The sequence below is a fragment of the Chlamydiales bacterium genome, from assembly GCA_031292375.1.
In the GTDB taxonomy this organism is placed as follows: domain Bacteria; phylum Chlamydiota; class Chlamydiia; order Chlamydiales; family VFKH01; genus JARLHF01.
The window spans coordinates 1-53,418 of record JARLHF010000038.1; the positions used below are offsets into that span (position 1 = coordinate 1).

Consider the following 53,418-nt stretch of genomic DNA (forward strand, 5'->3'; position numbering starts at 1 on the left):
CGTACTTGATGTCTCATTAATAGTTAAAGTACCAGTGCCCAAATGCAGCGTACCAGCTCCTGCAAGTGGTCCAAAGCTCTGTGTTGTATTGCTCATATCGAGAATACCAGCGACAGTTACAGTTCCTGTAGTTGCTAAATTGCTTCCACCCACTAATTGAAGCGTACCTGCTGATATATCCGTGCCTCCAGTATAAGTATTGGCACCAGAAAATACGAGTGTCCCTGCGCCCGACTGCGTAAGAGAACCAGTGCCACTAATAATTCCAGATAATGTACCTGTACCAGAAGCAACTGCTATGGTATCACTACCTGTTAAAGTAATAGCATTGCTAGCCGATACTGTATCCGACACATTTAAAGTAGTACCAGCTGACATGGCAAGCGTACTTGTTCCAAGACCAGAACCATTACTAAGATTGATGATACCAGTATTAAGGTTTGTGCCACCCGTGTAAGTATTGCTTCCACTCAATCCAAGAGCGCCACTACCTACTTTAACAAGAGATCCAGATCCGCTAATAACACCCGTTAAGGACCCTGTGCCAGAAGCTACACCCACAGTATCGCTACCCGTTAGTGTAATTGCATTACCAGCAGATACTGTATTCGATAGGTTCAACGTAGTTCCAGCTGACATAGCAAGCGTACTTGTTCCAAGACCCGTACTGCTACCTAAATCGATGCTACCAGAAGAAAGAGTTGTACCTCCTGTATAGGTATTATTTCCACTTAATCCAAGAGCTCCGCTACCCGCTACAGTAAGTGATCCAGATCCGCTAATAATACCTGTCAATGAACCTGTACCAGAGATTACTCCCACATTATCGCCACCTGTCAATATAATTGCGTTGCTAGCAGATACTGCGTTCGATAGATTTAAAGTGGTGCCAGCTGATAGGGCAAGCGTACTTGTTCCAAGACCTGTGCTACTGCCAAGATTGATAATACCAGAAGAGAGGGTTGTGCCACCCGTGTAAGTATTGTTTCCACTTAATCCAAGAGCGCCACTACCTGTCACGGTAAGAGAGCCACTTCCCTTAATAATACCTGTTAAGGATCCTGTACCAGTAGCAACTCCCACTGTATCGCCACCTGTCAATGTAATTGCGTTACCAGCAGATATTGTATCCGATAGATTCAAAGTAGTTCCAGCTGACATGGCAAGTGTGCTTGTTCCAAGACCAGAATTATTGCCAAGATTGATGATACCAGAAGAAAGGGTTGTACCTCCTGTATAAGTGTTGTTTCCGCTTAATCCAAGAGCTCCACTACCTGTCATAGTAAGAGATCCAGAGCCACTAATAACACCCGTTAAAGATCCCGTACCAGTAGCAACTCCTATCGTATCACTGCCTGTCAAGGTAATTGCGTTACCGGCAGATACCGTATCTGATAGGTTTAAGGTGGTACTAGCTGACATGGCAAGTGTGCTTGTTCCAAGACCTGCGCCATTACCTAAATCAATAGAACCAGCAGTAAGTGTCGTACCTCCTGTATAAGTATTACTTCCACCCAATCCAAGAGCTCCACTACCTGCTTTAACAAGAGATCCAGACCCACTAATGATACCTGTCAAAGATCCTGTACCAGATGCTACACCCACAGTATCGCTACCTGCCAATGTAATTGCATTACCAGCAGATACTGTATCTGATAAGTTCAAAGTGGTTCCGGCTGATAGGGCAAGTGTGCTTGTTCCAAGACCTGAGCTATTACCCAGATTGATAATGCCAGCAGAAAGCGTTGTGCCTCCTGTATAAGTACTGTTTCCACTTAGTCCAAGAGCGCCACTACCTGCTTTAGTAAGAGATCCAGATCCACTAATGACACCTGTCAAAGAGCCTGCACCACTTGTAATAGAAATATTTTCAGCAGCACTTAAAGTGATGGCATTACCAGTAGACACTGTATTTAAAAGAGTTAAGGTAGTAGATGCATCCATCACAAGTGTGCCCGTTCCAAGACCAGAACTACTTCCAAGAATAATAGTGCCAGCAGAAAGCTCTGTGCCCTGTGAATATGTATTTTGTCCAGACAAGGTAAGAGCGCTACTACCTGCCTTAACTATATGTCCAGCTCCATCAACAACTCCAGAAAATGTCGTATTCGACGTCTCATTAATAGTTAAAGTACCAGTGCCCAAATGCAGTGTACCAGCTCCTGCAAGCGGTCCAAAGCTCTGTGTTGTATTGCTCATATCGAGAATACCCGAGACAGTTACTGTTCCTGTAGTTGCTAAATTGCTTCCACCTACTAGTTGAAGTGTACCTGCTGAAACGTCCGTACCACCTGTATAAGTATTGGCACCAGAAAATACGAGTGCTCCTGCGCCCGACTGAGTAAGAGAACCAGTGCCACTAATAATTCCAGATAGTGTACCTGTGCCACTTGCAACAGAGATTGCATCGGAGCCACTCAAAGTGATTGCATTACTAGCAGAGACTGTATCTGATAAATTTAAAGTAGTTCCAGCTGACATGGCAAGTGTACTTGTTCCAAGGCCAGAACCATTACCAAGATTAATAGATCCAGCAGTAAGCGCCGTACCACCTGTATAGGTATTATTTCCACTTAACCCAAGAGCGCCACTACCTGCCATAGTAAGAGATCCAGATCCACTAATAATACCTGTTAGAGACCCTGTACCACTTGAAACAGTAACATTTTCAGCGGCAACTAAAGTAATAGAGTTACCAGTAGACACGGTATTTAAAAGAGTTAAAGTAGTAGATGCATCCATTACAAGCGTACCTGTTCCAAGACCGGAACTACTTCCAAGAATAATAGTGCCAGCAGAAAGTTCTGTTCCCTGTGAATATGTATTTTGTCCAGACAGAGTAAGGGCGCTACTACCTGCCTTAACTATGTACCCAGCTCCATCAACAACTCCAGAAAATGTCGTACTTGATGTCTCATTAATAGTTAAAGTACCAGTGCCTAAATGCAGCGTACCAGCTCCTGCAAGTGGTCCAAAGCTCTGTGTTGTATTGCTCATATCGAGAATACCAGCGACAGTTACAGTTCCTGTAGTTGCTAAATTACTTCCACCTACTAGTTGAAGTGTACCTGCTGAAACGTCCGTACCACCTGTATAAGTATTGGCACCAGAAAATACGAGCGTTCCTGCACCTGATTGCGTAAGAGAGCCCGATCCACTAATAATTCCAGATAACGTACCTGTACCAGAAGCAATTGCTATGGTGTCACTACCTGTTAAAGTAATAGCGTTGCTAGCCGATACTGTATCCGACACATTTAAAGTAGTACCAGCTGACATGGCAAGCGTACTTGTTCCAAGACCAGAACCATTACTAAGGTTGATGATACCAGTATTAAGATTTGTACCACCCGTGTAAGTATTGCTTCCACTCAATCCAAGAGCGCCACTACCTACTTTAACAAGAGATCCAGATCCACTAATAACACCAGTTAAGGACCCTGTACCAGAAGCAACACCCACAGCATCGCTACCTGTTAGTGTAATTGCATTACCAGCAGATACTGTATTCGATAGGTTCAAAGTGGTTCCAGCTGACATGGCAAGCGTACTTGTTCCAAGACCCGTACTGCTACCTAAATCAATAGAACCAGAAGAAAGAGTTGTGCCTCCCGTATAGGTATTATTTCCACTTAACCCAAGAGCACCACTACCTGCCACAGTAAGCGATCCAGATCCACTAATAACACCTGTCAATGAACCCGTACCGGAAGTAACTCCCACAGTATCGCCACCTGTCAATGTAATTGCGTTGCTAGCAGACACTGCGTTCGATAGATTTAAAGTGGTGCCAGCTGATAGGGCAAGCGTACTTGTTCCAAGGCCCGTACTGCTACCTAAATCGATGCTACCAGAAGAAAGAGTTGTACCTCCCGTATAAGTATTATTTCCACTTAGTCCAAGAGCACCGCTACCTGCCACAGTAAGCGATCCAGATCCACTAATAACACCTGTCAATGAACCCGTACCGGAAATCACTCCTACATTATCACCACCTGTCAATGTAATTGCGTTGCTAGCAGACACTGCGTTCGATAGGTTCAAGGTAGTACCAGCTGACAGGGCAAGTGTGCTTGTTCCAAGACCTGCGCTATTGCCCAAGTTAATGATGCCAGAAGAGAGTGTTGTGCCACCTGTATAAGTATTGTTTCCACTTAATCCAAGAGCACCACTACCTGTCACGCTAAGAGAGCCGCTTCCCTTAATAATACCTGTTAAAGATCCCGTACCAGTAGCAACTCCCACAGTATCGCTACCTGTTAATGTAATTGCGTTACTAGCCGATACTGTATCCGATAGATTCAAAGTAGTTCCAGCTGACATGGCAAGTGTGCTTGTTCCAAGACCTGTATTATTACCCAAATCAATAGAACCAGAAGTAAGTGTCGTACCTCCTGTATAAGTATTGCTTCCACTTAATCCAAGAGCGCCACTACCTGCTACAGTAAGTGATCCAGATCCGCTAATAACACCTGTTAAAGATCCTGTACCAGAAGCTACACCCACAGTATCACTACCTGCCAGTGTGATTGCGTTGCCAGCAGATATCGTATCTGACACATTTAAAGTAGTTCCAGCTGACATGGCAAGTGTGCTTGTTCCAAGACCTGTATTATTACCCAAATCAATAGAACCAGCAGCAAGTGTCGTGCCTCCTGTATAAGTATTACTTCCACCCAATCCAAGAGCGCCACCACCTGCTTTAACAAGAGATCCAGACCCACTAATGACACCTGTCAAAGATCCTGTACCAGAAGCTACACCCACAGCATCACTACCTGCCAGCGTAATTGCATTACCAGCAGATACTGTGTTCGATAAGTTCAAAGTTGTTCCAGCTGACAGGGCAAGTGTGCTTGTTCCAAGACCTGTGCTACTTCCCAAATCAATAGTACCAGCAGTAAGTGCCGTACCACCTGTATAAGTATTATTTCCACTTAATCCAAGAGCTCCACTACCTGCCACAGTAAGAGATCCAGACCCGCTGATGACACCCGTTAAGGACCCTGTACCACTTGTAACAGAAACATTTTCTGCAGCACTTAAAGTAATTGCGTTACCAGTAGACACTGTATTTAAAAGAGTTAAAGTGGTAGACGCATCCATTACAAGCGTGCCCGTTCCAATTCCAGAGCTACTTCCAAGAATAATAGTGCCAGCAGAAAGTTCTGTGCCTTGTGAATATGTATTTTGTCCGGACAGAGTAAGGGCGCTACTACCTGCTTTAACTATATGCCCAGCCCCATCGACAACTCCAGAAAATGTCGTATTCGATGCTTCATTAATAGTTAAAGTACCCGTTCCCAAATGCACAGTACCGCTACCTGCAAGTGGTCCAAAGCTCTGTGTTGTATTGCTCATATCGAGAATACCAGCAACTGTTACTGTTCCTGTAGTTGCTAAATTACCTCCACCTACTAGTTGAAGCGTACCTGCTGATACATCCGTGCCTCCAGTATAAGTATTGGCACCAGAAAATACGAGCGTTCCTGCGCCTGATTGAGTAAGGGATCCAGATCCACTAATGATTCCAGATAATGTACCTGTGCCACTTGCAACAGAGATTGCATCAGAGCCACTCAGAGTAATAGCATTGCCAGTAGATACTGTATTCGATAGGTTCAACGTAGTTCCAGCTGACATAGCAAGCGTACTTGTCCCAAGGCCAGAGCTACTGCCCAGATTAATACTACCAGAAGAAAGAGTCGTTCCACCTGAAAATGTATTATTCCCGTTCAATCCAAGAGTGCCTGTAGAAGAAAACACAAGACTACCAGGACCAGAAATCACACCTGCAATCGCACTAGAACCTCCTGATAACGTCAATGCGTTACCGCTTCCAAGGCTAACTGTATCACTACTATTTCCAAAGTTAAGCGTTGAAACGCTTATCGAACTATTAACTGCCAAATTACCAATGTTTGTGCTCGTACTTGAAATATTTAAAGTTGATGTACCGCTGATTCCAGAAGAGCCTGTATCAAATGTAATATTGCCTGTACCGCCCCCTGTAACGATGTAAGAAATATTGCTATGAGAGGCCCCTGCATCATAATCACCAGACGCAAAAGTTCCCGACTGAAACTCTATTGAACCATTGCCCTCAAGAGCAACCGTACCAGATCCAATGACACCATTTCCTGCACCAGATAAAATTGTCATTGTATCATTATCTATTGTAACAAGAGTGGCCGAATTCGGCGGAGTAAGAGACAATATGCCTATTGCAGAAGAAGCCCCTGAAAGAATGGGCTGATTTGATACATTGGGAATAGCTGCAGTGGCTCCACTGCCACTTGGAACCGTACTATTATTCCAATTCCCCGATGTATTCCAATCTGTTGATGTACCTCCTGTCCACGTCGATGTTTGTGCATCAAGACTTTTTGAAAGAAGTGTACCCGTTATAATTGCAATCGTTGCAATCGATCTAATCATATAAAACCATATTCATTAAAAAAGATATAAAATGTAGGTTTTACTTTTTTCTTTATTTATTGGCAAAATAAATAATAAACTTTGTCTATTTTATAGAAATAGGCGCACTGAGTTCCTCAACTGTCTTTTTAATTTTGGATCTAACACCCTCTGGAAGGCACTCTCGCTTCAGTACATGTTGGTAGGCTTTTAAAGCCTGCTCTTTAGCCCCCAGGCAACGCGCGCTATCTGCATATATGCAAAGAGAGCCATACTCATAAAACCAATCTTCTACAAAATATCCATCTTGTGGTTTTTTTATACCCAAGGCCTGTACAGCAAGCGCGTAAGCTAATATAAAATTTCCGCGTTGCAAATGGTGCAATGCTAAAAGCCCTAAAGGCTCTGCCCTAATAGGTCTTTGTTGAAAAGCCTGACAATATTCTTTTGTTATCACATCAGATGGGAAGCCCATTTCATCATGCAATCTTGCGACTGTATACAACGAATACCATTTTTCATCCAGAGATCCTTCCATCTGCACCCTTCTCTCATAGTATTTAAGAGCCAATATTTTTTGATTCGCATTAAGATAACACTGGGCAAGACAAAAAACAGCATGGCTGTCTGTAGGATTTTTTCTTACTTCAATTTCCAAGGTCTCTGCATCCTTTAAATGCCTATTGGGGTCACTAGCATGACAACCATCTTGAACATTGATAAGCTTAACCCCATTCATACTTCTTTGAAAATCAAGAACCATTCCCTCACAACTAATGCTTTCATGAACAGATCCCGTCCAATGCCATGGATAGCTTGCATCTACTAACAATATATGCTTACTTGTAAGGCCTCCTGGCTCCTCTGTAGTAACATAATAATAGGGATCTTCCAATGTTGCTTCATTAAACGTAGGCTCAAACTCCAATCTCTGATCTGCATCAATAAATAAAATGTAGTCAGCCTTATCTCTTGCAAGATCAAGCGCTTCATTGCGATTATACTCAAAATTAACCCAAGACCTCTCATGCAATTCTCCAGGCTTATTTTTCATACATTGACAAATGATCTGCTTTGTTGCATCGCAAGAACCCATGTCAACAATAACCCAATAATCAATCTTATCTTTGCATGAATTAAGACAACGCTCAATGATAGCACTCTCATCTTTAACAATCATATTTAGACAGACTGTTTTAGCGTCTGCTACACACGTGCAAATTAAAAATAAAATTATAACAAAACGCATACAACCCTAAACAATTATTTTCTCAAAAAAAATGATCTTATAAAATGAAGTGAGAAGCTTCAATCTTGTTCATTTTATACTAGACTTCTTGCGTAATCACATTTGCTTGTTAAAATTGTCTTTTTTGACATCTTTATCGTTAAATTTATCAACCATATGCTCACATATGCTTGATAAATTTATCAATAAATCTACTCAAAAAATTTCAATTTTTCTAAGCAAAGCTAATTATGCAAGAAGTCTACTGAACTACTTCAAAATCACTTGACGTATCAAATTGCGATAGCGAATACGAAATTAAGATGCGATAAAATGTAATTACGCAAGAAGTCTAATATTGAATCGCCTCATGTTTTAGGCTAATCTTGCGCAATTTTGTCTTTTCACGCAAGATTTATAATATAATTAAATTTTTAGAGCATCTCTACGAGCAGACTCATCTACAGCTAAAATGGATTCTAAAGAAACATCTTGATGATTTTGACAATTTCCCATGAGCCTTTCTAGTTTTTCACTAATGCTCATCCAAGAAATCTCTTTTTTCAAGAAACGATTAACTAAAACTTCATTTGCAGCATTCATGTAGCAAGGCAATGTTCCACCTAAACGCAGCGCCTCATATGCAAGAGAGAGACAGCGAAATTTTGAAATATCTGGTTGTATAAAATCCAACCTTGAATTTTTTACAAAGTCATAAGGCTTTAATAGGCCCTGAAACCGCTCTGGATAGGTCATTGCATATTGAATGGGAATAACCATATCTGGCTCACACATCTGAGCCATAATAGAACCATCAATAAACTCTACCATGCTATGAATTTTTTGTTGAGGATGTATTATAACTTCAATTTGATCTAACTGGGCACCAAACAGCCAATAAGCCTCGATAACTTCTAATCCCTTATTCATCAATGTTGAAGAGTCTATAGTAATTTTTGCTCCCATTGCAAAGTTAGGATGCTTTAAAGCATCCTCTACAGTAACTTGTCCAAGCTGCTCAAGACTCCATTCACGAAAAGGACCTCCTGAACTTGTCAATATAATCCGGCGCACTGATTTAGGATCTTCATGATGCAAGCACTGAAAAACAGCACTATGCTCGCTATCTACAGGTATCAAAGCTACATTATGCTCCTTTACCAAGGGCATGATATAAGCTCCTGCAGCAACCAAAACCTCTTTATTAGCCAATGCGATCGCTTTTTTTGCTTTAATTGCTTCTATCGTTGGCAATAAACCCACAGAACCCACAATTGCTGCAACTACTGTTTCAGCTTCATGGTGAGTTGCAACTTCGCATAACCCTTCCATACCACCAAGCACGCGAATATGAGGTAATTTTTTTTGCAAGATCAAGGCTTTTTCTTTATCATACACAGCAATTAAGCGTGGAGCATATTCCCATGCTTGTTGCTCTAATAGATCGATATTTTCTTTTGCTGAAAGAGCAACTATTTCAACCTTTTCATTAGAGTTTGAAGCGATTTTTAAGGCATTTTTACCAATTGAACCCGTACTTCCAAGCACAGAAATTTTTCTACGCATTTACAATGCTACTCCTGTAAAATATTGTATACACAAACAAGTTCAAAAATTGGTTTTTGAACTTGTTTGTGTATAACAATGATGAAGAAATCTCTTCTTAAACTCAAGTGAGAAAAGGCATTTAGAAAAATGATAAAATTTTATTTACTTGCTGATTTATTCCAATTCCTGGAAAACAAAGAAATTTAATTTATGGATGTCTTATGAAAAAACAACTCTTACTTACAACCGCTCTCTTTGCACAATGCACAATTTATGCTCTTGCAGAGCTCAATCCAGCAGCACCCGCGCTTTTAAGCCAAGGGGTATTTCGTAATGATTGCAATGATAATTTTGGCGTAAAATTTGGATATGTTGGCAACTTTGTTACTGCCGATCGTTTAAAAACTGTTACTACAGGTGCAGTAAGAACCACAGGCTATACAACAAACTCTGGCATACTTACCTTAAACTTTTGGAAGAGAATCGATCTTTATGGCTCTGTCGGTGTATTTTCGTATGATTCAAACAATGCTATTCCAGATGTGGGAGATGTCATCCTACATTCAGCAACAAGAACACATTGGGGCGTCGGGCTAAAAGCTGTATTATGGGAGGCCAATTGGGCACACTATGGAACTACCTATATAGGAGCAAACGTACAATATGGGGCTGCAGTACGAACACCAGTGGATAGCGCAACATTGAATGGAGCTACTGCAACACATACACTATCCTACACCGATCACTCTTCACAATACAGCCTTGGCTTATCTCATAAAATAAGCTGTCTAGTTCCTTATCTTGGCGTCTACTGGGCCAACGAACGAGGAATTGCCAATGGAGCACTCGATGGTGTTGTTTCTAGCAGTAATAAAACAAGAGATCATTTTGGATGGTTTTTCGGAACAACCCTACTTGATACAGGACGCATGAGCGTAACTGCAGAGGCACGTTTCTTATCAGAAACAGCTCTCTCAGTTGGAGCTGACATAAGATTTTAAAAAACTATTATAACACTAACAAAAAAAATTGAGTCTTGATGGACTTGAACCATCGACCCCCTCATTAAAAGTGAGGTGCTCTAACCAACTGAGCTAAAGACTCAAGATGACCCCAAGGGGATTCGAACCCCTGTTATCGGAATGAAAATCCGGTGTCCTAGACCTGACTAGACGATGGGGCCAGATTTTCCTCTTGTAATAAGAAGTTTCTAAAAACACTCCCAGGACAAGAAGTGCTTGAGTTTACAGTGACACAGAATTTCATGCAACAGTTTTATACACAAACAATCTCAAATTTCCATTACATCTTTTTCTTTTGCATGAGCTGCATCGTCAATCTCTTTGCAGGACTTATCTGTTAAATCTTGAATCTGCTTTTCAAGTCTTTTCATCTGATCTTCTGCAATATCACCCGCGCTTTTCTGCTTCTTTACCGATTCGTTACACTCGCGTCTAATATTACGTATACTAACCTTTGCTTCTTCCGCTTTTTTCTTACAAAGCTTTACCATTTCCTGCCTTGCATTAGAATCCATTGGAGGGATCTTAATACGAACAACATTTCCATCAGCAATAGGCTGCAAATTCAGATTTGCCTTTTCTATAGCTTTTGCAATACTACCTACATTATTAGGGTCAAATGGTGTAATTAATAATTGTCTGCCCTCAGGAGCCGTTACATTCGCAACACCCTTTAACCGGGTAGGCGTTCCAAAAACATCTACCGTAACTGAATCAAGCATGCTAGGATTTGCTCTACCTGTCCGAATGGACTTCAATTCCGTTTTTAAATGCTCAACAGCTGCCGTCATCTTAGTTTTTGCTGATTCATAACTCATAAAACTCTTACTCCTTTGATACAAGCGTTCCAATATTACTTTGAAATACAGCCTTTTTTAAACTATCTTGAGCAAAAATGTCAAAGACTAGAATAGGTAGCTGATTTTCCATACATAAGGCCGTAGCTGTAAGATCCATGACAGCAAGAGACTTTTCAAGCACTTCTGAATAAGAAATTTTATCATATTTTACAGCATCAGGGTATTTGTGAGGATCTTTATCATAAACACCATCCACTTTTGTAGCTTTTAACATAATATCAGCCCCTATTTCAATTGCTCTCAAAGCCGCAGCAGTATCCGTTGTAAAAAAGGGCATTCCTGTACCACCCACAAAAATTAAAGCAAAACCCTGTTCTAAATAAGCAATGGCCTTTGCAGGTGAATACTCCTCTACAAAATTACCACAAGCAATTGCGCTTAAAACCTTCACCTTGCACCCAATGCTTATAAATAACTCTTGCAATGCTATCCCATTAATGAGTGTTGCAAGCATACCCATCTGATCAGATGCAACTCTTGATATTCCAAGAAGAGCATTCTGATTGCCTCTAAAAATATTACCGCCTCCAATTACAATACCTACTTGTATTGAATCTTCCTGAAGCTGTTTAACTGACCTTGCAATGATAAGTGCTGTCTCTTTCCCTACAATTTCTTGGCCCAGAAGGGCTTCTCCTGATAGTTTAAGTAAAATACGTTTTAACAAAATGTGTCTCCTAAAAAACTTCCGCTAAAAACAAAAACCCCTCTCTTTTGAGAAGGGTTTTCTGCTATAACTTAAAAGCAACCTAAAGTAAAAACTTCGGTTGCTGCCTTGCGAAAAACTCAAGTTGCTACGCTTTGCTCACCAACTTGCCAGCGCAAAAATCGCTTTAGTTTAATTGGCTTGCCAATTTCTTTTGCCTTAGCTGCAACAAGCTGCTCTATTGTAATTGTATGATCTTTTACAAATTTTTGACGAAGCAAACAGACTTGGTCATAAAAGGCGTTGATCTTACCTTCTACAATTTTTGCAATAATATTCTCAGGCTTACCTTTTACCTGCCCCTTTGCAATATCCTCTTCATGGGCTTTAACATCAGCCGGGATTTCACTTGAATCTAGGTATTGAGGTGCTTCTGCTGCAATATGCATTGCTATATCTTTTGCTAAAGCCTCTTCACCAGAAGCTCCTTCAATTTCAACAAAAGTTACAATTTTACCACCCATATGAGAGTAAAAACCAAGTGAGCGATCGTTACCTTTTTGAAAAACTGCGATACGTTGTACTTTTAGGTTCTCACCAATGCTCTGAACAACGATTGCTCTATGTTGGTCTATTGTTAACGAATGATCTTTAGAAAATTTCTGTTGTAAAAACGCGTCCACAGAGACGGGCGTAGTATTTGCAACTTCTAGAGCAAGTTCACTCAAAAATTTCTGAAATGATTCATTCTTTGCAACAAAGTCAGTTTCTGCATTTACTTCAATCAAAGCAAGCGCCTTTGCAGACTCAGCAACACCTATCAAACCTTCCTTGGTCTCACGCCCCTCTTTTTTAACAGCGGATGCAATACCTGCTTTTCTTAAATTTGCAATTGCAAGATCCATATCGCCACCAGATTGGTCCAATGCCTCTTTACATTTTGCCATGCCAACACCTGTTCTTGCACGTAGCTCTTTAACCATTTCTGCAGTTACTGGTTTTGTCATACAATCCCCTCTACACTAAAAGATTCTTCTTCAGCTGATGAAACATGTTTTGCTTCCTCAGCTTCATCTTCCATTACACTCTCTTTTCCAGAAGAAAGACGCATGTCGTTTTTCTGTTCAATAATTGCTTGTGTAATGACTTGTAAAATCAATTTAATGCTCTTTAAGGCATCATCATTGCAAGGGATAACAAGTTGAATTGGATCTGGATCACAGTTAGTATCAACTAGTCCTAAAACAGGTATATTCAATTTATTAGCTTCAGCAACAGCCAAATGTTCAAGACTTGGGTCAACAACGATGATAAGACCTGGAACTCTACGCATGGTTCTTACGCCACCTAAATTCTTATTGAGCTTCTCCTGCGTTTTTACAAGCAACGAAACTTCCTTTTTAGTAAGTCCTTCAGAACCTATTGCAACCTTTTTTTCTACTTTTTCTAATTTTTTTACAGATTGACGAATGGTCTGTAAATTTGTGAGCATACCACCCAACCAGCGTTCTGCAACATAAAACTCATTACACGCTTCAGCACATTCTTTGATGACACTTTTTGCTTGTTTTTTTGTGCCAACAAACAAGATAGTCTTGCGTGAAGCCACAATTTTTCTTACAAACTCAACAGCCAAACGAATTTGTTGCATTGTCTTTGCTAGGTCAATGATGTATAGACCATTACGCTCCTCAAAAATGAATCTTTTCATTTTTGGGTTCCAGCGGCGCTTTTGGTGACCAAAATGTGCGCCTGCTTCTAAAAGTTCCTTAATTGTAATCTCAGCCAAGCCTTGTCCCTTTATATTGACGACGGTATTTTTGCTTTAATCCTTAGTTTGCTTTAATCCTTAGATTTACAAAAATTTCAGTCTTGGTATTAATAATGTTTTTAAAAAGAAAAGCGCCTGATCAGAATCGAACTGACACAAGTAGCTTGGAAGGCTACGGTTCTACCATTGAACTACAGGCGCAAAACTCGGCTTAAGTTATATAAAAACTCACAATTTTATATCAAGAAGAATTGTACCTCAATTTGTATTGCGGAAAACTAATTTAAGTGGGTATCTTGGAAGGCATCATGACACAAAGAAGATCCTCTCGCCCAAGACAACTCACCGAACCCATTCCACTAAAAGCAAATAAAGTTTTAAATATCATTTTAGTCATCATGGTTCTCATTGTCATTCGTCTATGGCATTTATCAATCATCCAACACGAAGAAAAAATAGAAGAAGCAAGAAAACCTCAAAGAAGGACTGTTGTTGAAAGGGCTCCAAGAGCATCTATTCGAGATCGATTTAATGAACCCTTGGCTATCAATCAGGTACAATACAATGCTAATATCTCCTACGCACTTATTAAAGAAATTCCAAGTATCATTACAATAACAGACAAAAATGGAAAAAAAATTAAACAACTCAAACGAAAAGAACACATTAAAAATATCTCTACTGTTATTGCCAAGGTACTTAATCTAGATCCTGAACGCTTAGAGGATCTGATTCATTCAAAAGGAGCTCTTTTAAATCATATTCCTCTCGTTATTAGAGAAAATCTTACAGAGCAAGAATACTTCCGCTTAAAAATCTTAGAAAAGGATTTAATCGGCTTGCAAGTCGAACGCGTTCCTAAAAGATATTATCCCAAAGGATGTGTTGGATGCGATATCATAGGCTACCTAGGATTCATCAGTAAGGAAGAATTTGATGCTATCATAGCTGAGATCAATTTATTACAAAAATATTTAAATTCAAGCGAAGAAGAGCAAGAAAACGAACCTCTTCTTTATGGATCTTCTCATGCTCAAATAAGACAAAGACTTAAAGAGCTACAAGAGCGCGCATACACTATCAACGACTATGTTGGAAAATCTGGTATTGAACGTGCATTTGATGCAACTCTTCGAGGATTTCGAGGTAAAAAATTATTTTACACTGACAGCAAGGGTAACTTTCTAAGAGAGCTTCCGGGCTCGAAAAAACCGCTTTCTGGTCAAAGAGTCCTACTGACTATTTCTGCAGAACTACAAGAATTTGCAGAAGCTATTCTTGCAGAAAATGAATCTCTAAGGGATGGAAAAAGCATTCGTTTGGATAAAAAAACCAAGACCTATGTACCTATTAAGCAGCCGTGGATCAAGGGAGGAGTCATTGTTGCTATGGATCCAAACAATGGTGAAGTTTTAGCCCTTGCGTCCTATCCAAGAACAGATCCTAATGATTTTATTCCAACAACTGATCCTATTAAAAAAGCAGAAAAAGCTTCTCACGTCTACAAGTGGCTCGAAAGTTATGCTTACATCGCAGAATTATGGAACCAAAAAATCCCTCTCACCAGAGAGCGCTACTCCTTTAAGTCTCAAAAATTTTATGAAGAAAGCAAATGGATTACCTGGGAAAATTTTTTAGAGTTTATTTTAGATAGTAATCATCCTGTAAGAGATACGCTTACTTCGAAAGATAAAATCCATCATGCCTCCACAATTATTCAAGCGACTCTTGAATTAGAAAAATTATTCCACAATGCCCCCATGCAGCAAATTTTAAATGCTCTATTTTGTGATACCTTTCCTATTGCCTCTACAACCCCTTCAATAGAACAAATAATAAAAGACCACCCTATAACAATCCAAAAACTTAAAAAAATACTCGAGCCATTTTTTGCCCTAATACCATCCAATTACGACAAACTGTTATTACTCGATTTATACTTTCTAGCTGTCAACCCAAGTATCTATTCTATCCAACTTTTAGATTCAATCGGCGACAAAACTCTTTCAAATATGCGACAAATAGAATCAGCTTTTGCATCTATTCAAGAGGTCGTTCAAGATGAAACAAGAACACTCTTTCGACAACACGACTTTAAAGAATGGAGAAAACTTAACCAAAAAGGTTTTTTAGAGGCAATAAGAGCACAGGAAAAAGAATTACACACTTACAATAAACCCTATATTGATCACCTTGACAACCAAGAAAAGGCTCTTTTTAATGATTTCTGGAAAGAACATAAATTATCATTACTACTCGTTTTTTTGAACGGGAATCAAGAATTCATAACACTTCCCGAAGTATACAAGAACCACTTTATAAAACGTCATTTAGAACTACACTCGGAAGATATTGCACAAAATTCGTGGCACAAACGGTATGTTCTTCTTAGCAAAGAAGTATCTCAACTCCCATCTTCTCAAGTAATAACATTCCTCTCCTCTCTTCGTAGTTTCAATGACTTAAACAAGCCCCTTTTTGGAAATTATTCCTCCTTAAGGAACATTAAAGGAATACAATTACAAAAACATTTAGCTGCATCTTTTTATCCCAAAAACGGCTTTGGATATGGAAGATCCCATGCATTTAGACAATCTGTTCAACTAGGATCTATTTTCAAATTAGTAACAGCCTATACAGCCCTTATTCAACCTTATAAACACAACTATTATCCAGTTGATCATACTCTTTCCAATAAAGAGCTAAATCCTCTTACCGTTATAGACGATCTACATCGATCAGGAAAAAAATCTTGTCCATGGAATGTAGGCTACTTTCCAAATGGGGAAGTCATTCCTCAATACTACAAAGGAGGAAGAATACCAAAAAGTCAACACGCACATATTGGAAAAGTTGATCTTGCAGATGCTCTTGAGACCTCTAGTAACTTATATTTTGCATTACTTGCAGGCGATATTATAGATAAACCAGAAGACCTAATAGAATCAGCAAAGAACTTTTCCTATGGCTCTCGAACGGGAATAGCACTACCAGGAGAATTTGCTGGAAATGTTCCCCATGACGTCATTCATAACAAATCTAATCTCTACGCCTTTTCTATTGGGCAACATTCATTTGTAACAACACCTCTACAAACGGCTGTAATGCTTTCTACATTAGCTAACAAGGGCTTTGTTTTACAACCCAACATAGTATTACTAAAAGCTGGAAAATCTCTTTCCAAAACCGCAGAAGAGCTTTTTTCACAAAAAACTTTCCCTTATCAAGAAACATTACAGCTTGCCGGAATTGATTTTCCATTATTTACAGAAGCTCTTTTAGAATATAATAAAAACTCTGTCCTTGCAAACTCCACAACTATAAAACGCAAAGTATTTCTTCCAGATTCCGTAAGAAAATACCTCTTAGACTCGATGAATCAAGTAATCAAGGGCTCAAAAGGCACTGCAAGAGAACAACATATCAAAACATTTTCTCACAGACCTCATGTTATTACAGACTATTTAGACCTTCAAAATCAGTTAATTGGGAAAACAAGTACCGCAGAAATGATGGAGCGCATCGATCTCTCAGAAAATGGAGTACACTTAGTTAACCATATTGGGTTTTCTGGAATTTCTTTTGAACCTGCAAATATCCCAGAAGATGTTTTTTCCCATCCAGAACTCGTTATAATTGTGTATTTGCGCTTTGGCGACTATGGCAAGGAGGCAGCTCCCATAGCTGCGCAAATCGTTAAAAAATGGCGAGAAATTAAATCAAAGAACTCGTTAAATTAGGAGAGCACGAAGCTTATTTTGGAAGGAAGATCTTCTACTTTTTCTATATAGGGGGTAATTTCATGAAGTTTCTCATGATGTAGCACAACAACTGTTTGATCGGCAAAATCTTTAAATACAAGTGCTTCATGACTTGTTGGTACAAGTGGCAATGTTAATAAAATCCAATCATACTGCTCTTTTAGTGAATCTAAATACACCAAAAAGCGTTTCGACTGTAATAATTCAACTGCATAAGGACTATATTTGCCACCATAAATATAATCATAACCTTGACTCAAACCGTACTTTAAAGGAGTTTCAATTGAAGCATTTAAATAATCAAGAAGCGAATCTTTCATAGATGCTTCATCTTTTTGATGAGTTTTAAGCAAGCTACAGTTAATTACTAAAACTTTTTCTTGTTTCTTTGTCAAAAGATAGGCCAAAAGAGAGGAGCAAGTATCTTCCTCTTGAATTATTGCAATAGTCTTTCCTCTAGAAGGAGGCATCTTGCTCTCTGATAAAAACATCATAATTTTACGCACAACATGAAAATCATGTCTTGAAGAGCTCGTATGCTTTGATCCAAAAAGATGGCCTGCGACTCTTTGTCCCATCAAAAGAAGATTTTCTTCAGAAACACGCACACCCCTAAAGACCGTACTGATGCCGAGAATAATACACATTAAAAGAGCACCTATAAAGGCTCCAACAAAGACCGATATGCCAAAGCTTGCATATTTTGGAAAACTAGGTGACACAGCATAGTCAAGAGGCGTTGATTCAACTTTATTCAAATTACTAGCAATATTTTTTGCTTCAATAAGCTTTGTAAGTTCCTGTACAACTGCCGTACTATTGAGTACATGCATATTAATGCGTTTTTCAGCCATCCATTTCTCTGGAAGATGTGTAATTCTTTCTTGTAATTTTTTTAATTCGCCCTGAATCAATAAACGCTCTTGACCAAGTGCATGCTTCCTAGAATCACGGTAACTTTGAAACTGCTCTAAAATAGCAGATAATTGATTCTGGACAATATCAAGAGTTGTGTGTTGCAAAGCAATAAGTTTATCTCTTAAACGACTCTCTTCAAGAAGCAACAAATCTTTCGACTGCTTGATATGCTCTAACAAAAATTCTTTTTTTGACCTATGCTCATGTTTTAGACGCTCTTGCTCCTTTGGACTACGGTTATTCCCATCATAAGAAAGCTCTACAAGATCGAGCGTATCAGCAAGCAATCCTTGCATTGGTGTGTCCCTTAAAACAGAAGAAAAAGAACTTACATCGAACTTATCCTCTTTAAGATTCTCTAGAACTATAGAATAGGCTCTAATATCTTTTTGTATCTCATCTCTTTGTTCATTATATCCCTCATAGATGCTTTCTGCCATCCCTAAGCTAATTCCTTGAAACTCTGACTTGTCTTTATTAATTTTAGCCAAATGCTCTTCGGCAAATTTTTTCTGCATTCCCAGCAGCTTTTTATAACCCTTAAGATAGTTTAAAAGCTTTTCTTTGTAGGAAACCAATCTCTCATTTAACTCTACAGAAACTTTATCGGAATGAACTACGCGCTCTAACTCACTTCCAAGACCATTCAATTGATCCAACCAACTAACAATTACAGGATGAAAATTAGTAGTAGAATGAGGGTATCTAAAACCAACACTTTCCTTGTTTAATAAGAGCGTCTCCAGTTGGTCTATCTCTAACGCATAAGACTCTATCTCTTCTAAATTTACAAGCTGACCTGCAAACAATTCTTTTGAGTAATCTGTATTTTTTTCACCTTGCAACAAACCAAAACTCAAAAAATCTCGCTTACCTTCCAGTTCTTGCCGATTTACAAGCAATTTGGCCAATGATTCATCTTCTAAGGAACTACTATATACATAAGTTTCAATATCCTTATTTTCTAATAAAGCAAGCTCTAAGTCAATTTTCAAAATTCGCTCCTTAAGAGCCCCTTGCATGTCACCTACAAATTCAAGCTCTTTTGTAAGCTCAACAAAACCACCATCATCAATATTATCTTTCAAATATTGAGCATGTGTTTTCATAATCTCTTCTACTTTTTTCGAAGCTTCTTCTTGCCTCTTTTCAAGATAAGCAATTTGCTGTTCTACAACCCGCTTATTTTCTTCTTTTAAATAATTTTTATAGCTCAACATAAGCTCATTAACGACTCCTGCAGCGAGGTGTCGATTAGAATGCTCATAAGTAATCAATAACAAGCTTTTATCTGTCTTATCTTTTTTAATAGAGATATCCCTTGCAAGGCTATTTGCAATGGCTTTCATGGGTAACAATAAAAGAGTAAACTGAGCTTTATCCAAAGATTTTGAATGGTTCTTTAAAAGACAAAATCTAAAATAATCACTAAGAACAGGTTCTCCAACCAAATACTCTCCCACAAGTCTATTTGAGTTCCTTACTTGAAATCTATCCTCAGAAACAAATGTGATATTTAAAGGAAGGGAATACTCACTTTCATAATGAATATTCTTGCAAGAAACTCCTATATCTTCTTCATCCAGAACACACTCGCTTGGAACAAAACAATTACCAACTGCAATTGTATTCCCACTTTTTAGAGCTCTTTTTACCTTAAGGTTTTGAAAAATTGTCTTCCAAGAATTTCTCCTAGGGGCGTTTTCTGACAACTGAGCTTGAAGTCCTAAATTTTCTACAACTCTTTTCATTATCAATTCAGACTGCATTAGGCTGATAGCAGAACCGCTACCATCTTCTAAAACAGAGCCAAATAACATTTGCATAGTGCCGCTGCCCATCTGGGAGGATGAACTTGTCTTTTCTTTAAAGGTCGCAGAAGCAACATATGTGATAGGCTTTGTAATGACATAATAAAAAGAGATACATGCACCCAAAAGTGCACACACAAGGATAATCTTCCTTTTGTCCTTGATCACGCGCCAAATGTCAACAAGAGAGATTAAAATTTCACTCTGTGATGATGAGGAATGTTGTTTCATTAGCTACCTATGAACACACATGTTGCACCTACATCCCTTACACCAGCGCTTGTCGGAAGTAGCTGATCAATAAAGCGGTTCCACTGAGTGATGGGTTTTTCAGATACATATACTGTATCTCCTGGCATCAAAAGCAAACTATGATTCGGCAGCGTTACAATATGATTCCAGTTAAGAAGATACACTTTTGGACAAATGATATTACCTCGAATGACTTGGATACAGCTCTTATCTCCCGTAAAAGGAATACCACCTGCCTCAACAATTGCTTCTCGAAGGGAAATAAACCCATGAGGCAAGCTAATCACTGTAGGTCTTCCCACCTCTCCCATAATCATCACTTTAGAGTCCATAGGATCAGCAATATAAATCTTATCGCCAGGACGCATGACAATATTCTGACACATATCGCCCTCTTTTACGAGCTTGTACATATCTACAGGCAAAGCTCTACCACATCTTACCACATAACTCATAAAGAAATTGGCATTATTAGGAATTTGAGTTCTCGACAACACATCATAAAGGCGTGTACGCCCATCTACTGGTATTGAAGAATTTCTTACCATGCCAATTAATTCAACTACTCTAGATCTGCGTTCTTTATAGTCTACAAAAACTTCTATGTTGCTAATTACACCCAAATAACTTTGCTGTATTTTTATTCTTACTTCATCAAGAGAAAGACCAGCAACATGAATGGGACAAAGCTCTGGAAGACATAAACAACCTTTTATGACTCTGTAACCAACAATATCTCCAATACCAGCAACTTCCCCTGTAATATCTTTACGAGTAGGATGAAAGAGATAAACATTTAATATATCATCCTCAACAACACAATCGATGTACTCGAGCATGCAATCTTTGGGCATAGAGCAAACAGGAACACCTTCCATCTCTAAAATAGCAAATTTTCCCTGACGAATCCGATAAGAGTCCATAACAAACTCATCGGCGCCCTTGACATCAAAATTATAGCGAGGCTCTCCACAAGAGGCCAAAAGAAGCAAAAATAAAAAAGCTAATAAAATGCGAAACATAGAGTAACAAGTATCAGGATTTTTCAAAGTAAGCACATATATTTACATCATCAACAATTTATAAACCAATAGGAAAATTGTATACCCTTGTGATAAATGCTACAGCCCATTAGAATAAGGGGCTAATTCATACTTAAAATTTATCAAAAATGATTGAACTAAAATCGATATCAAAAATTTTTTATAAGAAAAACTCTGTGCACGAAGCTTTGAAAGATATTAATCTTCAAGTAGATGATAAAGATATCTACGGTATCATAGGGCTAAGCGGGGCAGGAAAATCTACCCTCATTCGTTGTCTTACGCAACTAGAAAAGCCTACATCTGGAAAAATTTTAATCGATAATATCGATTTTACCGGACTTACAAACCAAGAGCTTAGACAACACAAAAAAAAGATAGGGATGATCTTCCAGCACTTTAACTTACTTTCTTCCAGAACAGTTGCAGAGAATGTTGCCTATCCCCTAGAAATTAGCCACACTCCAAAACCCAAGCAATACTCAAGAGTACAAGAACTTTTAAAGCTCGTTAACCTAAGCGACAAAGGCCACATGTACCCAAGTGAACTAAGTGGCGGCGAAAAGCAGAGAGTAGGTATCGCAAGAGCACTTGCTTTATCTCCATCATTACTGCTCTGTGACGAAGCAACAAGTGCACTTGATCCTAAAAGTACACATCAAATCCTAGATTTACTAAAATCACTCAATACTAAATTAGGCCTTACAATTTTACTGATTACTCATGAAATGGACGTCATTAAAACAATTTGCAACAAAGTAGCTGTCTTACACAAAGGATCTATTGTAGAGCAAGGATCTGTCATAGACGTTTTTGCAAACCCCAAACATTCTATCACAAAAAGCTTCTTAGAACAACGCAGTCACGTTCTTCCACAAGCCCTATACCACGCAAACAACCCATCAAAACGTCTTCTCAAGCTCTATTTTAAAGGAGAAAATGCAGGAAAACCCATTATCTCTAAACTTATTAAAAACCACCCTGTCGACGTCAATATCCTACTTGGTAGCCTCGATTGCCTACAAAACACGATCATTGGCACACTTACTATAGAGATTTCTGGAAAAAAAGAAGATATAGAAACCTCACTATCTTTTCTTAACGATAATCATGTGGCTTTTGAAGAGGTTCACCTATGACAACAGAAAACATTCTTCTTGCATTAAGGCTAATTCCTGTAGAACTTCTCAGCACGCTCTACATGGTCATCCTCTCTACATTTATAGCTCTTCTATTTGGCCTGCCACTCGGTGTTCTCTTAACGATAACACATAAAGGACACATCAGTGAACATCCTCTCATTCATAAAATACTTGGCTATCTTATCAACATAGGAAGATCTTTTCCCTTTGCCATATTAATGGTAGCGCTTATCCCATTTACCAGATGGATCGTTGGTACAAGTCTTGGCACTTCTGCATCTATCGTGCCGCTCTCTATTGCCGCCATACCCGCAGTTGCAAGAGCTGTAGAAATCGCTTTAAGGGACGTAGAAAAATCGGTTATTGAAGCATCTCTTGTTATGGGGTCTACTCGCATGCAAATTATTACCAAAGTACTTTTACCAGAAGCTTTGGCACCTTTAATTTTAGGTGTTACTACAATCGTCATTCATCTAATCGGATATAGCGCAATGGCAGGGCTTATGGGCGGGGGCGGCCTTGGAAAAATTGCCATCCAATATGGCTACTATCAATTTAACTTGTTCCTAATGAGCGCAACTGTCATTGTCCTGATCATACTTGTACAATGCATTCAATGGCTTGGCGCCTCATTTGCAACACATATCTACAAAACCAGAGGAAAACTAATCTCAAGATGAAAGTATTACTCATTGCTATATGTGCTTTATTGTGTGTCGGCTGCTCAACAGACAAACCTTCTTTAAAAGTTATTGCAACACCCACCCCTCATGCTGAAATGCTGGAGCAAATTAAGTCTGACTTAAAAGCTCAAGGTGTTGACTTAGATATTATCACCGTAGAAGACTATCAAATACCCAACAGAGCCCTTGCAGACAAAGATGTTGATGCAAATTTTTTTCAGCACGCACTCTTTCTAGAGACACAAATTGCCCAATTTGGCTACCCACTAGAAAGTGCTGCATCTATCCACATTGAGCCCCTGGGTGCTTATTCAAAAAAAATCAAAAAGATTTCGGAACTAAGAGATCATGCTATCATAGCTATACCCAATGATCCATCCAACCAAGCGCGCGCCCTTCTTCTACTTAGCAAATATGACCTTATTGAACTAAAACAAGATGCGCCTGTAAATACACTTAATATAATATCTAATCCCAAAAAACTTGTATTGCATGAAGTTGATGCAGCCATGCTTGCAAGGTCCCTAGAAGATGTTGATCTTGCTGTTATTCCAACAAATTTTGCACTACAAGCAGGTCTTTCTCCATCAAAAGATGCCATCATCAAAGATGATTCTAACCCTCTTTATACTAATGTTTTGGTAGTCCGAATTGGTGATAAAGACCGCGCGGATATTCAAAAGCTTATCAAAGCATTAAAATCAGAAAAAATGAAAAAGTTTATGGAAGAAAAATACAAAGGTTCTATCATTATGATAGAACAATAGCAGTTTTTACTGTTATAGTGGTAAAAATAATCATTTTTTCGCCTAAAAACGCAATAATTCACTCATTTCTCGCCATTTTTACTGTTATGACAGTAAAAACAACTGTTTTTATAGACAACTTATTCAATTCTCGCTATTTTTACTATTATGGCAGTAATTTTTAGGCAGAGTATATGAACATAAAAAAAATAGGACAAATGATTCATTTTCATAGGAAACAAAGCGGATTATCTCAAGCAATGCTTGCAAAACTAGGAGGCATTGGTAAAACTGTTATTTTTGATATCGAAAAAGGAAAGCTTAGCGTACGTTTTGACACACTTTTAAAGGTCTTAAATGTGTTGAATATTAAACTCGAATTCAAAAGTCAACTAATGAACTTATTTGAAGAGGATCTAAATGAAAAAAGCTAATGTATTTGTAAATGGCTGTTTAGCGGGCGAACTTTTAGAAATTCAACGAAACAAAAATTATCGTTTTATTTATTCACAAGGCTTTCAAGGCCCTTCAGTATCTTTAACCATGCCCGTAATACACTCCATCTATGAATTTGATAGATTCCCTCCCTTTTTTGAAGGATTATTACCAGAAGGAGCTATGCTAGAAGGCCTTCTAAGATATACTAAAATTGATCGCAATGACTTCATGTCTCAAATTATTGCAGTAGGAAAAGACCTTGTGGGCAATGTTACAGTCGAGGCATCTAATGAATAAGTGCCCTATTACCTATGAGCCCTGTAAAAACAATAAATATTCTGAAAATGGTCTCAAATTACTATCCAAAAGCTTAAAAGACTTAAAAGACTTTCCCTATTCTTCTCAAGAACAAATTCAATTAGCAACTCAGCTTGCAGCAAAACTGTCTATTCAGGGCATACAACCAAAATTAAGTGTAATTTTAAACCCTGCAAAAGAAGAGCTAAAAATTGTAGAAACAGGAGGTAGATTTATCTTAAAACCTCCACATGTTATTTACAACGAAGTTCCTCAAAATGAAGATCTCACAATGAAACTTGCATCCCTTGCAAATATTGAAATTCCCTTCCATGGCATGATTCATAACATAGATGGATCTCTAAGCTACTTAATTAAAAGGTTTGATCGTTTAGCGCATAATAAAAAAATAGCTGCTGAAGATTTTTCTCAGCTTTTAGGGCACTCTCGTGATACAAAATATGAATCCAGTATGGAAAAAGTTGCTTCTGTAATTGATACCCACTGCACATTTCCAGCAATTGAAAAATTAAAACTATTTCGACGTGTTCTTTTTAACTTTCTTGTTGGAAATGAAGACATGCATTTAAAGAATTTTACATTGATCTCATATCATAATAAAGTAGAGTTAAGCCCCGCTTACGACCTTTTAAATACTACGATCATTCTTCAAGCAAAAGAAGAAATTGCGCTTCCCATTAGAGGCAAAAAGAGTAAATTAAACAGGAGCGACCTATTTGATTATTTCGGCCATGAAAGATTAGGCATTCCTACAGGCCTATTACAAGAAGAATCCCTACATTTTGAACGTATGTTTGAAGCTTGGAAGGCACTTATTAAACAAAGTTTTTTATCACAAAAACTACAAGAGCAATATATTACATTAATTCAAAATCGCTTACAAAAGATCAATGTATGCCTCTGCTAGGCGATGAAGAGTAATGTATTGACTACACCTACTTACGCTATGAGGTCTTTGCAAAGATAGGCGATAAACAATTTCCTCAATACTGAATGGCTCTTTCTCATCAATTGCATCCACAATGGCAAGTGCTGCAAGAAATGTCCCTGTGCGCCCAACTCCTGCGCTACAGTGCACAACCAATAAACCATCCACTTGCTCTAAATCCTTCTTTACTTGAAGCACGCACTCTAAAAGTTTATCTGCTTCAACTCCATGATTATCTTGCCAATAAGCCATGTCATAAGTACAAATCAGATAATTTTTTCCGTCTACAGGCACATTTAAAATGTTTTTTCCATCTGCTGAAGTACTCATTAGTCCCTCCCAGTATGGATGGCATTTTTTTGTAGCGCCCTCATAAGAGTCTGTTAAACGTACAAGATGAGTTACTCGATGAGTTGCAAGCAAATTAAAAAAACTTGGAATATCTTTAGATCTTGGGCCTTCGCAAGCAATGTGATTTCTTTGTCTTAAATGCATTGTACTGGCATTAAAATAGGGCACGGTATTATTAAAAGCAAAGGAGACACAACCAGGAGCTCTTATAAGATCATTTACAAAGAGATTACTAGCTAATTCATAATCTTTACCCTCCCAAACCTCTCTACGTATTGCCTGAATCTTTTCAAACTCTTGCTGCAAAACAGCATCTGACTTTCCAGAAGCAAATAAAGTAAATTCTTTTTCGGCCTGAAATGCACTCCAGCGACTTTCAATCTGACTATTAAAAGCATCAAAATCATTAGCTCCTAAAACAGCACAAAAAGCTACTAGGGCAATATACAAATAGATGATTTTTTTTAACATAAATCTTAACTCCATAAAGCCTTAAAATTGTATTATAGCACCTAAATTAAATCTCAGCAGATGTAAGAGATTCAATATACGCCTCTGCTAGGCGATGAAGAGTAATGTATTGGCTGGGCTTGCCAACGCTGTGAAACCTCTGTAGAGAAAGCTTGCAGACTAATTCTTGGATGCTAAATGCTTTTCTTTCATCAATAGCATCAACAATAGAGAGAGCTGCCATGAAAGTTCCTGTACGTCCAACTCCTGCGCTACAATGAATTGCAAGTAGCCCATTACTTTCTTTTACAGACTTTCTTACTGCCAAAACAACGTCAAGTAATTCCTTAGGATTAAAGCCTTGATTATCTCTCCAGCCTTCCATATCAAAAGCTTGAACAGCATAAGAGTGGTCATTGTTTGTAGGAACACTTACAGGGAGATTTAACATTGTAATGCCATCTTGTTCCGTTTGTAAGCCTTGCCAGTAGGGATGACATTTTGCAGTTTCACCTTCTTTATCGGCCGTCAAACGCACTAGATGTGTTACTTGATAGGCCATAAGTGTTTGAAAGAATTTAAAAACATTGCGCTTGCTAGGTCCTTCACAAGCAATATAGCGATTGCCATTTAAATGCATAATACTAGCATTATAGGCCGTACCTGTATGATTATAAGCAAATGCCATACAATCTCTTGAACGAGCTCCATCTGCAAAAAGCAAGGAATGCGCCACAGTATAATCTGGTTTGGATTCTTTAATTATTTTTTCAGGATTTTGAAACCATTCCTTTCTGCGCATATAACGAGTATCCATGAATTCTCTTTCTAAGCTTTGATCTTCTCTATTAAGTTGAAAAGGCATAAAAGTCCTACCTTTCGAGAAAATATTCCATCGTTCTTTAAAGCTTTGAGCTGTAGTAGCAAGTTTTTCTTGGATATGAGCCTTAGGTAGTTGAGGAGCCACTGCACAATCGATAATAGAATAGAAAAATGGATCGGTAGATAACGGTGGTTGAGAGTTCCTTGTATAGAACTGCTTTAAAGAGAGCATAGCTTTTTGACATTCTTCTTGAACACGATGAAAAAGAGCTTGATGTGTTTTAGAATAGTGCATGAGGATAAGACCCAAAGGCACTATAACCAAAGTTACAGGCAAAAAGACTGTAGCAAAAAAAATAACAACGACTTTTTTTGTTATAGAACTTTCCGGAAGGCGTTCGATGGTAGATTCTAAAACTTGGTAAGAACGGCCATTTTTTTCTGTGGCTAAAAGTAATGGATAAGCCAAAATTTGACCTAACGCTTGACATGTGTCGCCTTCACCCCGGAAAGATGTTAAAACACGAAGACTCATTTTTACCTCAAATTTTACATTATGAAGTAAGAACATAAAGATTTATAAATATTAGGTAAAGAGACAAATTTAAGGTCAGACTTTAAATTTGTCAATAGACTTTAAAAAAAGTATTGAAAAATGGCTGCAACTCGAGGACAATCCCGCAAAAAAAGGAGCCATTATCTATTGTGGAGAGCATGCAATGCATACAAGGACCTCAGTGCCTGCTCTTCCCTGGTATCTTTTATGATGCATCCGTAGTGCCGCAACATTTTTTGTATTTTTTACCACTCCCACACGTACAAAGCTCATTTCTTCCAGCTCTTGATTCAGCACTTTCTTGTATGCTTTCAATTTTAGGGCTAGATTTTGGAAGAGGAGCGCTTTCGAGTTGCGTGTTGATAATCGTAGATGCATGGTTATCCATTTCCATGAAAAAAGACCTTGTGGTCTCTAGATTAAGTTTAGAAAAGGGAAGAGAGTTCATCATAACTGTTGGATCAAATGTTACAACCTCAAAGCGGAAAAAGTCCTTTGCAATATCGGATCGAAGATGATGAGAGAGCTTTTCAAAAAGCAGAAATGCCTCTTGCTTAAATTCCACAAGAGGATCTTTTTGACCAACAGTGCGAAGAGATACTTCTGCCCTTAGATGGTCCATGTGAAGCAAATGCTCTTGCCACATTTGATCAAGTTTTCGAATGATTAAACTTCGAAGTGCATGATCTAATGCGTAATCATTGCTTGGGGTATTTTCCTGATTTGGCAGCTTTGCGCGTTCATGAATAAGCTTTTGTTCTAATGCTGCTTTTACAATATCAAAAGCCATATTTTCAATATCTTCTATCGATAGTAGGTCATCATCAAATGCATTTTCTGGAACAGAGAGAGGAAAATGCTCAATAAGCCATGTTCTATAGCCCCTTGGATCCCAACCACCCTCGATAGATTTACTCTTGAAATAATCTCCTGCAAACGTGCAACAGACACTATGTAGCAGGTCCATTGCAATAGGAAGCACTTCTTTTGCATGAAGCACGTCATTTCTAAAAGAATAAATTTCGTGACGCTGTTTGTTCATAACATCGTCATATTCTAGCGTATGCTTGCGTATAGTGTAGTTTCTCTGCTCGATACGCTTTTGAGCTGTTTCTATGGATTTATTTAAAATACCAGCAGAAATAGGCTCTCCTTCTGGTGGACGAAAACGCTTAAGCATAGAAGTTAAGCGAGGCGATGTAAACAAACGCATGAGCTGATCTTCGAAAGAGACATAAAATTTTGACGAGCCTGGATCACCAAGTCGTGCGCATCGTCCTCTTAATTGCCTGTCGATACGTCTTGATTGATGGCGCGTTGTTCCAATGACATGTAAGCCACCAGCTGTTGCAGCGCTCTTTTCTAGTTTAATATCAGTGCCTCTTCCTGCCATATTAGTAGCAATTGTCACTGCATTTAGTTTTCCTGCTTCCGCAATGATTTCAGCTTCTTTTTCGTGATACCTAGCATTTAAGACGGTGTGTTCGATATGATTTTGTTTTAGAATACGAGAAAGCTTTTCGGAAACATCGACAGATTCTGTACCAATGAGTAGTGGGCGTCCCTGAACATGTAGCGTTTGTATCTCTTTTACGATAGCGTTATACTTTTCTCTCTCAGACATATAGACCTCATCATCAAAGTCTTTTCTTTTACAAAGAGCATTGGTGGGAATAGCAAGAACATCGAGCTTATAGATCTCTTTGAATTCTCCAGCCTCTGTAAGAGCAGTTCCTGTCATTCCTGCAAGCTTGCTGTACATGCGGAAATAGTTTTGCAGAGTAACTGTTGCGTATGTCTGTGTTTCTTTTTGAATAGCAACAGATTCTTTTGCTTCGATTGCTTGGTGCAAGCCATCAGAAAAACGCCTTCCCGGCTGTGGTCTTCCTGTGTTTTCATCGATGATGACAATCTTATTGTCTTGGACGATATAATCTACATCCTTTTCCATGAGAAGATGTGCTCTTAAAAGCTGTCTTAAGTTATGAGAGCGCTCTTTTCTTTTTGCATCTTCTTCTACAAGTGCAATGCGTGCTTGAAGTTTTTCATCATCATTTAAATCTGTTGCATCTATTTTAGCATATTCTCCGCCAAGATCTAGCATCACAAAATCGCTAGCATCTCCCTCAGAACATTCTGACCAGGCGTGAATACCTTTGTCAGTAAGTTCATATTCGTTGCTTTTTTCGTCGACAATTACATAAAGATCTGAAAGCGATTTTGCTTTTTCTTCTTTATTTTGATCTGAGTAATAATAGATATCACAGTCGTCTATGGCTTCTCGAATATCGGGGTTTTCTTTTAATTTCTTTAAGATTTTGTTCTGAGGGGTTCCTTTGCTCACAAGCCAAAGTTTGCGAAAAGCTTCTTTAAGAGCATTTTCTTCGTCTTTATTCTTTTTCTGCACTTCCTCGGAAGGCTCTTTTAGGTAGCGTGAATTATCCAAAACTTTCTTGGCATCTGTTGCTAATCTATTGCATAAATCTCTTTGCATTTTTACAAGAAGAAACGCGCCATCCCTTAAACTATCGTACATTTGACGGCTATTAGGAACAGGTCCTGATATGATAAGAGGGGTTCTTGCTTCATCGATAAGTATAGAGTCCACCTCGTCGATGATGGCAAAGTAAAACCCTCTTTGCACCTGATCTTCTTGGCTTGTAGCCATGGAGTTATCTCTTAAGTAATCGAATCCAAATTCAGAAGCAGTACCATAAACAATATCGCACTCATAAATACCTTTTCGCATATGTTGAGGAACAACATTTGTAAGAGCACCCGTTGTAAGTCCTAAAAAGCGAAAAACAGATCCCATCCAAGCGCAGTCTCGCTCTGCAAGATAATCATTGACGGTGACAAGATGAACGGGTTTCCCAGTAAGTGCGTTGAGATAAAGAGGGAGTGTTGCAGTGAGCGTTTTTCCCTCACCTGTCTGCATCTCAGCAATACTGCCATAGTGCATAGCAATGCCGCCAACAAGCTGCACATCGTAGGGAACCATATCCCAGCGTTGGTTGTATCCAGACACATGAATTTCTGTTCCACAGAGTCTTCTACAGACATTTTTTACAACAGCATAAGCTTCTGGAAGTAATTGCTCTAAAGTTTCTCCATCTTCAACGCGCTTTTTAAACTCTATTGTCTTATTACGAATCTCTTCATTGCTTAAGAGTTGGTACTGCACTTCAAGTTGATTGATTTGAGGAACGGTTTTAAAATATTTTGCAACGATACGCTCCTGTGCAGAGCCAAATATTCTTTTTAAAAAGTTGAACATTGATCTTCTTCCATTTTTTTGTTAATGAAGAAGAGTCTACAGAATTTGAGGTAATTATTCAAATTCAATTCCCATAGACTCACCCATTTTGCAAAGCACTTCTATATGTGTTTCAGAGGCCTTTAAAAGATCTTTGTCGAATTGAATTTTATTTTTTTCAAAAAGCAAGACTAAAGTAGAGCCTCCAAAAGAGAAATAACCTTTTTCCTCTCCCTTTTTCACATACGTATTGGATACATATGTCTGATGGATGCTACCAACGTTTGTTGCTCCAACTTCCATAAAGAGAATCGTTCCGCTGTGTTTGGTTTCTAAGAGAGTATAAGCGCGCTTATTTTCAACAAAAATATTTAAATTAGCTCGAAGCGCAATGGGGTTTACAGAATAAAGATACCCATTGATAAGATGAGTTTCTTTTGCAAATGCATCTAGTGGAAAATGAAAGCGATGATAATCAGAAGGGCAAAGTCTTGCAATAACCATACTGCCATCACTATATTTTTCTGTTAGCAAGTCATCGTTAATTAATTTTTTTAAATCGAATTTTTTCTCTTTAATTACAAACCCATTTGCCTCTTGGATATCTGGATAGATTAAATAGCGGCCATCAGCTGGTATAATAATGCTGTTGCTTCGAGAGTCAATAGGTCTTGCATTTTTTTTTAACTTTCTAATAAAAAAATCATTAAAACAAGAAAAGCTTGAAAGTGGATCTTGAAATTCGCTCTCATTGACATGAAATTTTTTAATAAAAGGTATAATCTTCTTTTTGCTCAAAGGTAATTTTTGTAGGTAACCATAAAACCTTGAGAAAACAGCCGAACATGAAAAGAGAACTTGCAAGCATTTACCAAGTGTTTTATTTAAAAGGCTGCTTCCATAAATAAAAGTAAGTAAAGCCCCACCATAGACTTCTTCTTTTTCAATCTGTTCTGTACGCCTATTGATATAATAAATTTTATTCATAAAAACGATGCTTTATTTTGAAATAGAATCAGTATATAATTAACAGCCTTAATATAAAATAATTATTTAGGCTCTATGGAATTTGTTCATCGAACTTATCAAGTAGGCGACACAATTGCAGCCATTGCAACGCCTCCTGGCGAGGGTGGCATTGCTATTATTCGCATCACTGGAAAAAGTGCAATAACTATCGCTGAAAAAGTCTTTTCTGGACCAGTAAAAACTTATAAAACGCATACCGCTCATTACGGTAAAATCTTAAATAATAAAAAAGAAGTTGTTGACCATGTACTTTTATTAGTCATGCTAGGAGGCAATTCTTATGCGGGAGAAGATACAGTAGAAATTCACTGCCATGGGGGCTCTATTGTATCTAGAAGAGTTTTGGAAGTGGTTTTTGAAGCTGGTGCAAGAAGTGCATATCCTGGAGAATTTACATTCAAAGCATTCATGAACGGGAAAATTGATTTAGTACAAGCAGAAGCTGTTCAAGAGTTGATTGCTGCAAAAAATGAAAGAGCATTAGACTTTGCACAAGGCCAATTGGAAGGCTCTTTATCAAAAAAGATTACATTCTTTCAAGATGAATTAATTACAATAGCCTCCATTTTAGAAGCGTGGGTGGATTTTCCAGAAGAAGGGCTTGAATTTTCCTCCATGGAAGAGCTTTGCTTGCAACTGGAGGGCATTATTGCTTCCATACAAAAGCTTGTTGATACATTTCATGATGGAAAAATCTTACATGAGGGAGTCACTTTATGCTTGGCTGGCGCCCCAAATGTAGGTAAATCATCTCTCATGAATATGCTCTTAGATAAAGACCGGGCAATTGTAACTTCGATACCTGGAACTACAAGAGATATATTAGAAGATCATTTTCGTTTAAATGGTCTAAATGTTCGCTTAATGGATACTGCTGGTATTAGAGATGCTGAAGAAATAATCGAACAAGAGGGCATTCGAAGATCTAGACTGGCAATGAGCAAGGCAGACCTGATTTTATTTGTTTTAGATGCATCTTGCGTCATATCTGCAAGTGATCAAGAGCTTTTAGATGATGTACCAATGGAAAAAACTATTGTCATATGGAACAAAGTGGACTTGCCTCATGCGGCTATACAAGACCTTCCTTTTAAACATACTGTTAAAGTATCTGCTAAAGAAAAATGGGGTCTTGAGCAACTCAAAGAAAAGATCGATCAAGTAATTTGGGAAAAAGGACCCCCTTCAAAAGACGAACTCATCATCACTAATTTGCGCCATAAAGAAGCGCTTCTTACTGCAATGGATGCCTGCTATCGTGTAGTTTTAGGCCTAAGATCGGGTGTATCTCCAGAGTTTCTTACATTTGATATGCGCTCTGTTTTGACAGAGCTTGGTACAATTATTGGCACAAACATCACAGAAGATATCCTCTCATCCATTTTTTCCAAATTTTGTATCGGTAAATAGGCTGCAAATAGGACATAGTTTAAGATTATGTTTAAGAGCAGGACAATATTCACGAGAAAAATAGATGATCTGCAAGTGAAGCTTTATCCACTCAGATTTAGGATAGAGTTTTTTTAAATCACCCTCTACTTTTTCAACGGTTTTTCCAGATGAAAGCTTCCATCTTCTTGCAGATCTAAAGATATGAGTATCTACTGGAAATGCTGGCACGTGAAAAGCTTGAGCCATAACAACAGATGCTGTTTTATGACCTACTCCAGGAAGCTCTTCAAGTAATTCAAAATCGCAAGGGACAATTCCTTGATGCTTTTCTATAAGGATTTTTGAGAGGTTCCAAATGGCAGAAGCTTTTCTTGGTGATAGGCCACAAGGCCTAATAATTTCTTGAATCTGCTCAATAGACAATCGGACCATTTCTTGGGGAGTTTTGGCAAGAGAAAAGAGTTTAGGAGTGATTGTGTTAACCCTAGCATCCATACAGCGTGCTGAGAGTAAAACGGCTATAAGCAACGTATAAGCGTCAAAATGTTGCAGCGGAATAGCAGGGCTTGGATAAAGCTCATTTAAAATTTTTGCAACGACTTTAGCTCTTTGCTTTATATTCACGAACATCTTTCAAGAGCCTTTGTGATAAGAACAGCAAGGTCAAGAGGCTCTTTTATCTCTTTTAAGCAATGCTGAATTGCCTTTTCTGCAATAACAGAAGAATAGCCAAGATGAATAAGTGCGTTAATAGCATCTTGTTCGATGCGCATGGGAAATGAACTACTACTTACCTCTTGAGATAACTTTAAAAGCTTATCTTTTGTTTCAAGTATGATGCGCTCAGCTGTCTTCTTACCAATTCCAGGAACCCTGCAAAGGGCTGATAAGTTATTTTGACGTATACAAGAAACAAGGTCAATCACATCTAAATGGCCGATTAATGACAGAGCCGTTTTAGGACCAATTCCAGATATATTAATCAGTTTTTCAAAAAGATCCCGCTCTTGTTTTGTAAAAAAACCATAGAGAGCTTGAGAGTTTTCTCTAATTACAAAAGACGTATAAAGGCAAATTTTTTCTCCTGTAGAGGGAAGCTTTTGAAGTAAATTTGCAGGTGTTGAGAGTTTATAGCCAATACCATGTACTTGCAATATAGCATAACTAGGAGTTGCTTCTTCTAATATACCTTGAATGAATTCAAACATATTTTCCTTATAAAGATAGGGTGTGCAAGTGGCAAATTGCAAGAGCAAGAGCATCAGCTGCATCTTCTGGAGGTTCTTTTAGAAGGTTTAGATGGTATTTTACCATAGCTTGAACCTGTTCTTTTTTTGCTCTACCATTGCCTGTAATTGCAGATTTTGCCCTTGATGGAGCATATTCATGGATTTTTACTCCCTTTTTTGCAGCAGCAGTAATAATAACACTTCTAATCATTGCAAGTTTAAGCGCACTTTGTACATTTATTTTAACAAATTGAGTCTCTATAGCAAGTTCTAAAGGAGCATAGCGATCAATTAAGCAAGAGAGAGCATCAAAGAAAATGATAAAACGCTCCTCTGGTGTTGCGCTAAGTGGAGGTCTTATGCACCCAAAGTCAAGCACCATATAGCTACGATTTGTAACCTGAATGATCCCATACCCTGTAACTCTTGTTCCTGGGTCAATGCCAATTACAATCACTACTGCATCCCTTCAAAAAGGTCTTGCTTAAAGTTTGGCAATTTTTTAGGAGGAGGAATTTGAGAGAACAAATCGGGCTCTAAATTAGACTTTGGTTGCGTAAAAAAGATTTCAGAAGAAGATCCCATATACGACTTTATCGTTGAAAAAAGAGCTTGCATTCTCTCAAACTCTTTTTGCATGTTTGTAAAATGAGCAAGTTCTCTCTCTAAATCATGGATACATACTTGAGAGGTATTATATTTTTCTTGCCATTCGTTAGATTCTTGAAGCGATGTTTTAAATAGCTGCTCTTTTTCTTCAGAAATAGACTTTAATTGTCTACACTCTTCCTCTTTTTGCAATATAGCTTCTTGTAAAAGCTGTTCCCTTTTTGCCTGTTCTTTGCTTTGTTGTATTGCCTCTATAAGCCTTTGATGAGCTAGGTGAATATTTTGCTTAAGCTGATCTTGCTTACTTAAAAGAGCTTGTTTTTCTACCTCAAATTTTTGCAGAAAAGCTTTCTCCTTACTCTGAATTGTAAGAATTGTTTCTTGCCTGCTTTTTTGTAAAATAGCTTGAAATTCTACTTTTAGGCGACTAAGCTCATTCTCATGCTTCTGTTTTAGTGACAAAAGATCTTGTTGTGGATCATGTGTGAGAAAGTTTTGTAAAAGAGCGTGATATTCCTTTGCAAGATGATTGTTTTCCTCTGCATGTAATTCTAAAACCTCATTATAAGAAACTTCTTCTCTTTTGGGTTCTGGCTCATTTTTTTGCGTGAGTTTATGAGCACGCTGAACCTCTTCTAGATTAGATTTTGTCTTTTTAAGCTCTTTAAGAGCTTTTTGCAGAACATTTGCAACCTTGCTCTGCTGCTTTTTAAAAAACTGCTTTTGTTGAACGAGAGACGTGGATTTCTTGAGATTAATTTGAGACAAAAGTTCTTCAACCTCTTGCTTTTTATCTCGCAAAACAAGATTTTCTTCTCTTAGCGTTTGGTTGAGTAGTTTAAGTAAGAGAAGCTCTTCAGTAGCAGAAGAGGTTTGGGAGCGCAACTGCTGAAGTTCTGAAAAAGTTTGAGATAAAGCATCCCCCAAAGTTTCAATTAAATGATGAGAGGCTTTACTTGTTGTAAGTGTCATTGCTGTATTCTAATTATCAATTCCTTCTCAATCTTAAAGAAAACCCTTCTTAAAAGGCAATCCCTTCTCAATGAAATAACGTGCTTGCGAAAGTTTACGAAATTGGTCTATTATTTCGGTTGTAATTTGAGCTATTTTTGTATGAATATTAAAGATCCAAAAAATATTATTGTTCGCATGCCCAATTGGTTGGGCGACGCTGTGATGGCAACTCCCATTCTTGAAGATTTGAGGAGACATTTTCCTGGAGCCTTTATTACTGCAATGCTTCAAGAAAATATAGCCCCTCTTTTACAAAAAGATCCAAACATCAACGAGCTCTTTGCTTTTTCCAAGCCAAGCGGTTTTCTTAGAAGAATAGGTCAGCGGCAAATCGTTGATAAGCTACAAAGAGGGCATTACGATCTTGGGGTTTTGCTTACAAACTCTTTTTCCTCTGCTTGGTGGTTCTGGAGAGGTAATATAAAAGTTCGCATTGGATATGCAAATGATTGGCGCTCATTCCTGTTAACACATGTATGTAAGCCTTCTCGAGATAGTGAAGATATACATCTTGTAGATAGATATAAGGGGCTTTATTCCTGTTTAGATTTGCAACATACAGCAACTATTCCAAGGCTTTATTTATCTAAAGCTGAAACTGATATGGCAAAAAATACGCTTACAAGACAGGGTTTTAAAAAAGGCATGGTGCTTGTAGGTATTAATCCAGGGGCGGCTTTTGGCCCCGCAAAATGTTGGCCTGCAGAGCGCTATCGTATGATAGCAAAGCAATTATTAGAGGATGAAAGTGTATTTGTTGTCTTTTTTGGAGATAGTAAGAGCTTAGATTTGATAAAATCTATTTCCGCAGGGCTTCCTAAACGGGTATGTAATTTAGCAGGACTTACATCACTAAGAGAATTGATGGCGTTAATTGGAGAATGCTCCATCTTTCTTACCAATGACAGTGGTCCCATGCACATAGCTGCAGCCCTACAAACCCCATTACTTGCACTTTTTGGTTCTACCAATGAAAAAGCAACAGGCCCGTATGGGTTTGGAAAGGTTATTCATAAACATGTTGAATGCTCTCCTTGCTACCTCAGAACATGTCCCATCGATTTTCGTTGCATGAATCGTATAGAAGTTGATGAAGTTTATAAGAATTTACAAGAGATGATTGCACGTGCAAAAGAACAAAAATCAAACGCTCCTTGAAAAATTAAAGTACATGCACCAAGAGCATCTTTTGCAATACTTAGAAGATCTTGATGCATCTTATCAAAAGCAATTGACGGAAGAGATCTTATCTCTTCCTGAGGAAAAAGTTTTAGAGATGCAAAAATGTTTAAAACATCCTTTGCATGAGAGATGCCTTTCCTTTGAGCCTTTTTTAGATTATGTAATTGCAGGTAATGATCAATACATTTTAAAGGGTGAAAAAATTTTAAAAGAGGGAAAAGCTGGCTGTTTAATCGTTGCAGGCGGACAAGGCACCCGCCTTGGAATGCCTAAAAATGCCTCTAAGGGCACTTTCCCTATAACAATTGTCAAGAAAAAAAGCCTTTTTCAATTATTTGCAGAAAAGACAAAGGCTGCAAGCTTATTTGCAGGCAAACAATTGCCTATTGCTATTATGACATCTCTTCTTAATCATGACTCTGTCGTAGCTCATTTTAGAGAAAATGATTATTTTGGATTAGATGAAGAGCAAGTCTCATTTTTTTCTCAAGAGACCTATCCTTTTCTAGATGACCATGGAAAATTATTTTTAGAGTCTCCTAATCATTTAGCTAAAGGACCTTGTGGAAATGGTTATGCACTTTCTTGTTTTTATAAAAGTGCGATATGGCAAAAGTGGAAAGAAAAAAATATTTCTTACATCTCTTTTGTTCAAATAGACAATGCTCTTGCAGATCCTTTTAGTGCAGAATTACTTGGTTTTCACGTAGATCAAAATAATGAAGTGTCCATTAAATGTGCTAAACGGCAAGAAGAAAGTGTTGGCGTGCTTGTTAAGCAAAATGGACATTGCCGTGTCATTGAATATTTTGAATTTCCAAAAAAAGAGTGGCAAGCTAAGAAAAGTGATGGCTCTTTTTTACATGAATGCGCCAATTTAAGTCTTTTTTGTTTTGATAGAGATTTTATTGAAAAAGTAACTCTCTACTATTGTATACAAATGCCCTATCATCCTGTTAAAAAGAGTTCAAATAGTTTTGTTAAGAGAGATGGACAAATTTATCCAATAAAAAAAGAATCATGGAAATTTGAAAAGTTTATCTTTGACTGCCTGCCTTTTGCAAGCCGCATTGGAGCAATACTTTTTCCAAGAGAGCACTGTTTTGCTCCCTTGAAAAATTCAGAAGGGTGCGATAGTATCGATACTGTACATGCATTGTTGCAACAAACAGATGTTAACGTTTATAAGAAGGTAACAGGCACAACTCCTCCTCAACGAACGTTTGAACTTGCTCAGGAATTTTATTATCCTACAAGTGAATTACTACAGAAATGGAAGAACAAACCGCTTCCTGATGCTGCTTACATTGAACCTTAAACTTAGATAAAAAATCTAAAAGAATTATTTGATATGAAAATTGGATATTTAGGAGCTGGAACTTGGGGATTTTGTTTAGCCTCACTTCTTGCAAGCAAAGGATTTGAATGTGTCGTATGGGCTCGAGATAAAGACCTTGTAAAGACATTACAAGAGACAAAAGAACACCCAGACCTTCCTGGACATATAGCAAAAGGAGATATTAGGTTTACAAATAACTTAGAAGAAGCTCTTCTTGGGATTGATTTATTAGTTGAATCTGTAACATCCGCTGGGATTCGCCCTGTTTTTCAGCAAGTAAAAAATATAGGAATTCCCTATTGTCCCATTGTTTTAACATCGAAGGGAATTGAACAAAATACAGAGCTTTTGCTCTCAGACGTTATTGTAGAGATTTTAGGTACAGATTATGCTCGATTAATTGGTTGTTTAAGCGGACCTAGCCACGCTGAAGAAGTCGTACAGAGCCTTCCAACTTCTGTAGTTGCAGCAAGTCATGATAGTGAAGTAGCTCATACGATAAGAGATGCCTTTGTAACGCATACATTTAGAGTATATCCTAATACAGACTTAAGTGGGGTGCAGTTTGGTGGTGCCATGAAGAATATTATGGCTATAGCTTGTGGAATTTCTGATGGCCTTGGATTTGGAGATAATACAAAAGCGGCTCTAATGACAAGAGGATTACATGAAATACGCAAGCTTTCTGTGACAAAGGGATGTAGGCCAGAAACATTGAATGGTCTTGCTGGTATGGGAGATCTTTGTGTTACTTGTCTTTCAACGCATAGTAGAAATTATCGTTTTGGTCGTTTAATAGCGGAGGGCTGCTCTGCAGCTGATGCAAAAAAACGTATTGGGGTTGCTGTTGAAGGAATGTATACATGTGTTTCTGCAAGACAGCTTGGTATGCATCATCGTATTGATTTGCCCATAACGGATGCTGTATATCAAATTTTATATGAGAACATGCTTCCTTCTAAAGCTGTGAAGGAATTATTAACACGTTCTATCAAAGAGGAACATCTTTAAAATGAAAGTTGTTAATGCAAAGGAAATGGCTCGCATAGAGAAAATTGCCTTTGAAAGAGGTGCGAGTGATTTGCAGTTTATGGAAGAAGCTGGAAAGGGTGTGTCCATTGCCATTCAAAAGCTCTATCCAAAAGTAGATAATATCTTTGTTCTTGCAGGAAAAGGTAATAATGCAGGTGATGCTTATGTTGCTGCAAGATGGCTTTTAAAGCACTATTCTATTACAGTTTTTCAGTTAGTTGAATTAAGTGAATGTAGTCCTTTATGTCAGCTACAGGCTAAAAAGTTTGTTGAAGCAGGCGGTATTATTCAATTTGTTTTAGACAAACAAAAGCTTGTTTTTTCACCAGGGGGAATTATTCTCGATGGAATTTTTGGAACAGGCTTTCAAGGAAGAGTTAAAGGGCTTTTTGAGGATGCTATTTCTCTTGCAAACACTTCTTCTTTGCCCATTGTTGCAATAGATATACCTTCTGGATTGAATGGGAGTACAGGAATTGTAGAATCTGTTGCTATTTGTGCGACGTGGACTTTATTTTTAGAGCTTCCAAAGACTGGTTTTTTTATTCAGCAAGGTTTTGATCATATAGGCTCTCTTTATCCCATCTCATTTTCTCTTGATAAATCAATAATTGAGCTTGCAGAAGAAGATTTTATTTTAGAAGAGGATGCATTTATTGCATCCATGCTACCAAAGATCAAAAGAACAAGACATAAATATCAAAGTGGTTTTGTAGTGGGTTTGACAGGATCTTTTGGTATGCCAGGAGCTGCTATTTTGTCAGGGCTCTCCTCTTTAAGAGCAGGCTCGGGCATTGTAAAGATCTTATGCCCTTTGGGAATGGATCAGGAGCTGTCTGCAGCTCCTCCAGAGTTGATACGTTTTTATTATAAAGAATCTGACTCATCAGAAGAGGTGTTGCAGATGATGCATAAAGCAACAGCCGTTTATTTGGGCCCTGGTATTGGCAAGAGTATTCTTACAAAAGAATTGCTTAAAACGATTCTCTCTAAATTAAAAACGCATGCTGTCATCGATGCAGATGCTCTGAATATTATTGCAGAGGATGAGTCGATAAAAATTCCTCAAGAGAGCATTTTAACGCCCCATAAACAGGAGATGGATCGATTACTTGGTAAAGCCCTTCCTGGGGTAGTAGATGAGGAATACATTTCTTTATGCCAAAATTTTTGTAATAAAAAAAATATTATCCTTGTTTTAAAGGGCGCGCCTACATTTATTTTCCAAAAGGATTTAAAACCTCATCTTTCCATTAAAGGTGATCCTGGAATGGCAACAGCAGGAACGGGTGATGTATTGACAGGTATTATTTCAGCCTTTCTTGCAGCAGGGCTAAAGCCTTTTCATGCTGCTTTACTTGGAACTTTTGTACATGGAATGAGTGGTGAAATCGCAGCTTTTGAAAACACCTCTTATTCTATGATTGCACATGATCTGATCCAAGCACTTCCTCAAACTTTTAAAAAGTTGCTTAATATTAAGGAAATTTTCTAAGATTCGAAGAAATTTGAATTTTAAGATGATCCCTTATGAGCGATAGACCTTTAGAATGCGTTGAATGCAAAAAACCAATAAAAGTATGCTACACAGAAATTATTGGTGATACAATTGTCAAGACCAGTATGTGTGCAGATTGTCCTGAATTACAAAGAAGACTCCATGGCATTCCTGCAACAACTCAATTAGAGCAAATATCTGGTCGTGCAGGCCTTTGTTGCGGAAGCTGCGGGACTACGTTAGATGCAATTAAGCAAGGAGCTCCTCTTGGTTGTAGCGAATGTTATGAAGTTTTTGGCGATGTGATAGCAGCTGATTTAATAATAAGCAAAGCTTATCAAAGAGAGCCCCTAAAAGATAGGAAAAGCAAGCTGATTCATTTGGGCAGGTCTCCTGGAGAGACCGGCAAACTAAATCCAGCCCTTCGTTTGCTTGCATTGAATGATGCACTTACTGAAACACTTACTCGGGAAGATTATGAGCAGGCAGCACTACTTCGAGATCAAATTAAAGAATTAACAGAAAAGAGTGATTCAGAAAAAAAAGATGTAGATAAGCAGAGCATGGAGAAGAAGGATAATGGAACAAAGTAAACTTATTCCAATTCTTCAAACACCTCCTTGGAAGAACAATCCTAATTCGATCTGGATTGCGACGAACTTAAAAATATATAGGAATGTAAACAAATATTTATTTCCTGGAAAATTAGACCGTGAGCGTCAAAGACAGCTTTCTAACATTTTACAAAGCGCCGTCATATCATTAAAGGCTCTCAACAATCCAAGCCATATTTTTGCCAAAGAACTCTCTGCAGCAGAAAAACATTTTTTATTTGAGCATTTTCTTGGTGTAGAAAGCTTTCATGAAGCCCACGGGGAAGAGGCTTTTGTTATTGATAATTCTGGAGGTTTTCTTGCTCTCATCAATGTAAAAGATCATTTGCAACTGCAAGTTACAGATTATAAAACAGAGATTGAAAATGCATGGGACTTCCTTGTAAAGATAGAAACAGAGATTGGAAAAAGTATTGATTATTCATTTTCATCTCGTTTTGGTTTTTTGACATCCTCACCCAAACATTGTGGTACAGCATTTATTGGAACTGCGTATTTACACGTACCCCTCCTAGTTCATACAAACCATTTATCTACTTTTCTGGAGAATGAACTCAATGAAATGATTGAAGCCGCAAGCCTGCAAGGCGATTTAACAGAGCTTATTGGAGATTTATTAACGCTGCATAATAAAGTAACAATTGGCATATCAGAAGAAGAGATTGTAAAAATGCTGCGTATTACAGCAACGAAGTTAATGATGGCAGAAAAAAGTGCTCGTACTACATTAAAGGGGCATGAAGAATCATTAATTAAGAATAAGGTTAGCAGAGCTTATGGCCTACTTGTGCATTCTTATCAAATTGAGACTGTCGAAGCATTAAATGCTTTGAGCCTCTGTAAGCTCGCAGTAGATCTGCAATGGTTAAAAGGAATTGATCACACATTACTCAACGAACTATTTTTTAGTTGCCGCATGGGACATTTGATGAGTATCTACCCAGATGTTTTAGATCCAGAAGATTTTTCTAAAAAGCGTGCAGAAATTATTCACAAGGCCTTTAAAGACACAAATCTACTTGTCTAATCCTTAGGAAGCAGCCTTTTCTAAAATAAAAGTTCCTTGGATCTTTGCTTCGAGCTTTAAGCTAAATTCTTCTCGAATTCTGCGCATCTCTTCATCCAAAACACAGCCACTAGGACACAAGGAGGCCATTGTCCAAGTTAAGGCAATTGTTTTAGGATCGATGGCAACAACTTGCTCATGGGAATGAAAGACTGTTTGGCCAACTGCTGGGCTATCTTGCGTGTAAATTACAACCTCGCACTCAGGATGAGCATCTTTTAATACCTCTACAAGAGCTCTTCTTACGATAAAAATGTCGTCGATTTCTTCCTGAGTAAGATTATAAACCTTTTCAGTATGCCTATTGGGAAGTATCAAAAAAGCAGAACCTGCCTTTGGGCTTTTACGCATATTATAAAAAACAGAAACTCCGTTATGCCGATAAACTAATTGACGCTCAACAATAGTAGGCTCACAAAAAGCACATATAGCAGATGTGACTGCTTTGACTGTCTCTGGCACCTCTATTGATATTTTTTCTTCAAAAAAAATCTCTTCTTTTACAACACCTCCTCTATCTTCTAGAAGCTCAATTAGGTGGCGGTATAATACTTTTTCCGCTTCTAACTGGTAAGACTCATGTCTAGAATAGGGAAAAGTAAGCCTTGTAGAGGCTTCATCAACGGGTTCATGCTCTTGTTGAAAAGCTAATTTCCAAAAATCTACTTGCTCAAGAACTTCGTCTCTTGTGATTCCATAAGTAAGTGGTGATAGATTAGCTGATCGAAAAAGAACCTGGCGATTACAACCCACCTTATCTACGGTATGTTTTATTCCACCAAAACCTGGTAAATGAGGGATAACTTCTATAACATAGCGATTTAAATGTCCCTCTTGAGGTGTGTCAAACTGAGCCACAACAAAGCCTTGAATTTGCTTAACCTGATAAATTTCTGTAATTTTTTTAATTGTTGCAAAAAGTTCCGCATTTTCTTCTTTACTAACGCTAGCAACGCCTCTTATATCAAAGCGCTCGAGTGCAATTGCCAGATGGTGCGGCACACGTGGAGTTTCTGGAAAGAAAACAGTGAGTGTTTTCCCCTTAAAAACTTCCGTTTCTAAAAGATTGCCTACTGGCCCTCGTCGCAAAGGAAGTACCTTCCTTTGAGCTAACGTCGCATCGCATTCAAACTTTAAAGGGATCTTTGACAAAGAAATACGCTGTGTTACTTCATCTAAGTCTAAAGGCTGCAAAGCCTGTACTAAAGCCTCAGGAGATTGAAAAAAAATTACATGAGCACTAGTTGTTCCTTGAACCGACATAAAAACTCCCAATAGAAATCTTAAAAAATAATGCATCACTTAATTGAAGATGCCATAAAAGTTCTCCGATTTTTGCTCAGAGAGTGTAAAACGAAACTTCCAACTCTTCAAGTAAAATAATTTGTATCGAGAAGCCCCTATTGTGTTAAGATCTTGTTGTGCTTTTTTTAAAATCCTGCTAGTTTCCAATGCTTTATATTTTCTATAAAACTCAAAGAGCCTCATGAAATACCTGCGTCTTCTTTTTTTGCTACTGTTCATTCCCTGTTTTCTTCATGCATATGACAGAGAAGCAAGCAAAGATCTTTTTGACAAGGTTGTTGTAGAATGGAAGCTAGCTGAAACATTAATTAAGCAAGTTAATAATCTACATGCAAGTCAGCATGACAGGCGTATTCCCCTTCTTAATGAAGCTATTGCTGCTTGCAATAGAGCCATTGGGCATTGCGATGCGTTTTTCAAAGACTATTCAAAACAGCCTGAAAAAAAACGAAAAGAGTCATGGCGAACAGAGATGAAGAGTGCATTTCAAGATGCTAAGGAAAAGTGCTCTTCTCGAATAAGCTCTTTAGAAACCTCCATTAGAGATATCATCTCTACAAACTTAGCCTTTGATAAAGCAAGTACCTATCTTCAAGAGGCTCAAAAGAGGGCAGTTCTTGCAGAAACCAAGAACAGGGAATGTCCTCGCAATTTAAATAATGTAGATGTAGTGGTTGCAGCACTTATTGAAATTGCTAAACTCTATGAAGAGTCTGCCGATTGCATGCAAAAGGCTCTATCCTATATTGCTATATGTGGAAATGAAAATGATAAGAAATGGCTAAAAAAAGAGGAAGAAACTTATCTAGAAACTGCTGATAAATATAGAAAAGAGGCCCAAGAGTGGCCAAAAACTGTTCTTGATCAGAAAGTGCTCTTGAAAGAGAGGCTCTTGGCATTAAGAAAAGAATGCAATCTTCTTGAAGAGAAGGGCCTAAAGCGCAGCTCTTATGATGTGCAAAAGCAGATTCTATTCATTTTAGAGCAACTCTCAAAGGGCTTAGGTGAAGAAGTATATAAAGATGAAATTACAGAGTTAAAGGTATTATGTGCGCTCTATGAAACAGATGCTGATAATAAGCGTTTAACTAAAAACACTCAAACACTTACTGAAGAAGAGTTTAGAAGGAGAGAGAATGTAAGAAGAACACATTTTTATGAAGAAAAGCTTGTCTTCCCTGAATTGTTTCTTCCAAGCTTAGCACCAAATGTTGTGTGTCCCTTTTCTATACCCTTAGATGGGCAAGTTTCGAGAAAAGAAAAAAGCTTTACACTGTATACAGAACAATTTTATCGCTTTTTAGTGCAAAGCGACTTTCCTGCAACGGAACTGCTTGTTAAAATAGGTAGAGAAGGAAGTATTGTTTATGAGGAAATGATCACATTGCCCCTCAAGAATATTCTGAGCTGGGAGCAATATGTTAGAGATGATGGAATGGTTTTTATTCCTGAAACAAGGCTAAAAACCGAGTTTGGAATAGATTTGCGCATTAGCTTTGTCTTCAATCCTAAGTGTAACTTCTCCATGATCATCACACAAAAAGTGACTTGTCCAGATCACCAACTTTCTTTTTCTCTAAATGATGGAATTATCCTGTATGAAACTAACTTTTTAGTGCCACCTCCTTGGCAACTGAGCCTGCTCTGCAAACCCTCTTTGTCAAATATAGACATACCAATAGGTAAAAAAGATCCTTTTGTAACATTTTCTATGCCAGGAAACTTAGACCCAACTTTTCTCTCAGAGCAGGTCCATTTCCCCCTTCTTGATCAATTTGTAAGCGAGCTTCAATGCGACCCTATGGCACTTTCTGGATATGTCCAAAATGAGATTGCCCTTGTAGACCCTTTTCTATCGCAAGATCAGGGAGTTTTTTTAGCTCCAGAAATTCAAAGAAGCGCCTATAGAACTTATTTAGAAAAGCAGGGCTCTCCTTGGGAGCAGTGCCAGCTTCTTGTCTATCTTTTACGAAGAGCAGGCCATAAGGCCCTTTATGCTGAAGGAGGTCTTTCTATACTGCCTAAGACCTTTGTAGAAAAGATGCTCTTTACAAGCCTTCCAGAAGGCCTGGAAGAGGGATCGCTTAAATATCCTTTTGTTCTTTTTTCTAATGGAAAAGAATGGATCACACTCTTTCCTTGGATCAAAGAGATGCAAGTGAATGAAGGGTATGATTTATATAACTGTATGCCAGAAGAGTATGCAAGTGCAGATAGGTGGATCTTACACTATTTAAAAAGCGATGAAAATATTTTAAAGCATATAGGCCCTGATGGAAATGATACGGCAGGTGTGCTTTTCGTGCGTTTTGTAGAAGAAGAGCTTAGAAGGCAAGGGCTCTCACTTATGGATGTTGGTGTTCAGCGCATTCAACTTAAAAAGCAATTTACTTCGTGGCATGATTTTCCTCGCCCCACCCTTAAAGGAGGTGTAAACCTCACAGACTCTTTAAAGGATTTGAAAGTATTTGCAACAGTCCAGATAGAAATCTCTTCTCGAGAAAACCCTCAAAAACAACTATCCTATGTTTTACCACTGGCAGATTTAGACTGCAACGCACTCTCTTTACGTTTTTCTGCTAGCAAAGAAGGTTGTCATAACTTTCATGTACGTATTGCAGAAAAAGAATCGATTCTCACTTTAGATGCTACAGATCAATTAATAGATATTAAGATAACATCAGAGGCTATTATAGGAACAGAGCTCTCTAAATTATCTCAAACGCTTTCTTTTGCCAAAGGCACAAGCGCAGCACTCTGTTTTTATTTTAGTGGAGCAAGCCCTCAATTAACATCTCAAGTTTATGAGCAATTTGTAAAAGAAAAAGAAGATGCAAGACGTGTGCATGCGCTTCTTACCTTTGTTGGCACTTCCTATTTTGAAAAATGTGGCCGTATAGAAAATATACTTGCTGATCTACATAAAACAAGACCTATGACAGCTCTTGCCTTTGGCCTTGCCAAACTCTCTCCCGACTCATCAAAAGGCCCTATCAAAGCAGAGCCTGATTTGACACTACCTCAAGTAGATATGTTTTGGTTCAAATCTCGCCCACTTACGTCATCTGCTTGGAATCAAGAAATTCATACAGCCAATAGACAACTTAGATCTCTTACAACGGTAGATGCATCTTCTAATGAGCACCAGATCTTAAAAGAGGTCTTTAAAGACCCATGCCCCATCTCTACAGTAAAACTTTTGCAATTAGCACATCTACAACACAAGAAAAATGGATTATTAGGAGAGGGTTTTATTATCTTTACACCCTCCTCTTTTGAGTCAGCAGAAAATATACCTGAAACGGCACAAGCGCTCTATTTTTCTCACCTGGAAAATTTAAACCTTCATGATGTACAAACATCCGCTCAAAGCGGATGGGATATTCTTAAAGATCTACTTGGAAAAGATAATCTTCTTAGTAGCTGGAGTTATGCTTATATGACTCCAGGTAAAGTTCAAAGCCTAGATGGAACCTACAAGGAAGTAGGCGGTCTCATTTTGAATCCCAACACACAGTACGCTCTACTTACTGGTAACAACTTATTATTCCACGGTGGGCTTGGCTCTCCCTTGCCAAAGAACTTTACGACGCCCAAAGCCATTAGTGAATGGGATCTTGTCCTTACAAATCATGGCTATGCATTAGATTTTCCACCTTCTAAGACTACATTTGACTCTGATTCTCTCACACCTCTACCTATCACAACAAAGTGGAGCTCTGATGTAAGAGCAGAGCATAAAACGAACATACATACTGTAGCAGACCCTATTGATGTTGTAAGTGGAGCCTTTTATATTGATGAAGTGGATCTTAACTTGCCAGGACCCTTTCCTTTTGAAATACGTCGTAATTACAATAGCCAAAATCCTCTCTCTTGTGACTTTGGATCTGGTTGGAAATTGAGTTTAAACCCCTATCTTGTCGAACAAGATGGTAAACTATATGCAGCTGAAGCAGATGGCTCAATTATCGTCTATAGTTACAATCAAGAAAATTCTTGCTGGCAAATATCTTTCGAAGATAATCCCGATCTTTGCAACTTTAGCCAAAAAGGTGTAGGTGGTCTTGCAAACCCATTTCATGCCTATATTAAAGACAACATACTTTATGGAACAGATGGTTCGACAAGATATTTTGAAAATGGCTTGCTTAAGAAATGGGTCGATGCCAAAGGATGCACACTTATATTTTGTTATAATGAAAAGCACTTATCTCGTATTGAAAACTTTGTAGGTGACTTTTTAGGCTTTCACTATAATCATGAAGGCAAAATCTCTGAAGTCTATGCTAAAGATGGCAGAAGAGTCTCTTACAACTACGATGCACAAGATAATTTAATTCAGGTAACACTTCCTAATAACGCTATCATCTCTTACGAATATGATAGATTGCACCGTATCATCAGAGAAACTAAACCTCAAGGAAAGCTGCTAGAAAACATCTATGATGATCAAGGAAGAGTAATTGAGCAACGCACCCCTATGGGTCTGCAACAAGAGCTAATTGCAAGCGTTAACTTTACCTATCAAGAGGGCCTTACAACGCTAACAGATGCTGGTGGCGCTCAAACAATCTACAAAATCTTCCAAAAACAGATCTACAAAACTATAGATCCTTTATGCCGCCAAACATACACTTCATGGTTTATAGACGAAAAAACCTGGTTTGACCCATTAACAGAGAGTGTTAAAGAGTATAATGAACCTGGCGCTTGGCCAAAAAGCTTAAAGTCCACTACGGATAAACGCGGCCTTACCACTTCCTATCTCTACGATAAAAAAGGTAATCCTATAGAGATTACCCTTCAAGGAGAAGACCTTACAGGTAATGGAGATGGATCCATCACCAAAAAACTTACCTATAATAAACGAAACCTCTGCATTCAAGAAGAGATCTTACATCAAAAGACTCTAAGCATCTATCTTAACGATAAGCCTCTGCCCGCTAGAATAGAAAAATACATAGGTAATAAACTTCTCTCTTACATAGATCTTAAATACAATCATCTTGGCCAAGTATTAATAGAAGATTACTCAGGTGCTATAACCAACTGGGAATATAATATCAGTGGACTTCCTATTAAAAAAATACAATATTCAAATACAAATGATCCAGACATTGTTACAGAATATACCTACAATCACCAAGGTCAATGCATCCAAGTCATCTCTACAGATAGCTATCAACAAAATCGCTACGACATTATGGGGAATATACTAGAGTCCAAGGTATTTTCTCTCAATCACACACTACTCTCTGCTATCCACATAGGCTATAACCTCAATAACCAGCCTATCTGGAGACAAACAGCTAATACACAAAATACTCTCTACCTAGATTATCACGCTTCAGGTCTTCTAAAAGCCAAAAGACAAACACTCAACTCAAATACTGCCTACACTCTCTATGAATATGATTCTAGAGGCAATTTAATCCAAGAAGTTGATCCAAGGGGCTCTTGCACCTATCGCGATTATGATCTTCTTGGAAGAGTTCAATGTGAAACAAGAGAAGAATGCTCTACTCTTTTCACTTATGAGTCTGGAGGACTTCTTGAAAGCGTGACTTCACCCTCAGGTGCAAAAACAATGTACCTCTACACTACCAATGGTCTTCTAAAAGAGGAGATCTATCCTGATGGAACAAGAAGTGCTATCATTTATGACTTCTTTGGAAGACCTGTCCAGGAAACCAAAAATAATATCACCTGGAATATTACCTTTGATGATTTAAATCGAAAAGTAATACGCACCCATCTAGAAACAACAGAGGTTCAAGAGTTCGATGCAAGGGGAAACCTCATTAGCTTTACTGATGCTGCTGGCTATACGTTAAAGAGAACGTACGATGCATTAAATCGCCTAAAAAGTGAAACGACTCCAAAGGGAGAGTCTACCCATTGGAATTATAATGAAAGCTGTCACATTTGTACACTTCCTAGTAATGAGCTAAAAGGTGTGCGCTATGAAGGGAGCCGTGTTGTAGAATCGATAGCTTGGAATGCCCAAAGAGAAATTATTGCACATTCCACAAACGCTTACGATCCCCTCACAGATATTCAAACGCTTACTCAAGGAGATATAATTACCCAAACGTGGCTGAACCCTCTTGGACAGCCCCTGAAAATACAGCAAGGAGATATCGTTACAACTTATAATTATGATACCTCTGGTAATTGCATAGCCTTTACTGAAGGCGATGCACGAACCACCTATCAAACGTACGATGCATTAAATCGCCTAATTCAAAAAGAACTTCCCGATGGCAGCATACTGGATTATGCCTACGATACAGATTCTAACCTGATTGAAACTCATCTTCCTAACCATGTGTCCTGGAAAGCGCGTTACGACTCTATGGGAAGAAAATGTTCTGAAGAGTTACAAGCAAAGGGATGCACATCTCAGCATTGGGAATATACTTACCTTGATGGACGCCTCATACAATCAAAAGATCCTGAAGAGCGCATTCATGCCTTTTCCTACAATCCTCAAGGAAGGCTTATTCAAGAAGATGTTGAACACTCTCAGCGTAAATACACCTACGATCCTCGTGGATTATGCACTTCTGCTCAGCAGCTACAAAATAATGAGCACTCCCTGATAGAGCGCTCTTACGACTGTGATGGGAACCTCACACTAGAGTCCATTTACCTCAATTCCACTCTCTTACAACAGACTCATCAATCCTGGACACCCTCTACAAGATACCTAAAAATAGGTGATCATGAGCGTCAATTTACTTACCAAAATAATCAGCTAGTACATGTTGCAACCCACCACACCTACTATGCTTATACCTATAATCTTCAAAATACCCTGCAAAGCAAAAAAAGTCCCTTAAGCACTACAACCATTGAGTATAACAGATCCTCTCTTCCACAAACAGTATCCACAAACTCTTGCCAAGAATCCCTCGCCTGGGATCACTCTGGCAAACTCATTTCCTATTCCTCTCCTAAACAACAAAAGCAATTTACCTATACACTTCAAGGCTACTTGCAATCTGCAGGCCCACAAAGCTATCAATTCGACTTTGGATCTACCGGCACAGGCATATGCACTTCATCTCCTACTCAAAGTATATCCCAAAATGACTTAGATCCCTTTGGAAGAGTCATCCATGATCAAAACACTCTAATCACTTACGATTCAACAGGGCAAGTCACATCTCAAAATCAAAAACACTTTGAATGGGATCCTTGGGGAAGACTCACTTCCATCACTGATGATACCTTTACCTGGAAAGCTTCTTACGATGCTTTTGGAAGACGCTTGCAAACTCATTATACACCTGCTTATCAACCGACCCTTACCACAACCTCATTCTATGATCCCGAAACAGAGTTTCAAGAAATTGGCGTCCATTTTGACAACAAAATATTCTGGAAGATCTATGGCCCCAATTCCTGCGATGCCGTCCATGACAATACTGGAACATCTCTCATTCTAGTCCACAATGCTCTTGACCAGCTTTCAGAAATACTCTCTCCAAGCACAACTCATTCCATTACTCAACCACCATCTCCTTACGGCCCTCAAACTCTAACACCTCCTCCCACAGATCTCTTGACCTACGCTCAATCCCTAACATGGCATAGCCAAACACAAGATCCCACAGGTCTCATCTGGATGGGAACTAGATACTATGATCCCAAAGTAGGCAGATTCCTAAGTCCCGATCCCGTAGGCCACCCCATTGCCCTCAATCTCTATACTTACGCCAACGGCGATCCCATCAACTATTTCGATCCCGATGGCCGCTGCGCCTCTTACGTCTACAAAACTACATCAGAAACAATTATTAGCGGCCTTAGCAGCCCTCATTTTCACGGTGCAATGCAAACCATTGGAGGTGCTATAGAAACAAGTATTGGTGTTGGGATAACCTATGCAACCTGCGGTTTTGCAGCTCCCGTGGGATGTGCTATTATAGCTCATGGCCTGGATCAAACTGTAGCAGGACTACAAACAGCTTTCTCTGGACGGCATCACTCTACATTATCAGAGCTAGCACTACGACAAACCGGCGTGTCAGCCAATACAGCATCATTAGTCAACAATGGTGTAAGCCTCCTTACTACCATGGGTGGCAGTGCCATGCTCCAAGGTACACGAGGTACTGCTTTAGCGGCACTTCGATCGCCTTCAAATTTTAAGATGAATTTTATTCAAGAAAATGAACAAATTCTATTTGGACAAAAGTCTGTAAGTGCATTTTTTTCAGAAACAGGGACTTTTCAATCGCAGCCTATTTCAAAGATAGTTCAAGGACTCAAAAATGGGACGATTTCATCTGAGGCACTTCCACTAGAAATAGTTATACGTAATGGACAAAAAATTACACTAAATAATCGTTCTCTTTTAGCCTTAAGAAGGGCTAAAATGGAACCGCAAGTAATTATTGATAGAACAGGAATGAAAAATTTTGAACTTTTGCTAAACAAACACCTTAAGGACAATCTTCCTAGCAATACTATTAAAATACGAGGAGGTCCTTCGGGAACTTCTTTGATCAATCCATAAGATAAAAATACGAGGAACAATGAAAATTAAAGAAATAAACATTCCTGCTGCGGGAACATGGGCAAGAGATTGTGAGTTAATACGCTTGTCTGATTACAAAGGTTTTAGTTTAGCTTATCATAAAGATGAAGATGATACCTATTGGAATATGAAATTTGAAGGGATTGTGGCATACAAGGTAATTACTGAAGAATTTTCAACAACTGGGTATTTAATAAATTTACCGGTGGAAGGCGCGTTTTTTGAAATAATAGATTCTCCTTGGATACATGAATTTGGTGAACACCATGATAGAATTCTCAATAAATGTAAGCACTATATTTTTCAATTTTATGATGAAACACTAGAAGTAGTGGCTCAGAATTTTGTTGTTGAACAACTACAAGGAAAACCTATATAAAATAACGCCAGCTCGATTTTCAACTATCTGCTAATCAATAACTTGAATAGTTAAAACACGGAGACGCGGAGACACGGAGACTTATAATTTATCATTTATGATGCGGTCCAATTCACCCACATAGGTTACAGTTTGATTCACCAACATAGGTAACAGTTTTGTCTTTATGAGAGATAAAAATTCTAATCTTAAAGACATAAACTGATTCACCAACA

34 protein-coding genes, 3 tRNA genes and 1 pseudogene are annotated in these 53,418 nt (G+C 38.3%); 17 read left to right on the forward strand and 21 right to left on the reverse strand.

The window, feature by feature from the left end:
- From P4L16_04975 to P4L16_04985, 3 genes are all read right to left on the reverse strand, one after another.
- Positions 1 to 6,438: autotransporter-associated beta strand repeat-containing protein (locus P4L16_04975; protein ID MDR3624475.1), on the reverse strand; the 6,438-nt coding region annotated here is incomplete at its 3' end.
- A gap of 85 nt (positions 6,439 to 6,523) precedes the next feature.
- Positions 6,524 to 7,666 carry a glycosyltransferase gene (locus P4L16_04980; protein ID MDR3624476.1) on the reverse strand — a complete coding sequence of 381 codons (1,143 nt, stop codon included), beginning with the start codon at positions 7,664 to 7,666 and terminating at the stop codon, positions 6,524 to 6,526.
- Positions 7,667 to 8,071: 405 nt separating this feature from the next.
- Positions 8,072 to 9,211 carry a 1-deoxy-D-xylulose-5-phosphate reductoisomerase gene (locus P4L16_04985; GenBank protein ID MDR3624477.1) on the reverse strand — a complete coding sequence of 380 codons (1,140 nt, stop codon included), beginning with the start codon at positions 9,209 to 9,211 and terminating at the stop codon, positions 8,072 to 8,074.
- 203 nt (positions 9,212 to 9,414) lie between these two features.
- On the opposite strand from P4L16_04985, the gene P4L16_04990 reads away from it, so the two are divergent.
- Positions 9,415 to 10,194, forward strand: coding sequence for a hypothetical protein (locus tag P4L16_04990; protein MDR3624478.1), 780 nt, complete (start codon positions 9,415 to 9,417; stop codon positions 10,192 to 10,194).
- Between the two features lie 29 nt (positions 10,195 to 10,223).
- Here P4L16_04990 and P4L16_04995 read toward each other — a convergent pair.
- The 7 genes and pseudogenes from P4L16_04995 to P4L16_05025 all read right to left on the reverse strand — a co-directional run bounded on the left by P4L16_04995 (position 10,224) and on the right by P4L16_05025 (position 13,693).
- A tRNA-Lys gene (locus P4L16_04995) sits at positions 10,224 to 10,297 on the reverse strand.
- Positions 10,298 to 10,301: 4 nt separating this feature from the next.
- Positions 10,302 to 10,376 (reverse strand) — tRNA-Glu (locus P4L16_05000).
- Between the two features lie 108 nt (positions 10,377 to 10,484).
- Complete coding sequence (gene frr, locus P4L16_05005; protein MDR3624479.1) at positions 10,485 to 11,033, reverse strand: ribosome recycling factor; 549 nt, start codon at positions 11,031 to 11,033, stop codon at positions 10,485 to 10,487.
- 7 nt (positions 11,034 to 11,040) lie between these two features.
- Entirely contained in the window at positions 11,041 to 11,742 is a 702-nt protein-coding gene (gene pyrH, locus P4L16_05010; GenBank protein ID MDR3624480.1) for a UMP kinase, read from the reverse strand.
- A 119-nt stretch (positions 11,743 to 11,861) separates the two neighbouring features.
- The gene (gene tsf, locus P4L16_05015; GenBank protein ID MDR3624481.1) at positions 11,862 to 12,728 is read right to left on the reverse strand and encodes a translation elongation factor Ts; all 867 of its coding nucleotides are present in this window, start codon (positions 12,726 to 12,728) and stop codon (positions 11,862 to 11,864) included.
- Positions 12,729 to 12,823: 95 nt separating this feature from the next.
- Positions 12,824 to 13,525 (reverse strand): annotated as a pseudogene (gene rpsB / locus P4L16_05020) (30S ribosomal protein S2).
- A gap of 97 nt (positions 13,526 to 13,622) precedes the next feature.
- Positions 13,623 to 13,693, reverse strand: a tRNA-Gly gene (locus P4L16_05025).
- 107 nt (positions 13,694 to 13,800) lie between these two features.
- Between P4L16_05025 and P4L16_05030 the strand changes: the two genes are divergently transcribed.
- A complete protein-coding gene (locus P4L16_05030; protein MDR3624482.1) occupies positions 13,801 to 17,232 on the forward strand; it encodes a penicillin-binding transpeptidase domain-containing protein in 3,432 nt (1,143 codons plus the stop codon).
- Here P4L16_05030 and P4L16_05035 read toward each other — a convergent pair.
- Both P4L16_05035 and P4L16_05040 read right to left on the reverse strand, forming a co-directional pair.
- A complete protein-coding gene (locus P4L16_05035) occupies positions 17,229 to 20,213 on the reverse strand; it encodes a Wzz/FepE/Etk N-terminal domain-containing protein (protein ID MDR3624483.1) in 2,985 nt (994 codons plus the stop codon). The genes P4L16_05030 and P4L16_05035 overlap by 4 nt on opposite strands.
- A complete protein-coding gene (locus tag P4L16_05040; GenBank protein MDR3624484.1) occupies positions 20,213 to 21,283 on the reverse strand; it encodes a hypothetical protein in 1,071 nt (356 codons plus the stop codon). The genes P4L16_05035 and P4L16_05040 overlap by 1 nt, the downstream gene beginning before the upstream one ends.
- Before the next feature lie 170 nt (positions 21,284 to 21,453).
- Here P4L16_05040 and P4L16_05045 point away from each other — a divergent pair, with 170 nt between their 5' ends.
- The 6 genes from P4L16_05045 to P4L16_05070 all read left to right on the forward strand — a co-directional run bounded on the left by P4L16_05045 (position 21,454) and on the right by P4L16_05070 (position 25,511).
- Positions 21,454 to 22,416 carry an ATP-binding cassette domain-containing protein gene (locus P4L16_05045; GenBank protein MDR3624485.1) on the forward strand — a complete coding sequence of 321 codons (963 nt, stop codon included), beginning with the start codon at positions 21,454 to 21,456 and terminating at the stop codon, positions 22,414 to 22,416.
- Complete coding sequence (locus tag P4L16_05050; GenBank protein MDR3624486.1) at positions 22,413 to 23,099, forward strand: ABC transporter permease; 687 nt, start codon at positions 22,413 to 22,415, stop codon at positions 23,097 to 23,099. Before P4L16_05045 ends, P4L16_05050 begins: the two co-directional genes overlap by 4 nt.
- Positions 23,096 to 23,869: a MetQ/NlpA family ABC transporter substrate-binding protein gene (locus P4L16_05055; GenBank protein MDR3624487.1), complete on the forward strand. Its 774-nt coding sequence runs from the start codon at positions 23,096 to 23,098 to the stop codon at positions 23,867 to 23,869. Before P4L16_05050 ends, P4L16_05055 begins: the two co-directional genes overlap by 4 nt.
- 173 nt (positions 23,870 to 24,042) lie before the next feature.
- Positions 24,043 to 24,282: a helix-turn-helix domain-containing protein gene (locus tag P4L16_05060; GenBank protein MDR3624488.1), complete on the forward strand. Its 240-nt coding sequence runs from the start codon at positions 24,043 to 24,045 to the stop codon at positions 24,280 to 24,282.
- Positions 24,269 to 24,583 (forward strand): HipA N-terminal domain-containing protein, encoded by a 315-nt coding sequence (locus P4L16_05065; GenBank protein MDR3624489.1) that lies wholly within the window; start codon positions 24,269 to 24,271, stop codon positions 24,581 to 24,583. The genes P4L16_05060 and P4L16_05065 overlap by 14 nt, the downstream gene beginning before the upstream one ends.
- Positions 24,576 to 25,511 carry a HipA domain-containing protein gene (locus tag P4L16_05070; protein ID MDR3624490.1) on the forward strand — a complete coding sequence of 312 codons (936 nt, stop codon included), beginning with the start codon at positions 24,576 to 24,578 and terminating at the stop codon, positions 25,509 to 25,511. Before P4L16_05065 ends, P4L16_05070 begins: the two co-directional genes overlap by 8 nt.
- Here the strand turns inward: P4L16_05070 and P4L16_05075 are convergent.
- From P4L16_05075 to P4L16_05090, 4 genes are all read right to left on the reverse strand, one after another.
- Positions 25,482 to 26,354 (reverse strand): tyrosine-protein phosphatase, encoded by an 873-nt coding sequence (locus P4L16_05075; GenBank protein MDR3624491.1) that lies wholly within the window; start codon positions 26,352 to 26,354, stop codon positions 25,482 to 25,484. The two genes, P4L16_05070 and P4L16_05075, sit on opposite strands and share 30 nt — an antisense overlap.
- 46 nt (positions 26,355 to 26,400) lie before the next feature.
- Positions 26,401 to 27,690 (reverse strand): tyrosine-protein phosphatase, encoded by a 1,290-nt coding sequence (locus P4L16_05080; protein ID MDR3624492.1) that lies wholly within the window; start codon positions 27,688 to 27,690, stop codon positions 26,401 to 26,403.
- 226 nt (positions 27,691 to 27,916) lie between these two features.
- Positions 27,917 to 30,988, reverse strand: coding sequence for a preprotein translocase subunit SecA (gene secA, locus P4L16_05085; GenBank protein MDR3624493.1), 3,072 nt, complete (start codon positions 30,986 to 30,988; stop codon positions 27,917 to 27,919).
- A gap of 54 nt (positions 30,989 to 31,042) precedes the next feature.
- Positions 31,043 to 31,954, reverse strand: coding sequence for a phosphatidylserine decarboxylase (locus P4L16_05090; GenBank protein ID MDR3624494.1), 912 nt, complete (start codon positions 31,952 to 31,954; stop codon positions 31,043 to 31,045).
- Positions 31,955 to 32,029: 75 nt separating this feature from the next.
- Here P4L16_05090 and mnmE point away from each other — a divergent pair, with 75 nt between their 5' ends.
- Entirely contained in the window at positions 32,030 to 33,406 is a 1,377-nt protein-coding gene (mnmE, locus tag P4L16_05095) for a tRNA uridine-5-carboxymethylaminomethyl(34) synthesis GTPase MnmE (protein ID MDR3624495.1), read from the forward strand.
- Here the strand turns inward: mnmE and P4L16_05100 are convergent.
- From P4L16_05100 to P4L16_05115, 4 genes are read right to left on the reverse strand one after another with little or no spacing between them, the layout of a single operon-like run.
- Positions 33,371 to 34,018, reverse strand: a complete 648-nt coding sequence (locus P4L16_05100) for an endonuclease III (GenBank protein ID MDR3624496.1) — start codon at positions 34,016 to 34,018, stop codon at positions 33,371 to 33,373. The genes mnmE and P4L16_05100 overlap by 36 nt on opposite strands.
- Complete coding sequence (gene ruvA, locus P4L16_05105) at positions 34,009 to 34,596, reverse strand: Holliday junction branch migration protein RuvA (protein MDR3624497.1); 588 nt, start codon at positions 34,594 to 34,596, stop codon at positions 34,009 to 34,011. Before ruvA ends, P4L16_05100 begins: the two co-directional genes overlap by 10 nt.
- 7 nt (positions 34,597 to 34,603) lie before the next feature.
- Positions 34,604 to 35,074: a crossover junction endodeoxyribonuclease RuvC gene (ruvC, locus tag P4L16_05110; GenBank protein MDR3624498.1), complete on the reverse strand. Its 471-nt coding sequence runs from the start codon at positions 35,072 to 35,074 to the stop codon at positions 34,604 to 34,606.
- Positions 35,074 to 36,198 carry a hypothetical protein gene (locus tag P4L16_05115; GenBank protein MDR3624499.1) on the reverse strand — a complete coding sequence of 375 codons (1,125 nt, stop codon included), beginning with the start codon at positions 36,196 to 36,198 and terminating at the stop codon, positions 35,074 to 35,076. The genes ruvC and P4L16_05115 overlap by 1 nt, the downstream gene beginning before the upstream one ends.
- A gap of 141 nt (positions 36,199 to 36,339) precedes the next feature.
- Between P4L16_05115 and waaF the strand changes: the two genes are divergently transcribed.
- The 6 genes from waaF to P4L16_05145 are packed head-to-tail and all read left to right on the forward strand — an operon-like array spanning position 36,340 to position 42,932.
- Positions 36,340 to 37,398, forward strand: coding sequence for a lipopolysaccharide heptosyltransferase II (gene waaF / locus P4L16_05120; GenBank protein MDR3624500.1), 1,059 nt, complete (start codon positions 36,340 to 36,342; stop codon positions 37,396 to 37,398).
- Complete coding sequence (locus P4L16_05125) at positions 37,367 to 38,740, forward strand: UTP--glucose-1-phosphate uridylyltransferase (protein MDR3624501.1); 1,374 nt, start codon at positions 37,367 to 37,369, stop codon at positions 38,738 to 38,740. The genes waaF and P4L16_05125 overlap by 32 nt, the downstream gene beginning before the upstream one ends.
- Before the next feature lie 33 nt (positions 38,741 to 38,773).
- A complete protein-coding gene (locus P4L16_05130; protein ID MDR3624502.1) occupies positions 38,774 to 39,772 on the forward strand; it encodes an NAD(P)-dependent glycerol-3-phosphate dehydrogenase in 999 nt (332 codons plus the stop codon).
- A 1-nt stretch (position 39,773) separates the two neighbouring features.
- On the forward strand, positions 39,774 to 41,288 hold the full coding sequence (locus P4L16_05135) for an NAD(P)H-hydrate dehydratase (GenBank protein MDR3624503.1): 1,515 nt from the start codon (positions 39,774 to 39,776) through the stop codon (positions 41,286 to 41,288).
- A gap of 35 nt (positions 41,289 to 41,323) precedes the next feature.
- Positions 41,324 to 41,884, forward strand: coding sequence for a UvrB/UvrC motif-containing protein (locus tag P4L16_05140; protein MDR3624504.1), 561 nt, complete (start codon positions 41,324 to 41,326; stop codon positions 41,882 to 41,884).
- Positions 41,871 to 42,932, forward strand: a complete 1,062-nt coding sequence (locus tag P4L16_05145; GenBank protein MDR3624505.1) for a hypothetical protein — start codon at positions 41,871 to 41,873, stop codon at positions 42,930 to 42,932. Before P4L16_05140 ends, P4L16_05145 begins: the two co-directional genes overlap by 14 nt.
- Before the next feature lie 3 nt (positions 42,933 to 42,935).
- Here the strand turns inward: P4L16_05145 and P4L16_05150 are convergent, their stop codons facing one another.
- Positions 42,936 to 44,234 carry an HIT domain-containing protein gene (locus tag P4L16_05150; GenBank protein ID MDR3624506.1) on the reverse strand — a complete coding sequence of 433 codons (1,299 nt, stop codon included), beginning with the start codon at positions 44,232 to 44,234 and terminating at the stop codon, positions 42,936 to 42,938.
- Positions 44,235 to 44,457: 223 nt separating this feature from the next.
- On the opposite strand from P4L16_05150, the gene P4L16_05155 reads away from it, so the two are divergent.
- Both P4L16_05155 and P4L16_05160 read left to right on the forward strand, forming a co-directional pair.
- On the forward strand, positions 44,458 to 52,803 hold the full coding sequence (locus P4L16_05155) for an RHS repeat-associated core domain-containing protein (protein MDR3624507.1): 8,346 nt from the start codon (positions 44,458 to 44,460) through the stop codon (positions 52,801 to 52,803).
- Between the two features lie 19 nt (positions 52,804 to 52,822).
- Positions 52,823 to 53,203: a hypothetical protein gene (locus tag P4L16_05160; GenBank protein ID MDR3624508.1), complete on the forward strand. Its 381-nt coding sequence runs from the start codon at positions 52,823 to 52,825 to the stop codon at positions 53,201 to 53,203.
- The last annotated feature ends 215 nt before the right edge of the window (positions 53,204 to 53,418 follow it).

Bases quoted from the DNA above. Each gene is read 5' to 3' on its own strand.
- P4L16_04980 (MDR3624476.1), bottom strand. From the start codon at position 7,666: ATGCGTTTTGTTATAATTTTATTTTTAATTTGCACGTGTGTAGCAGAC.
- P4L16_04985 (MDR3624477.1), bottom strand. From the start codon at position 9,211: ATGCGTAGAAAAATTTCTGTGCTTGGAAGTACGGGTTCAATTGGTAAA.
- P4L16_04990 (MDR3624478.1), top strand. From the start codon at position 9,415: ATGAAAAAACAACTCTTACTTACAACCGCTCTCTTTGCACAATGCACA.
- frr (MDR3624479.1), bottom strand. From the start codon at position 11,033: ATGAGTTATGAATCAGCAAAAACTAAGATGACGGCAGCTGTTGAGCAT.
- tsf (MDR3624481.1), bottom strand. From the start codon at position 12,728: ATGACAAAACCAGTAACTGCAGAAATGGTTAAAGAGCTACGTGCAAGA.
- P4L16_05030 (MDR3624482.1), top strand. From the start codon at position 13,801: ATGACACAAAGAAGATCCTCTCGCCCAAGACAACTCACCGAACCCATT.
- P4L16_05035 (MDR3624483.1), bottom strand. From the start codon at position 20,213: ATGAAACAACATTCCTCATCATCACAGAGTGAAATTTTAATCTCTCTT.
- P4L16_05050 (MDR3624486.1), top strand. From the start codon at position 22,413: ATGACAACAGAAAACATTCTTCTTGCATTAAGGCTAATTCCTGTAGAA.
- P4L16_05055 (MDR3624487.1), top strand. From the start codon at position 23,096: ATGAAAGTATTACTCATTGCTATATGTGCTTTATTGTGTGTCGGCTGC.
- P4L16_05060 (MDR3624488.1), top strand. From the start codon at position 24,043: ATGAACATAAAAAAAATAGGACAAATGATTCATTTTCATAGGAAACAA.
- P4L16_05065 (MDR3624489.1), top strand. From the start codon at position 24,269: ATGAAAAAAGCTAATGTATTTGTAAATGGCTGTTTAGCGGGCGAACTT.
- P4L16_05070 (MDR3624490.1), top strand. From the start codon at position 24,576: ATGAATAAGTGCCCTATTACCTATGAGCCCTGTAAAAACAATAAATAT.
- P4L16_05075 (MDR3624491.1), bottom strand. From the start codon at position 26,354: ATGTTAAAAAAAATCATCTATTTGTATATTGCCCTAGTAGCTTTTTGT.
- P4L16_05080 (MDR3624492.1), bottom strand. From the start codon at position 27,690: ATGAGTCTTCGTGTTTTAACATCTTTCCGGGGTGAAGGCGACACATGT.
- secA (MDR3624493.1), bottom strand. From the start codon at position 30,988: ATGTTCAACTTTTTAAAAAGAATATTTGGCTCTGCACAGGAGCGTATC.
- P4L16_05090 (MDR3624494.1), bottom strand. From the start codon at position 31,954: ATGAATAAAATTTATTATATCAATAGGCGTACAGAACAGATTGAAAAA.
- mnmE (MDR3624495.1), top strand. From the start codon at position 32,030: ATGGAATTTGTTCATCGAACTTATCAAGTAGGCGACACAATTGCAGCC.
- P4L16_05100 (MDR3624496.1), bottom strand. From the start codon at position 34,018: ATGTTCGTGAATATAAAGCAAAGAGCTAAAGTCGTTGCAAAAATTTTA.
- ruvA (MDR3624497.1), bottom strand. From the start codon at position 34,596: ATGTTTGAATTCATTCAAGGTATATTAGAAGAAGCAACTCCTAGTTAT.
- P4L16_05115 (MDR3624499.1), bottom strand. From the start codon at position 36,198: ATGACACTTACAACAAGTAAAGCCTCTCATCATTTAATTGAAACTTTG.
- waaF (MDR3624500.1), top strand. From the start codon at position 36,340: ATGAATATTAAAGATCCAAAAAATATTATTGTTCGCATGCCCAATTGG.
- P4L16_05130 (MDR3624502.1), top strand. From the start codon at position 38,774: ATGAAAATTGGATATTTAGGAGCTGGAACTTGGGGATTTTGTTTAGCC.
- P4L16_05135 (MDR3624503.1), top strand. From the start codon at position 39,774: ATGAAAGTTGTTAATGCAAAGGAAATGGCTCGCATAGAGAAAATTGCC.
- P4L16_05140 (MDR3624504.1), top strand. From the start codon at position 41,324: ATGAGCGATAGACCTTTAGAATGCGTTGAATGCAAAAAACCAATAAAA.
- P4L16_05145 (MDR3624505.1), top strand. From the start codon at position 41,871: ATGGAACAAAGTAAACTTATTCCAATTCTTCAAACACCTCCTTGGAAG.
- P4L16_05150 (MDR3624506.1), bottom strand. From the start codon at position 44,234: ATGTCGGTTCAAGGAACAACTAGTGCTCATGTAATTTTTTTTCAATCT.
- P4L16_05155 (MDR3624507.1), top strand. From the start codon at position 44,458: ATGAAATACCTGCGTCTTCTTTTTTTGCTACTGTTCATTCCCTGTTTT.
- P4L16_05160 (MDR3624508.1), top strand. From the start codon at position 52,823: ATGAAAATTAAAGAAATAAACATTCCTGCTGCGGGAACATGGGCAAGA.